This is a genomic window from Arthrobacter sp. 24S4-2 (genome assembly GCF_005280255.1).
GTDB lineage: Bacteria > Actinomycetota > Actinomycetes > Actinomycetales > Micrococcaceae > Arthrobacter.
The window spans coordinates 2,119,628-2,177,298 of record NZ_CP040018.1; the positions used below are offsets into that span (position 1 = coordinate 2,119,628).

General features: G+C 61.0%; 47 protein-coding genes and 5 pseudogenes (2 of these 52 running past the window's edge). 21 read left to right on the forward strand and 31 right to left on the reverse strand.

Going from position 1 to position 57,671, the window contains the following annotated elements:
• The 3 genes and pseudogenes from FCN77_RS09695 to FCN77_RS27630 form a co-directional block, all read left to right on the forward strand.
• Window positions 1-1,064: the 3' portion of an ISL3 family transposase gene (locus tag FCN77_RS09695; RefSeq protein WP_137322105.1), read on the forward strand. The gene continues 238 nt to the left of window position 1, outside the view; the window shows 1,064 of its 1,302 coding nt (coding positions 239-1,302); its start codon lies off the left edge, out of view; its stop codon occupies window positions 1,062-1,064.
• Between the two features lie 22 nt (window positions 1,065-1,086).
• Window positions 1,087-2,020, forward strand: a pseudogene (locus FCN77_RS09700) (IS3 family transposase); the annotation flags it as partial.
• A gap of 232 nt (window positions 2,021-2,252) precedes the next feature.
• Window positions 2,253-2,447, forward strand: coding sequence for a hypothetical protein (locus FCN77_RS27630; protein ID WP_368074338.1), 195 nt, complete (start codon window positions 2,253-2,255; stop codon window positions 2,445-2,447).
• A 530-nt stretch (window positions 2,448-2,977) separates the two neighbouring features.
• On the opposite strand, the gene FCN77_RS09710 is transcribed toward FCN77_RS27630, so the two are convergent.
• Complete coding sequence (locus tag FCN77_RS09710; RefSeq protein ID WP_137322106.1) at window positions 2,978-3,958, reverse strand: AraC family transcriptional regulator; 981 nt, start codon at window positions 3,956-3,958, stop codon at window positions 2,978-2,980.
• A 573-nt stretch (window positions 3,959-4,531) separates the two neighbouring features.
• Between FCN77_RS09710 and FCN77_RS09715 the strand changes: the two genes are divergently transcribed.
• The 4 genes from FCN77_RS09715 (at window position 4,532) to FCN77_RS09730 (ending at window position 9,650) form a co-directional block, all read left to right on the forward strand.
• Entirely contained in the window at window positions 4,532-5,989 is a 1,458-nt protein-coding gene (locus FCN77_RS09715; protein ID WP_137322107.1) for an APC family permease, read from the forward strand.
• A gap of 178 nt (window positions 5,990-6,167) precedes the next feature.
• Entirely contained in the window at window positions 6,168-7,316 is a 1,149-nt protein-coding gene (locus FCN77_RS09720; protein ID WP_217496254.1) for a nitrilase-related carbon-nitrogen hydrolase, read from the forward strand.
• A gap of 406 nt (window positions 7,317-7,722) precedes the next feature.
• A complete protein-coding gene (locus FCN77_RS09725) occupies window positions 7,723-8,502 on the forward strand; it encodes an SDR family NAD(P)-dependent oxidoreductase (protein ID WP_175417197.1) in 780 nt (259 codons plus the stop codon).
• 404 nt (window positions 8,503-8,906) lie between these two features.
• The gene (locus tag FCN77_RS09730) at window positions 8,907-9,650 is read left to right on the forward strand and encodes an SDR family NAD(P)-dependent oxidoreductase (protein WP_137324719.1); all 744 of its coding nucleotides are present in this window, start codon (window positions 8,907-8,909) and stop codon (window positions 9,648-9,650) included.
• Between the two features lie 1,045 nt (window positions 9,651-10,695).
• Here the strand turns inward: FCN77_RS09730 and FCN77_RS26725 are convergent.
• From FCN77_RS26725 to FCN77_RS09770, 5 genes are all read right to left on the reverse strand, one after another.
• Complete coding sequence (locus FCN77_RS26725; protein ID WP_254678917.1) at window positions 10,696-10,896, reverse strand: hypothetical protein; 201 nt, start codon at window positions 10,894-10,896, stop codon at window positions 10,696-10,698.
• A gap of 576 nt (window positions 10,897-11,472) precedes the next feature.
• Window positions 11,473-11,772, reverse strand: a complete 300-nt coding sequence (locus FCN77_RS09755; protein ID WP_137322110.1) for a hypothetical protein — start codon at window positions 11,770-11,772, stop codon at window positions 11,473-11,475.
• Between the two features lie 191 nt (window positions 11,773-11,963).
• Window positions 11,964-12,812: a catechol 1,2-dioxygenase gene (gene catA / locus FCN77_RS09760; RefSeq protein WP_137322111.1), complete on the reverse strand. Its 849-nt coding sequence runs from the start codon at window positions 12,810-12,812 to the stop codon at window positions 11,964-11,966.
• 51 nt (window positions 12,813-12,863) lie between these two features.
• Complete coding sequence (gene catC, locus FCN77_RS09765; protein WP_137322112.1) at window positions 12,864-13,151, reverse strand: muconolactone Delta-isomerase; 288 nt, start codon at window positions 13,149-13,151, stop codon at window positions 12,864-12,866.
• A 36-nt stretch (window positions 13,152-13,187) separates the two neighbouring features.
• Window positions 13,188-14,291: a mandelate racemase/muconate lactonizing enzyme family protein gene (locus tag FCN77_RS09770; RefSeq protein WP_137322113.1), complete on the reverse strand. Its 1,104-nt coding sequence runs from the start codon at window positions 14,289-14,291 to the stop codon at window positions 13,188-13,190.
• Between the two features lie 209 nt (window positions 14,292-14,500).
• Between FCN77_RS09770 and FCN77_RS09775 the strand changes: the two genes are divergently transcribed.
• Window positions 14,501-14,767 (forward strand): hypothetical protein, encoded by a 267-nt coding sequence (locus FCN77_RS09775; RefSeq protein WP_137322114.1) that lies wholly within the window; start codon window positions 14,501-14,503, stop codon window positions 14,765-14,767.
• An 84-nt stretch (window positions 14,768-14,851) separates the two neighbouring features.
• On the opposite strand, the gene FCN77_RS09780 is transcribed toward FCN77_RS09775, so the two are convergent.
• The 3 genes from FCN77_RS09780 to hpaC are packed head-to-tail and all read right to left on the reverse strand — an operon-like array spanning window position 14,852 to window position 18,223.
• Complete coding sequence (locus FCN77_RS09780) at window positions 14,852-16,351, reverse strand: MFS transporter (RefSeq protein WP_217496255.1); 1,500 nt, start codon at window positions 16,349-16,351, stop codon at window positions 14,852-14,854.
• Between the two features lie 46 nt (window positions 16,352-16,397).
• Entirely contained in the window at window positions 16,398-17,708 is a 1,311-nt protein-coding gene (locus FCN77_RS09785) for an amidase (protein WP_137322116.1), read from the reverse strand.
• Complete coding sequence (gene hpaC, locus FCN77_RS09790) at window positions 17,705-18,223, reverse strand: 4-hydroxyphenylacetate 3-monooxygenase, reductase component (RefSeq protein ID WP_137322117.1); 519 nt, start codon at window positions 18,221-18,223, stop codon at window positions 17,705-17,707. Before hpaC ends, FCN77_RS09785 begins: the two co-directional genes overlap by 4 nt.
• 223 nt (window positions 18,224-18,446) lie before the next feature.
• On the opposite strand from hpaC, the gene FCN77_RS09795 reads away from it, so the two are divergent.
• Window positions 18,447-19,067 (forward strand): response regulator transcription factor, encoded by a 621-nt coding sequence (locus FCN77_RS09795; protein WP_137322118.1) that lies wholly within the window; start codon window positions 18,447-18,449, stop codon window positions 19,065-19,067.
• A 109-nt stretch (window positions 19,068-19,176) separates the two neighbouring features.
• On the opposite strand, the gene FCN77_RS09800 is transcribed toward FCN77_RS09795, so the two are convergent.
• From FCN77_RS09800 to FCN77_RS09825, 6 genes are all read right to left on the reverse strand, one after another.
• On the reverse strand, window positions 19,177-20,136 hold the full coding sequence (locus FCN77_RS09800; RefSeq protein WP_137322119.1) for a PDR/VanB family oxidoreductase: 960 nt from the start codon (window positions 20,134-20,136) through the stop codon (window positions 19,177-19,179).
• A gap of 59 nt (window positions 20,137-20,195) precedes the next feature.
• On the reverse strand, window positions 20,196-20,936 hold the full coding sequence (locus FCN77_RS09805) for an SDR family NAD(P)-dependent oxidoreductase (protein WP_137322120.1): 741 nt from the start codon (window positions 20,934-20,936) through the stop codon (window positions 20,196-20,198).
• A gap of 7 nt (window positions 20,937-20,943) precedes the next feature.
• Window positions 20,944-21,501: an aromatic-ring-hydroxylating dioxygenase subunit beta gene (locus FCN77_RS09810; RefSeq protein ID WP_137322121.1), complete on the reverse strand. Its 558-nt coding sequence runs from the start codon at window positions 21,499-21,501 to the stop codon at window positions 20,944-20,946.
• A complete protein-coding gene (locus FCN77_RS09815; protein ID WP_137322122.1) occupies window positions 21,491-22,771 on the reverse strand; it encodes a Rieske 2Fe-2S domain-containing protein in 1,281 nt (426 codons plus the stop codon). Before FCN77_RS09815 ends, FCN77_RS09810 begins: the two co-directional genes overlap by 11 nt.
• 134 nt (window positions 22,772-22,905) lie before the next feature.
• Complete coding sequence (locus tag FCN77_RS09820; RefSeq protein ID WP_137322123.1) at window positions 22,906-23,280, reverse strand: hypothetical protein; 375 nt, start codon at window positions 23,278-23,280, stop codon at window positions 22,906-22,908.
• A gap of 21 nt (window positions 23,281-23,301) precedes the next feature.
• Complete coding sequence (locus tag FCN77_RS09825) at window positions 23,302-24,444, reverse strand: acyl-CoA dehydrogenase family protein (protein WP_137322124.1); 1,143 nt, start codon at window positions 24,442-24,444, stop codon at window positions 23,302-23,304.
• 128 nt (window positions 24,445-24,572) lie between these two features.
• Between FCN77_RS09825 and FCN77_RS09830 the strand changes: the two genes are divergently transcribed.
• Complete coding sequence (locus tag FCN77_RS09830) at window positions 24,573-26,141, forward strand: PAS domain S-box protein (protein ID WP_137322125.1); 1,569 nt, start codon at window positions 24,573-24,575, stop codon at window positions 26,139-26,141.
• 86 nt (window positions 26,142-26,227) lie between these two features.
• On the opposite strand, the gene FCN77_RS09835 is transcribed toward FCN77_RS09830, so the two are convergent.
• The 3 genes from FCN77_RS09835 to FCN77_RS09845 all read right to left on the reverse strand — a co-directional run bounded on the left by FCN77_RS09835 (window position 26,228) and on the right by FCN77_RS09845 (window position 30,231).
• Entirely contained in the window at window positions 26,228-26,821 is a 594-nt protein-coding gene (locus FCN77_RS09835; protein ID WP_137322126.1) for a TetR/AcrR family transcriptional regulator, read from the reverse strand.
• A gap of 251 nt (window positions 26,822-27,072) precedes the next feature.
• Window positions 27,073-28,620 carry an APC family permease gene (locus tag FCN77_RS09840; RefSeq protein WP_137322127.1) on the reverse strand — a complete coding sequence of 516 codons (1,548 nt, stop codon included), beginning with the start codon at window positions 28,618-28,620 and terminating at the stop codon, window positions 27,073-27,075.
• A gap of 198 nt (window positions 28,621-28,818) precedes the next feature.
• On the reverse strand, window positions 28,819-30,231 hold the full coding sequence (locus FCN77_RS09845; protein WP_137322128.1) for an aldehyde dehydrogenase family protein: 1,413 nt from the start codon (window positions 30,229-30,231) through the stop codon (window positions 28,819-28,821).
• 278 nt (window positions 30,232-30,509) lie between these two features.
• Here FCN77_RS09845 and FCN77_RS09850 point away from each other — a divergent pair, with 278 nt between their 5' ends.
• From FCN77_RS09850 to FCN77_RS09860, 3 genes and pseudogenes are all read left to right on the forward strand, one after another.
• Window positions 30,510-32,477: a primary-amine oxidase gene (locus tag FCN77_RS09850; RefSeq protein WP_137322129.1), complete on the forward strand. Its 1,968-nt coding sequence runs from the start codon at window positions 30,510-30,512 to the stop codon at window positions 32,475-32,477.
• A 19-nt stretch (window positions 32,478-32,496) separates the two neighbouring features.
• Window positions 32,497-32,932 (forward strand): annotated as a pseudogene (locus FCN77_RS26730) (hypothetical protein); the annotation flags it as partial.
• A gap of 436 nt (window positions 32,933-33,368) precedes the next feature.
• Window positions 33,369-34,045: pseudogene (locus FCN77_RS09860) on the forward strand (glycoside hydrolase family 15 protein); the annotation flags it as partial.
• A 228-nt stretch (window positions 34,046-34,273) separates the two neighbouring features.
• Here FCN77_RS09860 and FCN77_RS25895 read toward each other — a convergent pair.
• The 3 genes and pseudogenes from FCN77_RS25895 to FCN77_RS09870 form a co-directional block, all read right to left on the reverse strand.
• A pseudogene (locus FCN77_RS25895) lies at window positions 34,274-34,492 on the reverse strand (IS3 family transposase); the annotation flags it as partial.
• Window positions 34,493-34,508: 16 nt separating this feature from the next.
• Entirely contained in the window at window positions 34,509-35,600 is a 1,092-nt protein-coding gene (locus FCN77_RS09865) for an IS110 family transposase (protein WP_137322130.1), read from the reverse strand.
• 445 nt (window positions 35,601-36,045) lie between these two features.
• A complete protein-coding gene (locus FCN77_RS09870; protein WP_137322131.1) occupies window positions 36,046-36,996 on the reverse strand; it encodes an IS1595 family transposase in 951 nt (316 codons plus the stop codon).
• Window positions 36,997-37,186: 190 nt separating this feature from the next.
• On the opposite strand from FCN77_RS09870, the gene FCN77_RS09875 reads away from it, so the two are divergent.
• Genes FCN77_RS09875 through FCN77_RS09885 form a run of 3 tightly spaced genes read left to right on the forward strand, consistent with a single transcriptional unit; the run spans window position 37,187 to window position 40,286 of the window.
• Window positions 37,187-38,377, forward strand: coding sequence for a tyrosine-type recombinase/integrase (locus tag FCN77_RS09875; RefSeq protein ID WP_137322132.1), 1,191 nt, complete (start codon window positions 37,187-37,189; stop codon window positions 38,375-38,377).
• Window positions 38,377-39,300, forward strand: a complete 924-nt coding sequence (locus FCN77_RS09880) for a tyrosine-type recombinase/integrase (RefSeq protein WP_217496256.1) — start codon at window positions 38,377-38,379, stop codon at window positions 39,298-39,300. Before FCN77_RS09875 ends, FCN77_RS09880 begins: the two co-directional genes overlap by 1 nt.
• Window positions 39,297-40,286: a tyrosine-type recombinase/integrase gene (locus tag FCN77_RS09885; protein ID WP_137322134.1), complete on the forward strand. Its 990-nt coding sequence runs from the start codon at window positions 39,297-39,299 to the stop codon at window positions 40,284-40,286. Before FCN77_RS09880 ends, FCN77_RS09885 begins: the two co-directional genes overlap by 4 nt.
• A 93-nt stretch (window positions 40,287-40,379) precedes the next feature.
• Here the strand turns inward: FCN77_RS09885 and FCN77_RS09890 are convergent.
• From FCN77_RS09890 to FCN77_RS09925, 8 genes and pseudogenes are all read right to left on the reverse strand, one after another.
• Window positions 40,380-41,497 (reverse strand): annotated as a pseudogene (locus FCN77_RS09890) (DDE-type integrase/transposase/recombinase); the annotation flags it as partial.
• 247 nt (window positions 41,498-41,744) lie between these two features.
• A complete protein-coding gene (locus FCN77_RS09895; protein WP_137322135.1) occupies window positions 41,745-42,917 on the reverse strand; it encodes a maleylacetate reductase in 1,173 nt (390 codons plus the stop codon).
• 107 nt (window positions 42,918-43,024) lie between these two features.
• Window positions 43,025-43,582: a nuclear transport factor 2 family protein gene (locus tag FCN77_RS09900; RefSeq protein ID WP_137322136.1), complete on the reverse strand. Its 558-nt coding sequence runs from the start codon at window positions 43,580-43,582 to the stop codon at window positions 43,025-43,027.
• A 1,346-nt stretch (window positions 43,583-44,928) separates the two neighbouring features.
• Window positions 44,929-47,322 carry a bifunctional salicylyl-CoA 5-hydroxylase/oxidoreductase gene (locus FCN77_RS09905; protein ID WP_137322137.1) on the reverse strand — a complete coding sequence of 798 codons (2,394 nt, stop codon included), beginning with the start codon at window positions 47,320-47,322 and terminating at the stop codon, window positions 44,929-44,931.
• Window positions 47,323-47,334: 12 nt separating this feature from the next.
• Window positions 47,335-48,993 (reverse strand): AMP-binding protein, encoded by a 1,659-nt coding sequence (locus FCN77_RS09910; RefSeq protein WP_137322138.1) that lies wholly within the window; start codon window positions 48,991-48,993, stop codon window positions 47,335-47,337.
• Between the two features lie 44 nt (window positions 48,994-49,037).
• On the reverse strand, window positions 49,038-49,943 hold the full coding sequence (locus FCN77_RS09915) for an acyl-CoA thioesterase II (RefSeq protein WP_137322139.1): 906 nt from the start codon (window positions 49,941-49,943) through the stop codon (window positions 49,038-49,040).
• A 5-nt stretch (window positions 49,944-49,948) separates the two neighbouring features.
• Window positions 49,949-50,431 (reverse strand): cupin domain-containing protein, encoded by a 483-nt coding sequence (locus tag FCN77_RS09920; protein ID WP_137322140.1) that lies wholly within the window; start codon window positions 50,429-50,431, stop codon window positions 49,949-49,951.
• A gap of 11 nt (window positions 50,432-50,442) precedes the next feature.
• Window positions 50,443-51,336 (reverse strand): fumarylacetoacetate hydrolase family protein, encoded by an 894-nt coding sequence (locus FCN77_RS09925; RefSeq protein WP_137322141.1) that lies wholly within the window; start codon window positions 51,334-51,336, stop codon window positions 50,443-50,445.
• Between the two features lie 134 nt (window positions 51,337-51,470).
• Here FCN77_RS09925 and FCN77_RS09930 point away from each other — a divergent pair, with 134 nt between their 5' ends.
• Complete coding sequence (locus FCN77_RS09930) at window positions 51,471-51,869, forward strand: RidA family protein (protein WP_137322142.1); 399 nt, start codon at window positions 51,471-51,473, stop codon at window positions 51,867-51,869.
• A 125-nt stretch (window positions 51,870-51,994) separates the two neighbouring features.
• Here FCN77_RS09930 and FCN77_RS09935 read toward each other — a convergent pair whose 3' ends face one another.
• Window positions 51,995-52,435 (reverse strand): thioesterase family protein, encoded by a 441-nt coding sequence (locus FCN77_RS09935; RefSeq protein ID WP_137322143.1) that lies wholly within the window; start codon window positions 52,433-52,435, stop codon window positions 51,995-51,997.
• 236 nt (window positions 52,436-52,671) lie between these two features.
• Here FCN77_RS09935 and FCN77_RS25900 point away from each other — a divergent pair, with 236 nt between their 5' ends.
• From FCN77_RS25900 to FCN77_RS09950, 4 genes are all read left to right on the forward strand, one after another.
• Window positions 52,672-52,812, forward strand: coding sequence for a hypothetical protein (locus FCN77_RS25900; protein ID WP_175417199.1), 141 nt, complete (start codon window positions 52,672-52,674; stop codon window positions 52,810-52,812).
• Between the two features lie 95 nt (window positions 52,813-52,907).
• Window positions 52,908-53,768, forward strand: coding sequence for a PaaX family transcriptional regulator C-terminal domain-containing protein (locus FCN77_RS09940; protein ID WP_137322144.1), 861 nt, complete (start codon window positions 52,908-52,910; stop codon window positions 53,766-53,768).
• A gap of 489 nt (window positions 53,769-54,257) precedes the next feature.
• Window positions 54,258-55,034, forward strand: coding sequence for a cyclase family protein (locus FCN77_RS09945; protein WP_137322145.1), 777 nt, complete (start codon window positions 54,258-54,260; stop codon window positions 55,032-55,034).
• Complete coding sequence (locus tag FCN77_RS09950; RefSeq protein ID WP_137322146.1) at window positions 55,031-56,707, forward strand: thiamine pyrophosphate-binding protein; 1,677 nt, start codon at window positions 55,031-55,033, stop codon at window positions 56,705-56,707. Before FCN77_RS09945 ends, FCN77_RS09950 begins: the two co-directional genes overlap by 4 nt.
• A gap of 88 nt (window positions 56,708-56,795) precedes the next feature.
• On the opposite strand, the gene FCN77_RS09955 is transcribed toward FCN77_RS09950, so the two are convergent.
• A protein-coding gene (locus tag FCN77_RS09955) for an NAD-glutamate dehydrogenase (protein WP_137322147.1) crosses the window boundary here: on the reverse strand, window positions 56,796-57,671 show its end. The gene runs 3,852 nt beyond the window's last position; only the last 876 of its 4,728 coding nucleotides appear in the window; the start codon falls outside the window, past its right edge; it ends in the stop codon at window positions 56,796-56,798.

A 57,671-nucleotide genomic window follows, 5' to 3' on the forward strand; every position in this document is an offset into this window, starting at 1 on the left:
CGAGGATCCGGTGCCGTGAACACGGCGTCACCGTGGCCGCCGTCCCGTGGGCCAGGCATCAGGCCGGACACACCCATCATTTCGATGCGCAGGTCGCCTGGCTTGCCACCCAGACATCCAAGACCGCGATCACCGCGCTGATGCGCATTGCCTGGCGGACCGTCGGGGCGATCATCACCCGGGTCTGGGAGGACACGGCGGCCACTTACGACCCCTTCGCCAACCTGGTCCGGATCGGTATCGATGAGATCTCCTACAAGCGCGGGCACAAGTACCTGACCGTCGTGGTGGACCATGACAGCGGCAGGCTGGTCTGGGCCGCCGTTGGCCGGGACAAGGCCACCCTGGGCACGTTCTTCGATGCCCTCGGAGAAGAACGGTGCGCCGGGATCACGCATGTTTCCGCGGATGGCGCCGACTGGATCGCCGCTGTCGTGGCCGCCCGGTGTCCCGCCGCCATCAGGTGTGCCGACCCGTTCCACGTCGTCAAATGGGCCACCGAAGCCCTCGACGAGGTCCGCCGGGGCGCGTGGAACGACGCCCGCCGGGCGGCCCGGACCGGAGAGGCCAAACGAGGCCGGGGACGCCCGTCCAAAGACGCCCCGGCCAGGCCCCACAGCACTCTTGCCGCCGGGGTGAAGAACTCGCGCTATGCGCTGTGGAAGAACCCGGAGAACCTCACCGAAAAGCAGCAGGCCAAGCTCGCCTGGATCGTGCAGACCGACCCCGGACTCGGCCGGGCGTACTACCTCAAGGAAGGGCTGCGCACGGTCTTCAAACTGCCCTACGACGAAGCCGGAGAAGCGCTCGACAAATGGGTTGCCTGGGCGCGCCGGTGCCGCATTCCATCGTTCGTGAAACTGCAAAAGAGCATCGTCAAACACCGGGAATCCATCCTCGCAGCGATCGAGCACGGGCTCTCCAACGGACGCATCGAATCCATGAACACCAAGATCAGACTCATCACCCGCATCGCCTTCGGCTTCAAATCACCCGAGGCCCTCATCGCCCTGGCCATGCTCAGCCTCGGCGGTCACAAACCGGTGCTCCCGGGCCGAAATTAGCCCACGGATAAGTCAGGAGAGCCAAAAAAGCAGCCGCTTACTTCGCGCGGGAGCAGCGGTAGTGAGCAAGTACGAATACATCGACTCCCAGAAAACTGAGCCCGCCAACCTGAATTCGGTCGTGAAGATGTGCCGCTGGTTAGGCGTCTCCACCTCCGGTTTCTACCACTGGCTGACGCGCCCGCAATCGGCGACCGCCACTCGCCGGAAGGCCCTGATAGCGCGGATCCAACACTATTTCGAGGAGTCCGAAGGCACCCTACGGGTATCGTCGAATCCACGCCGACCTCGCGGCGGAACAGACTGAGTGTTCGCCCGAGCTTGCGCGGCAGCTCCTGCGCCAGGAGGGTCTCGTGGCCTGCCAGCCGCGGCCTTTCCGGGTGACGACCGAGGCCGCCGCCTTGGCCGCGGCGAACATGCCTGACCTCGCCAAGCGTGACTTCACCGCCACTCGCCCAGGGGTGAAGTTCGTCGGCGACATCACCTACATCCACACCTGGCAAGGGTTCATCTACCTGGCCACCGTCATCGACTGCTACTCCAAGAAGGTCGTCGGCTGGTCGATCGCCGATCACATGCGCACCGAACTCGTCGCCGACGCCCTCAAGAACGCCGCGGCAACGACCCTGATCGAGCCTGACGCGATCTGGCACTCCGACCGCGGCAGCGTGTATACCTCGGCCGGGTTTCGGGCCTTGGTGACCGGCCTGGGGATGCGCTCATCGATGGGACGTACGGGCGTGAGTTGGGATAACAGTATGGCGGAATCTTTCTTCTCGATGCTCAAGAACGAGCGTGTTTACCGGACCGTTTACGCGACGAAATCACAGGCCCGCAGCGACGTTATCCGCTATATCGAGGGGTTTTACAATAGTCGGCGCCGACACTCCGCACTCGGTTACCGACGGCCTAACGAAGTCCACTATGGTTATCAACAGCCAGCACTGGCAGCGTAGAAGAATTCACCAATTCCGCTGTCCGAAATCCTCGCGGCAGCTCAAACCCCTCCCATGCGGGGAATGTCTTATGTCCGCGTCTTGCAAGTTGCCGTGGTTGCTTGCCCCGGGAATCGTGGGCATCTCAGGGGTAGGTCCGGTGACCGCGGCGATCATCCCCGCCTCGTAGTCGAACCACGGCAGGGTCCGCTCGGGAGCAGCCTTCGGCGTCCTCGCCGGCGCCAGCCCCATCCTGGCATCCTCTGGTAACACGAACAGGCGCCGGCTCAACCGCTACGGTGACCGGCAACTCAACCGCGCACTGGACGTCGTCGCCAGGACCAGAAGCCTCACAGACCCCGCCACCAGCGCCTACATCGAGCGGCGCACCGCGGAAGGAAAGTGCCCACGGGAAATCCACCGCCAACTCCACACGCTCGTGGCTTGACTCGCCAACATAGAGGGTCGTCGAGTGATGCTCGGCCTCCCGGATCCGAACCTCCACGCCGGCGCCGCATAGCCGAGGATGTTCGACACCCAAAGCCAGAACCGGACGACCCGAAGGAAACTGATTGGTGTTCCTGCCGGAGTCGCAGCCAACGCCCGGAACGGCCGCGTTCACCTGCACCGGAACTGACCGTGGGCTACCGCCTGGACAAATGGTCCTTGGTCGATTCGATCAGGGGTTGCAGGTCAGGTCTTCGCCGGCCGGGGAAGACCTGGGTGACGAGGTCATCGCGGAACACTACAGGCAGTGGAGCCGGACGCTCCGTCATGCCCAAACCCCGCGTCCTAACGACGCCGTTTTAACGATCGCTCCTCCGGCTGCCCTGAGCATGGCCGGCACTTCATACCGCAGCCAACGATTTACATCTCAAGGGGAATTCCTGAGGACGATGGACAAGCTGTCCGCCTTGACGCGTCGGCTGGGGTTTCGACGTCACGCCGCGGCTCTTTGCCTCGCTTTTGCCCTACGCTTCAGCGGTGAAGGCTTTCCGAGGGCAATTCCCCGAAGGTTTGAAGGTATGCGGATGAGAAACGGCTCAGATGTGAAAATCCGGCTTCGATGGCGATCGAGGTCACGGTCTCTCTCCCTGGCTCCCCGGCCAGCAGCAACTCCCGAGCGCGTGTCAGCCGAGACCTCCGTAGCAGCTCGGACGGAGTCATTCCAAGCTCGGAGCGCACGACCGCTTGTAAGGTCCGGATGGAGACACCGAGCGAAACTGCGATATCGGAGACTGACAGTTCTTCCGTGGAATGACGTTCGAGAAGCTCGTTGAACCGCCGCGTCAGCCGTCCGCGGTCAGCTGCATTTCCACCTGGAGCTGGCCCGAGGGGCTTGATTGTGGCCATGAGCAGTCTGGAGAGCATCGTTTCGGCCAGCAGCCGGTGAAGATGGTCGGGGGCCGCCGCATTCTCTGCTGCCATCTCATCCTGCAGTTCTACCACTGACCTCAAAAAGGCGCGACCCTGAATTCCCTTCAGATCCATGGAGAGTCCGAGAGCCAGATCTTTTCCGCTGTCCAGTCCGAAGAGCCGGTCAGCCACGCCGGCCAGAGTTTGACGCTGAACATACACGATGAGATGTGGGGCTCCGCGGTCCCAAGTCATGGTGAACGGACGCTCCAGTGGAGGGATTGTTGCCAGCATAGGGGTTGATTCGATAATGGACGAACGCACCTGCAGGCGGGCGTGGCCCGCCAGTGGAATCTGTACTAGAAAGAAGTCGTCCAGGGCTTGCGCATCGATCTGGACCTCGGTTCCGTAGTCCAGGAATTCGATGCCCACGCCACCTCTGCGCACCGAGCGCAGTTTCATGTCCAAGGAATGCCGGAAGCCAAGCGGCATGAGCCTGTGATCACCAAAAAGCTCAGCGATGGTTTCCTGGGCGTTGCTAACATCCGAAGTCGCAACCGTCGGCTGGCCCCTGAGTACATCGCGTGCAAGAATCCTGCCCACTCGCAACCTTCTTTTTCGGGGTCTTCTTTCGTGCCGAGCCGCTGCCCAGGCCGGCCAGACATGAACTCGGCTCTGGCTGCGAGACCAGGTAAAACAAGTATGACGCACGTCATGACAACGTGATAGACATTTCTCGCTCCTTTGAAGATGGGCCAATATCCTGGTTGGAAAGGCGAACCGCCATTGCCACCGCCGGGGGTTACCGAAGTGGGCCACGCCGGACGGGCAGCCGTTCTGATCGGAGGGATCGACATTGATTGCGCCGCCTGACGATGCACATTGAGTCACGACTTCCCTTGGCGTTCGCACTCGAGAACATGACAGTAGGGGCCACTGTCTCCCGGGTGGTCAAAACCGGCGTTTCGAATTCAGCGGCGTAGGCATCCCTGCCAACCAGGCATCCGCGTACGCAGTCTCAGGGCGAAGGCCCGCTCCACCTGTATGGAACCGGTGCGCTTGCGCCTAGTGGATAGTCGACGCGCATTGTGGATAGCGCCCACGTGTCCCACGTCACTACGTTGGTTATACCTATACCGCTCAACTAACCATGGGCAAACTTTTTAAGGAAGATTCATGACACAACGCGAGGCCTTGCCTCCTGCAGCAACTATCACCGGAGAGGATGGCATGATTCCTTCTTCGACTTCTGCACCTCGACGCACTCTGCGATCCATCGACATATTCTTCCTCGTCGTCGCGGCCGCCGCCCCACTGGCCGGGGTTGTAGGCAACGGAGCGCTAGGAGTCCTGCTAGGCAACGGTGCGGGCATGCCGAGCTCCTACCTGATCGCAGGGCTAATCCTTGTCCTCTTCTCGGTGGGTTTCGTGCGGATGAGCCCGCATGTCCGCGGTGGGGGAGCGTTCTACGTCTACGTACGGCGTGGCCTTGGGGCAACGGCAGGGTTGGCCGCAGCGTTTGTGGCTATCGTCGTTTACACCGTGATGGTCGTGGGCAGTGCCGCAGGATTCGGTTTTTTCGCCAATGTATTTTTCGTGGACAATCTCGGAATCGATATTCCGTGGTACGCATGGTCAGGATTTGCATTATTGCTCGTCGCAATCGTTGGCTATCGCGAGATATCCATGGGGGCCCGCGTCCTGGCAGTATTCCTCACCTTAGAGGTGCTCATCTTGATTGCATTGATTGTCGGCGTCCTCGTGCACGGCGGTAGCTCGGGCATCACCACAGAGTCGTTTATGCCCCCAACAGTGCTCAGCGGGTCGGTGGGAATCGGTTTGATGTTCGCATTTGCATCATTTCTCGGATTCGAATCAGCCGGAATCTACAGTGAAGAGGCACTCAATGGACAGCGAACGGTTCGTCGCGCCCTCATTTCCGCAGTGATCTTCATCGCTATATTCTACACAATCGCAATGTGGAGTGTAGTCATCGCCTTCGGTGCCGATGGGATCGTCGCAGCGGCAGCCGAGAATCCTGGCACCCTTGTTTTCCGAGCCTTTGCGAAGTTCACTAATCCAGTTCTCACGACGGCGGTCCAAGGGCTAATGGTTACGAGTGCACTGGCAGCCACTATCGCCCTCCACAACGCTGCTTCACGGTATCTGTTTGCACTAGCGCGCGAAGGTATGCTTCACCGGAAACTGGGTCAAATCCATCGCCGGCTGAACTCACCACATGTCGCCAGCCTTGCGGTGACAGTGGTGACAGTGACGCTGCTTGCACTCTTCGCAATCGGCAACGCAGATCCACTGCTCACAGTTCTTTCAAGCACATTCGGACTGGCTACACTCGGGATCATCCTGCTGCAGGCTGCGACCTCAGTTTCGGTCGTCGTCTACTTTTCCCGTCGAAAAGAGGAGCCGGGCGGTCTGCTCTGGACATTGCTCATCGCTTCAATCGCTGCCGTATCCCTCGTTGCTGTGGCCGCGCTCGTAGTTGCCAACTACTCCATACTCACAGGCGACCTGGGGGCGCTAAACCTTGCGCCATGGCTGCTCCTGATAGCCGCGCTTGCAGGGCTTGTAGTTGTGCGACTGCGACCGAAATCGAACACTGAGTCAGCCGCATGACTCGGTCGGGTCATCCCCACAAACTGGGGTCGCCGAAATGTTGGTCACCGATCACGATGGGAGAAATTCAATGATTGCGACACCCGAGGGAGCTCGCCCTCCGAAGCAGCGCATTAAAGCGAGTACGGTGCGAGCTCCCGAACCCAAGGCAGCCCAGATAATGCCGGTAGCTCCTTACATGGCTGTGGGACTGTCTACGGTCGTGCACGGGATCGGTGAGCGCAGACATATTGGGCGGAATCTGGACATTATTGAGGACGCGATCCACGCCGCTGTCTCGACAATCGGCATAAACATGCCCGTCAAATTCATCACTCTGGCAGAGGGCGCCCTGACTGGCTTTACGGACGAGATCTTCGACATACCGCATGTAACCGCAGCGCGCGAACTGTTCATTGATATCCCAGGACCGGAAACTGAGCGGCTTTCCGCTCTTGCGCGCCATTACAAGACCTATATTGCCGTGCAGTGTAAGGCGCGCTGGCCAGAGGTGATGCCCGATAGATTCTTCAACAACATGATTGTTATCTCGCCAGAGGGTGAGATCGTGCATCGCGCGGCCAAGAACCATCTATGGTGTCGTGAGCGCTCTTGCACCCCTCACGACATCTACGATCGGTGGGTCGAACTATTTGGCAGTGGTATCGATGCCTTCTATCCGGTTCTACGTACCCCAGACATCGGCAACATCGGCACGATCTGTTGTAGTGATGGCGAATATCCCGAAGCTGTCCGAGCGCTGGCCCTAAATGGCGCCGAGGTCGTCTATCGACCCAGCGAGGCGGTACCCATGACTCAAACTGGCCCTGACGCCGGAGGTACTTGGCTGCTGCAGAATCGTGCCCACGCACACTTCAACAGCCTGTACATGATATGTCCGAATGTTGGCCCGGTCTATGCGCATCCCGCGATGGAGCATCCATTCGACATCGGCGGCGGGAACTCCCACATCATTGACTATCAAGGCAACGTGGTAGCTCATACGTCCTCGGGCAACAACACACTGGTGGCCGGGATCGTCGACGTAGAAGCGCTGCGCCAGTTCCGTGTCATGAACCTCAACTCCAACTGGATGAAAGATCTGCGTACTGAGATTTTCCAACAGATGTACGAAAAACCAATTCATCCCGCAAATCTTTGGCTTAAGCAGGAGCCGGCGCAACACGCCGAGGTCGATGAGGTCTACCGCGACAATATCCGTCGCCTGATCGAACGTGGCGCGTTTACACCTCCAGCCAACTCCTTCGAGGGCGCGCGTTATATTCCTGCGAGCAACGACCTTGCCGCGTCAGCCTGGGCGACAGCTCGCAAGCTCTGGGATGAGTGAAACGTGCAATGACATCGACCCGGCGTCGCGCAGACGAAATTTATTTTCAGGTTGTACAGAGACAATTCAACTTGAAATAGTAAGCCTTCTACCGATTACTGGTTCTCGGCCTAGTAGCGGCCGCAGGCGCGCGGTCATTTTCGGCAAAAACGGCCGCGGTCGGAGTCATCGACCGAGGCTTGCGCTCGACGGTGTCCCTGCGAGAGACCCGCCCCGCGTCCTTCAAAGATGTCGGCACCGAGAGCACTTCCACGCCTGCACCCCTCCGCGGAAATGACCGCGGCGACAATTTGGAACTTTTCGTGATGGATCGCAATACGTGTGAGGTGCTAAGCGACGTTCGTCAGCAACTTCGCATCGTCCGCGACGACGAAGTGAGATCATGCCACCATCTAAGGAATCTGTTATGTCAACCCTTCCGCATATTGGACATCCCGATCTGTTGGACAAAGTTTGTCTCGTCACCGGCGCCGGCGGAGGCATCGGGGCCAGCGCATCACTCTATCTGGCCGACTGTGGCGCGACGGTGATTTTGGCGGATCGTAACCTTGCCGCGACATCTGTCATCGCTAAGCAGATCGTCGAGCGAGGTAGCGTGGCATCCGCGATCTTGCTTGATGTAACGGTCGACAGCGAAGTCGCTGCCGCCGTCGAATTTATTGAGCGGGAGTACGGTGCACTTCACCTAGCGTTCAATAATGCGGGCGTCGATGGGCCAGCGCTTTTGTTGCATGAACAGGATCCCAATGAAGTAAGCCGTATCCTTGACGTGAACTTTTTTGGGGTCTACCGGTCGATGAGGCACGAAATCCCCGCCATGCTCCGTGCCGGCGGGGGCGTCATTCTCAACACCGCATCGGTGGGCGGCATAATTGCGGCGCCGGGAATCGGCCCCTATTGCGCGAGTAAGCATGCTGTCATTGGCCTGACCAAGTCAGCAGCTGCAGACTATGGGCGACTCGGCATCCGGGTAAACGCCCTTGCTCCTGGAGCTGTGCGGACGAACCTTCTTACCGACTGGTTGAACGAGGAGGGCGCCCTCGAAAAGATGGCTGAGATGACTCCTCAGGGTCGCATTGCCGAACCTGAGGAGATGGCAGCCATCGTGGGCTGGATGCTGTCGGACGCGTCGCTCTTTATGACTGGCTCCGTTGTCACGGCGGACGGCGGCTTTACGGCAGTGTGATCCCCGTAGTGGGCGCCGGATTCGTCCAGCCATTGGAGCAATTGGGACGGTGGTGTCGCGCCGCCAAAGCGTCAGGAGGTCAACGACCGGATTATGGACTGGGAGACTAGGGCGATCAGCGACCTATCGATGGGCGGCTTCGGACTGCAGGTCAAGACGGGATCATCGGGATGTGGCGAAAGTGACCATGGAGTGGGTCCACTGGTACAACACCACCCGGCGGCGCAGCAACCAACCGATGTGCCCTCCCGACGAGTTCGAGCAGCACTTCTAAGCTCAAATAGACGCTTTGCCAGACGACGAGGCTCCCAGCAGGAAAACGGCCTGAGCCTGGCACGGTTCAGATTCCCCGGCCATGCGTGCGGGAAAACAAAAACGGACCCAAGATTGAAAGCGAGAACGACATGAGTCAGACAAAAACCCCAGGACGTGTAATCGTGACCGGCGGTGCTTCAGGTATCGGTTTGGCTGTCGCGAAGGCATTCCTCGAAAGCGGTGCCCAGGTCGGTATCGTTGACAAGGCATTTGGTGACGCCCTCGCCGGATATGGCAATCGCCTGCACACCAGGGTGGCAGACGTCTCCGACGAAACGGAGATTGCCGGGGCCATCAACGAACTGAGCACTGCCATGGGGGGAGTCGATACGGTCGTGGCCAGTGCCGGCATTGACGGGGAATTGGGCGCTAGCGTCGGTGACGTCACTACCGCCGACTTTCGTCGTGTTCTTGAGGTGAACGTGCTCGGCGTATTCCACACTGTCAAGCACTCGCTGCCACACATGGTCGAGGAGGAGCACGCATCCGTGACGATTATCGGGTCGGATTCGGGATTCGTCTCGGCCCCAGGCATGCTTGCCTACAACGCCTCGAAAGGTGCCCTGGTGCAATTGACCAGGGCTCTTTCTTTCGAGCTTTTCGTCCAACACGGCATCAGAGTCAACAGTGTGTGCCCGTCGATTGTCGACACGCCCATGGCACGTCGCGGTCTGGGCGTCGAGAGCTTCGAGGACGCGCCATACCCGGTCAACACAGCAGAGGATGTGGCCCGAAGCGTACTGTTCCTCTCTTCTCCTCAGGCACGAGCGATTAACGGGGTGAACCTGCTGTCCGATTTTGGATTCTCCGCCCGCTCGTCGTTCCCGGCGTAAGAGGACGTGAATCAGTGTCCGTCAGACCGTCCGGTCAGTACAGGCGGATCACCTAAGTGCGCCCATCGAGGGCGCGCATTGGATCCCACAAAACCGCCGACCAGGAAGCGAACAACCTGCGAGCAACACATTTCACCTCCCGGGCCTTCCCCGGCGGACTAGACCCCTCATCTTTGGCCTATCCACAATTTCACGAAAGGCAGCGCTGAATCGCCCGCGTTTGAAGGAGGCATCGATTACCCGGAAGGACAGTCCCACACCAGGACAACGGAAGTGCCGGGTCGAACTGCGTGAGCGCGCGACGCGGATGGCGATTGAGGCAAGGAAGGACACGTCGACCAGGACAGGGGCTTACCGCCGGATCGGCGAGCAGCTTGGAGTGAATCCCGAGGCGTTGCGGACCTGGGTGCACGTGCCGAGCTAGACGAGGGACTAAGAACCTGTTCGGAGTAGTCTCGAGCGCGCCGGTTGTAGGCCCTCGCTGGTGGCCATGGCATTCGCGTCTGAGGACTTCGGGCCTCCTCGACCTCGACCTAGAAGGTGGACCCCGCCGGTGGACTTCACCTTGTCGGCCACCTCGGGCCGGGTTCGGTGGCGCGGAGGATCGCGCCGAGACTGCCCGATGCACCTATCGGTGCCAGGCAGGCGGCGCCGGCTCCCGCGGCCAGGACTTTCGCCGGGGGGAGCTCTGCCTGCCGCGGTCACATGTCCCCAAGGCATCGGGCATCGTGTCCTGCCACAGGGAGTATGGCGCGAATTAGGGTCGCTTTAGCGATGCCGTAGGTCTGAGGGCCACTTGCGATGTCAGGTCTGAGCTGGCAACAACGTCTCAAAGACCATGCTGCGCTTGTGGCGGCACGTGGTTAATTATGGGGTCAGTATCGCCTCCTCTGCGGAGACACCGGGTGTCCAGCGCAGGTGCCCGTCCTGTGTGATGGAATCAGGTTCCTTGGGACGGTCGGCATCGGTACGGCCGCTCAGGGGCTTGGGGCGACCGGCCCTGAACTGTGGGATCCACTGTGACCCAGGGCCGTCGTATTCCTGTTCAGCGGCAGCGTGCAATGTCCACTGCGGGTGTGCGGGTGTGCGGGTTGTGCGGGTGTGCGCGACCGAGTGCCACGAGGTAAGCGCGTCCGGCCAGGAGGACGGAGTTGGCATCGTCGTAGGTGGAGATGGCACCTACGACAATCACCGCAACTCCGGCCGGTGCGGCGATCTCCTGCCGGACGCGGTCGGCGAAGGGCATCTGGTAGCTGCGGCCAATCGTATGCTTCCCATCCTTGGAGATCTAACGTGTGGAGACGTCGATGCCGGCCGCACCATGATCGACGAATGCGTGCGGGATGCCACTTGAATCGTCAGGTTCGTTACTGCTGGTCTGAAGCGCCCATGAGGGTAGCGGCAGCATCTACTCATCAACCCGTGTCTTTCAACGCGATGGTTATGAGGCATCAGGCTTGAGACCGGCAGCTCGTTGAACCTCGATCAGGCGTTTGCGCGTTCGGGTTAATTCCCGAGTCCGGTAGTCGGGTTAGGCGAAGGCGCCGACAATGCCGTGGCGCCGGAGATGATGATGCAGTCGGGCAGGACCCAACCGAGCTTGATGATGTGTTTCCCGCCGCTACTGCCGGCGAGCTGGATAACCATGCGAATGCCGAGATGATCACGTCCAAGACGCCGAGGAGCAGGCCGACGCCGGAGGCCCAATTCAGGATCGTCAAAGCCCTTGGCCCGCTCCGGGACGGTGGGCGTCGTGTCCGGGACAACCCTGAACGGAAGTCACGCAAGGCGTCCGCAGGGTCACGCCTGCTGCATCGGCGCGTTACAGCGCGAGCTGCTTTCCGTAGCCGGCACTTGCCTCAGGAAACTTGGGTGTGGCCATTAAGTTTGGAGCAACTTGGGATGCGATGGTCGCCGGACAGAATCGTTTCTCGATGATAGATCCGAATGGGACATCGGGCGAGAAGGCGACGGAGAAATGACCGAAGTCGTGACGTATAACAAGGAGGACACACCGCCGGTCGTAACCTGCGTTTATTTGAGCAGCCCTAACCGCTGCATTCAGTTTCTCGTCCATTTCGGTTCTGGTTTCGACATAAAAGTCGGCGATAACCTGTGTCATCTGTCGGTCCTCCCTAGAGTCGTGACCCGGTTGTAGGTATGCGAATGAATTTTGGAAATAGCCACCGCGGGGGCGGCGGCACCTCGGTCGTCTGGAATGTTGGCTTCCTTGTGCAGTAGCACGTGTGGTCTCCCCCTGAGGATTTCTGGGGGAGACCACGCCGCTGCAAGTTCGCCGGCTGCTGGGTGGTGCTAGTTTGCCTGCGCCAGGGCGAAGTCGTAGGCCACTTCCTTGTCCGAGCCGTCGTTCTTGTCCTGGGGGTTGAGAATCAGTTCCGGCTTGACTGCCGAGGCGATATCGTCGCTGAGGTGTTCGCCGGCCTGGAAGTAGAGCTGGGTCGTGATCAGTTGGTGGTTGTCGGCGCTGACTTTCAGGTGGAGGTGGGCGGGGCGCCAGGCGTGCCAGCCTGCTGCTTCGATGAGTTTCCCACAGGCCCCGTCTGTGGGGATCTGGTAAGGCGCGGGCTGCACGGTGTTGATTTCGTACCGCCCGTCATCGTCTGTCAGGATTGTGCCACGGAGGTTCCACTCGGGAATTTCGGGCGCGAACTGGGAGTAGAAGCCAAGATCATCCGCGTGCCAGATTTCCACTTTTGCGCCGGCAAGGGCGCTGCCGTCGACTTTGGTGACTTTGCCGTGCAGCACCAGTGGCGTGCCCGGCTCATCGTCGCGCATCGGGAGTGTTCCGGGGGACTCCAAGACCGGTGATTCGGGTACGTAGTAGGGGCCTTCGATGGTGCCCTTGCTGCCTTGCCGGTTTTCGTTGGCCACTTCCTCGACGGCATGTTCGACCCACACGTCTAGGAACAGTGGCCATTCGCCGGTCTCGCCCACCTCGATCAGCCAGGCCTTGAGTGCGTTGTACTCCTCATAGGTGACCTTTTCCTCAAGAACGGTGTCGACCAGGGCTTTGATGGCGCGTGAAGCAAGTCGGTTAACCCGTTCAGTGGTGACTTCGGAGGTGACGCTCTTGTTGGCCCGGAAGCGCTCGGTAGCCTTGGCTCCCGAGTCAGCGGCTGTGGCCTGTGTTTCTACGGACATGGTGTTCCTTTCTGAGTGTCAGGCTTCTTTAGCGATACCTGACATGTTTCGTTATTTGCTGCTATCGAGGGCGGAAGGGTGCTGAGCAAGGGGTGTGACCTCGATTTTCATGAAGGGGTAAAGCGGGAGTGCCTGCAGGATTTCGTGGAGTTCGTCGTTGCTGTCCACGTCGAATACTGAGTAGTTTGAGTAGCGGCCCACGACGCGCCACAGGTGAACCCAGCGCCCGTCACGTTGCAACTCCTGGGAACGGGCTCTTTCGGTGGCCTTAGCGGCTTCAACTTCCGCCGGTGGCAGATGTGATGGAACATTCACGTCCATCTTGACGAGATAAAGCATTGGTAGATTCCTCCGGAGTGGGTTTGGTCTGTCGGGCTAGCGGTCTTGCCGATAGCGTTCGAGCCGCTCGGGATCGATGTCGGCCCCTACGCCTGGAACGTCGCGGACCTTAATCGTTCCGTTGATGATGGTGAGCGGTTCTGCGAGCAGGTCATCGGACATGTCCAGGAAGTTGGAAAGTTCCCCGGCCCGGCGTGAGGTTGCTTCGTGGGCTGCCCCGAAGGCGATGGTGGCCAGCGTTCCGATTTGGGAATCGATCTGGTTGCCCATGACGACGTCGATGCCCAGTCCGGTGCACAGCCCCAGGATTTGTTGGGCTTCTGTGAATCCGCTGCGTGCTGTCTTGATGCTGATGGCGTTGCAGCCGCCGGAGAGCAGTTCCCGCGAGACGTCTCCGGCGGTAGGGACACTTTCGTCGCCTACGACGGGGATGGCCGATTTGGTAACGAGGCGGCGCCGGCTCATGGTCTCTTTCGCGTCGCAAGGCTCTTCCAGCAGCGAAAGACCCAGCCCTTCGGTTCTCCGGAGGACCTCCAGAGCCTCATTTGCTGTCCAGCCGCGGTTTGCATCCAGGTATATGTCCACGTCGGAGCCCAGACCGTCCCTTAAGACGTGGCAGGCCTCTATGTCAAGCGCGAGCGGGCGGCGCCCAACCTTGAGTTTGAATGTGTTGATGCCGTATTCGGCCCTGATGCTTACTGCTTCGTCAAGGAGTTCCGACGCCGGTTTGAATCCGAGCATGTGACTCACTGACATGCGGTCCGTGTACGCGCCGAGCAGGCTGGACACCGGTTTGTCGCAGGACTTCCCAATGATGTCCCACAGAGCGATGTCAATGGCACCCTTGGCGGTTTGATTGTGGACAGTTCGGTTGAGGATGGCGTGGATCTTGCCGCGCTCCAGTGGGTCCAAGCCCAGGATTGCGGGCGCAAAAATCGTCTCTACGACGGCCATGGCTGACTGCTGCGTTTCACCGTACGTGTAGGGGCGCGGGGGAAGATCTGCTACTCCGCTAATTCCTTCGTCCGTGTGCATGCGGATGAGCACATGCTCGGCGTCGCTCACATAACCGCTTGCGAAAGCGAGTGGCCTTGAGTAAGGGATCGAGTAGGGGATCGCCTCTATGCGATCTATCTTCAACAGCAACACCTTTGGTCGTGACGATGACGTCGTTTCTAACTGGATGGGAGACAACGATCCGCGTCACGGGTCCTTGTCCCCTCAATTTTCGTCGCCAGGTGGACCAACCAACAGGCGAAATATCACAGGGCCCTGTAAGGCTTTCTCTCCTGTTGCGACAGGAAAATCCGTCGTAGCCTTCGGAAGAAACGAAGCTAAGGAGGCTATGGATGCGACAACGGAACTTCCATCGCATGTTTTTGACCTGCTACACGGACACATTTGGCTATGGCTGGCACCACGTGGACTTGTTCGTTCACGACGAGCAAGGGTTGGAGGTGAACTGGGTTCATTGGCAGGTGGATGAGGATGGGCCCATGGCGGCTGATGCCGTCACGGCCCTGGTCGAGCCGGGACTGAAACGCACATCAGAGTGGCAGCATGGAATGAGTGCCAACGGGATGGAGTTTTGGACTGCGGACGCCGCCTGGCGGTAAACCGAAGCTAACCAGAGCACTGACGAGGAGAGGCTCCGCTGCATTTTCCAGCGGAGCCTCTCCTCGTCAGACCAGTTTTCAGTTTTAGTGTTTGGCGCCGACAGTGCTTTCAGTGTCTGCATCGTGAGCGTACTTGCGCTGTAGGCGTTGACCCGTGCGGTCGGGATTGAGGAAGAAGACGGACAGGACGCCGGCCGTAAGCAGCAGCAAGCCGGCCACGCCGAATGATTGGTGGACCCCTGAGGTCATGTTCGCGATCATTTCGACCGTGTCCTTTTGCCCTGGACTTGGAGTGCGGTAGCCGGCATTGTCCATGAAGAGACCGACAGCTGTCGGGGAGATGATGGCGCCGACAGATGCGATGCCTCCCAACGTGGCCATCAGGACTGGCCTCTGCCGGGGCCCGACCGCATACGCCATGGCGCTCGGGGCCATGGGGTAGATAACACTGCACCCGGCGGCAACTGTCAGTAGTACTACCGACGCCGCACCCGTTGTTGCGGGCAGGAGTAGGAAGGACACTCCGGCCAGGGCAAGAGACACCCCAAAGGGTATGCCGATGGCTTTGTGAACGCTCAGGCCACGCCTCATCAGGTACCGGCCGAGGATGCCCAGGGCGAGCAAGACGGCGGCTCCGAAGAGCCAGGGGAAAGTAAAGAAGACGGCGACCATTTCAGGCGAGAGATTAACAACACCTGCGAGGTATTTGGGGGACCAGGTGGTCAGGAACCCCTGCGTCCAGAAGTTAGTGAATCCCGCGAAAACGGCCACGACGAAGGAACCGGAAGTGAGGATTGCCCGCCATGGAACGCGCTGCTGACGATCGATTCCTGCCAGTTTGTCCTGCTCAGCGGAATCTGGTCCTGGAGCGCTTGTGGACGCCTCCGCACGGGCAGCTGTTTCGGATTCGAGGGCCGTCAACCCGTGGTGGGTCTCCGTTTTGGATGACTTGGCTCGCTTGCCTCCATATGGGCCATCGGCTCCCAACATGAACCAGGCTATCGTCCAGACAACTCCGAAGATTCCCAATACGCCGAAGGCCCAGCGCCAACCGAAATTGACGATAACGACGGCCAGCAGGGGGGCTGCCACTACAGGCCCGAGGGTTGAACCGATGGCGATGAGGTTGCTGGGCAAGGATCTGTCCGCCGGACGAAACCAGGAATGCGCTGATGACAGTGAGATGGCCGTCGCTGGTCCTTCGGCACCGCCAAGCAGGATCCGGGTTACGAGAAGAACTGCTGCACCACCGCCGAAGAGCATCGGAAATTGAAGAATAGCCCAGCTGAGTCCCATGGCAAGGAGCACCCACTTGATGGGGACTTTACCTGCCCAGATCCCGAGGAACACTGAGGCGATGGCGTACAGAAAGAAAAAGGCGCTGCCGATGAAGCCAAATTGCACCGTGCTGATGCCTAGCTCAGGTATCGCCTGTTGGGCCACGAGGCCCAGGACTGCCTTATCGGCGAAGGCGATGATCTGGAAGAGAACGAGCATGACCGTTATCAGCCACGCCCGCTTATTCATGCGGCCAGTTTGGACGGCCTCTGCCAGGGATCCTGGCTTTGCAGTTGAGGAAATCATTTATGCCTCTTTGTCGTCGGGGGAGTGAGGATGTAGCAGGCGCCTGCTACTGAGTGAGGGCCGGCTGGATGTGATGGCTGGCAGAAGCGCGGAGGGCGTTTTCTATGCGTTCGCCGATTTCGAAGAGCTTCGGTTCCCGGCCGGGGACGCCGATGAGCTGCAAACCAAGGGGCATCCCGAACCGGTTGCGTAATCCGGGGATGGTCAACGCGGGAAGGCCCATTGCCTGCCAGGGTCGGCTAAGAATGGGACTTCCTGTGGCTTCGCCGAGCGGTGCCGCCCCCAGGGCCGCCGGGCCCAACACTGCATCGAATCGTTCCAGCAACGCCAGAAATATGCGACGGGAAGCGGCGAGGCGCTCGAGGGCGGCATGGTACTGCTCCTCCTTGACGCCGCGGCCCGCGGTGAGGAGATCGATGAAGGGTTGGCTCAGCGACTCCGGTTGAGTGAGCTCAGCAGAGCGCTCGACGGCGGCTTCTGCAGCCATCACTGTGGCGTGGTCTTCCGCCAGACCGCGGATCAGTTCGTGGTCTGTCCACTCGGTGTGGTGAATTTCATGGCCGTTGCTGAGCACGGTGGAGGTGTGGTTCAGTGCATCTGTCATGTCCGGGGTCAGCTCGTCCAGCCCGCTGCCGTTCCAGAGCAGGAGATCCACGGAACCGGGGTTGTCCTGAGTCTCGATTGCGTCATGGCCGCTTAGGGCATCCCACGCATAGCGAAGGTCTTTCACGCTGCGGGCCAGTAACCCGAGGGAATCCAGGGATTTGCTCAATCCGGTTATGCCGGACATCGTGAACTGTCCTTGGGATGCCACAAAGCCTGCAACGCCGCAGTAGGAGGCGGGGCGGGTTAGGGATCCGGCCGTTTGCGTCCCCAGGGCCAGCGGTACCGTGCCGGCTGCGACGGCGGCTGCTGAGCCGCTGGATGAGCCGCCGGGGGTGTGTTCGGGGTTGACGGGGTTGCGGGTGGGGCCGGGGCTGAAGTAGCCGAACTCGGTCGTCACGGTCTTGCCAAGTAGCACGGCTCCGGCACCGCGTAGGAGACGAACACAGTCTGCGTCGACCTGGGCAGGAACACGGCCTTTCAGACTGGACCCGCACCCCGTCGGCAGGCCTCGGACGTCGATGAGGTCCTTTACCGCAACGGGTACGCCCCACAGCGGCCCCGGTGGTCCGCCGGCAGCCTCCAGGGCGGATGCTTGCCCGAGGGCACCTTCCTCATCCACTATTACCCATGCCCGAATTGACTCTTCCGTGTCAGCGATGGACTTGAGGCTGTCCTCAACGGCGTCATGAGGTGTGATGGTCCCGTCACGGAGTTTGGAAGTCAGCTCCAGCAGGCTGTTGGGGGCGGTCAAACTGCCACCAGTTCCGGTGTCACGGAAAGGCGATGAAACTGCCGCTTGAAGTAAACGAGGCTGTCACGCTCCTCCTGAACCTCAATGCGGTCCACCTGGACGAAAATCACTGAATGGGACCCCTGAATGGAGCGATCGCTGATGCGGCCGACGATCTTGACCAGCGCGTCCCGCAGGACCGGCACACTTCCGGCGTCCTTCTCCCAGATGTCCCATCCGAAGCGTTCCTCCATGGGTACCTTGGTCGCACCTGAAAAGTGGCGGGCGAGCTCCTCGTGTTCGCCGCTGAGGACGTTGATGCAGATCTCGCCGTTGTTCCGGAAGATGTCATGTGTAGCGCTGCCCTGGTTTACGCAGACGAGAACTGTCGGCGGCGAATCGGTCACGGAGCAGACAGCACTAACAGTTATGCCGACCCGGCCGTGCGGGCCGTCAGTGGTAACGACGTTTACTGCTGCCGGCAGGTGGGCCATCGCCGACCGGAAATCCTTCTGGATCTGGGAAAGTTCGGGCATTTTGTTTCTCCATCCGCCGTGACCGGTGCCGGTCATTTCGTGAATTCCTATAAAAGGAATCTAGAATGATTGCGGGCTAATGAGTATTGCAATTTGTCCCAGCAGGCTTTAGCGTTCGCCTTAGCAAAGTAGGTAACATCTTTACGCGATCTTCGTTGACTGCCGGGTTCCCCGGTAGGTAGCTTCAAAGGAAGCCCATTTCCCCCTTGCAAGGTCGTCATCCATGGATTCACCCGAAGCGCTCGTGTACATCGTTGACGATGATCAGGAGCTATGCGCCTCACTGTCGTGGCTGCTCGAGTCGGTGAACATCAAGTCCCGGATCTACAACGACGTGGCCACATTCCTTGCCGAGTATGATCCGGAATTGCCGGCGTGCCTGGTGCTGGATGTCCGGATGCCCAGAACTGGCGGGTTCCAGCTGCAGGAGACCTTGAACCAGCTTTCCTCACCGATTCCCATCATTTTTGTCTCAGCACATGGAGACATACGGATGTCAGTGAAGGCGTTGCGGCAGGGTGCCATGAACTTTCTGGAAAAGCCCTACGATCCCCAGCACATGCTGGACGTGGTCCAGGAAACCTTGGAGCTGGCTCAGGAGCGCTTCGAAGCCGACCGCGGACGGCGAGAAATCAAGAAACGAATTGCTAGTTTGACTCCCCGCGAGCGGGAAATACTTGCATTGGTCATCGATGGACTTCCGAGTCAAAACATCGCTCGGAAGCTCGGAACCAGTGTGAAAACGATCGATGTCCACAGGACCCGCATCAAGGCTAAAACCGGCGCGGATAGCATTGCCACGCTTGTGCGCGACATCCTGCAGCACCAAGTGCCCGTGATTTAGTACGTCATCGGCTCGGCCTGAATTCCTTGACCGTAAATGCATCAGGGCCGGCCCATAAGGGCCGGCCCTGACGCATTTCTATCATTTTGGACTGCTGCTGCCTCTATCCTCAGAAGAGCTCAAGGACGAGGCGTGAACTCTTGGCTCTCGAAACGCACGCCGCGATCTGGTCATTGGCTTTCTTCTCGCTGCTGGACATGCACTGGTCACGATGGTCAGGCTGCCCGGCGAGGACGCCCATAATGCAGGTGCCGCAGATTCCTTCCTGGCATGTGGTGTCGACTTCAACTTCGTTGTCCGCCAAAACTTGCACGATGGACTTTCCGACGGGGACCTCGTAGACCTCACCGTCCAGTTCAACCTCGAATGGCACGTCGCTGTCAGTATCGATGGGTGTGCCCGCTTGGAAGTGTTCGATATGAACGTTTTCTTCCGAAAGCACTGCCAAAGCGTGCTGTTGAACGCGCTCCATGAAGCCTTCTGGTCCGCACGTGTAGACGTGCGACACGGTAGTGAGGCCGACGAATGCTTTGTCCAAAGCAGAAGGTTGGTCCTCACGTTTGAGACCGAAGTGGAAGTGAACTCGTTCACCGAAGCCACTTCTTTCGCTGAGTAATTCGCAGAAGGCCGCTTCATCACGGGACCGTGCAAAGTAATGCAGGTCAAAGTCCTGTCCGGCGCGATGCAGATGGTACGCGATGCTGATCATTGGTGTGACTCCGATGCCGGCGGCCACAAGGATGTGGCGGTCAGCGTCAGTGGCGACCGAGAGAAGATTGCGTGGGGCGCTGATCTCGAGTTCCTGGCCGACTTCCACCTGGCCATGGAGTGCTGCTGAACCGCCGCGCGACTCTGGTTCGAGTTTGACGGCGATGATGTAGTCTTCCGCCGTATCCGGAGGACTGCACAGTGAGTATTGGCGCACCACCGCAGTGGGGCCAACAATGTCAATGTGCGCTCCCGCCGGGTAGGGGTCGAACGCTGCCCCATCTGTGCGCTGGAGGCGGAAGGACTTGATGTTACCGGTTTCCTCCAAAACTTCGGCTACCCGTACCTTGAACATACCCATGGGGCAACGCTCCTTTCTTGTTTTAGTTTGTCGTTGATCGGTGATGGCCTGGCCCAGGGTTAGCGCATGTAGATGCCGCCGTTGATGTCCCAGCAGGCTCCCGTCACCGATGAGGCGCCGGGTGAGGCCAGCAGGGCAACTGTGTCGGCAACGAATTCGGCATCGCCAAAGCGGCCCACGGGAATACTTGCCTTGATGGAGTCCAGCTTGTCGTGATCCACCGTTTCGTAAACAACGGGAAGCTCCAGTGGGCCTGGAGACACCGCATTAACCGTTACCCCGGAGGACGCGAACTCCCGCGCGAAGACCTTCGTCAGGGTCGAAACACCGCCTTTCGAGGCGGCATAGTGTGCTCCCGTAGCTGTTCCTCCGTTATGCCCGGCCAGCGAATGGATGTTGATGATCCGGCCGTAGCCCCGGTCGCGGAAGTGCGGTGCGAAAACCTGGCAGCCCAGGAAGGTCCCTTTGAGATTGATCTCGACATTGTCGGAAAAATCTTCGGGGGTTATTTCCAGAAGAGGGGCCACCTTTGAGCGCCCTGCATTGTTGACCAGGACATCGGTCCCGCCCCACTTTTCAGCCAAAGCGTCAAGGACTGCTTCGAAGTCACTCTTCCGGCGGATGTCCAGTGCTCCCGCCCAAACCGTTTCCCCTGACGGGTCAAGGCTGTCCGCGATCGGCTGGACGGATTCCGCGCTGGTGCCTGTGATAGCTATCCGGAATCCCTCTTTGTGCAGCTTACGGGCGATGATTTCGCCGAGACCTCGGGCGGCGCCTGTAACTAATGCGACGTTGTTCATGGTGCTCCTAGAGGAGGAAGCCGGAGGCGTTGACGGCTGAGTCGGAGTTGACTAGGCGGATGACCTTGAGGTCGATCCGGGCATCGTCGCCAGCAATCTTGATCCGGTGGGTGAGGTCAGCGCCGAGCATCTGGAACTTGTCGCGTTTGAAGCCCACGAGCACCTGTGCTGAACGTAAGGTGACGGTGTTTTCCGTGATCTCCTGGACGGTGAAACGGGAGATTGTCCGGGAGGTGCGGGCCGCAGCGACGGCAGACATGGAGTAGCCCTGTACTAGGCGGGTTACGCGCATGTGACGCATCCGGGCGTCATCGTAAACCATGTTCAGGGACGATTCGAAGTCCGCAACATTCGGTTCAACCGGGATGACGTACTTAGCATCTTCTGTATAGAGGGTCTGCCAGACTTCGTAGTCCTTATCGTCGAGAAGTTGGGCTTCGAGCCAGATAAGTTCAATTGCGCGGACGACGCGGGGATCAGACAGGTTGCCAAGACCCAGGTCAAAAGGCTCGCGGGCGGGGCGGTTGTCGATCGCTTCCGCTTCTTCAGGTGCCTCAGTTGTCATCGCTCATCATCCTTTTCCACATTGCGTACGATTCGCGCATGCCGGTTTCATCCGTCACATGCGAGGTCTTCCAGCCTTCTTCAACGGTTTCTTCGCGGCCAAGGCCGCGGTTGACCAGAATCGGCATATCCGGGTTGGCTACTGCTCCGCGCTGTACCCGGTCCCACGCCTCCGAGTCATCGGAGGTGCCAAAACCGAAGGGGCCTTGGAAGTGCTCGTGAATGCGCAGTCGCTCCCGGTTGACGCTTTCGGGTCCGCCGTCCAGGCCGAGTGCCATGTGCTGGATTTCGGTTTCATTGACGGAGATGGGGCGGAGCACACGGAAGAAGGACATGGACAGTGAGAGGTTCGGGAACAGGTTCAGGTTGTAGCCGGCGCCGTGCATGGTGCGGACGATGCGGCGCACCTGTTCCTGGGGCATGGTTTCGGACAGCTCGTCGATGATGTGGCGGAACCGTTCCTGGAGTTCTTCGGAACCGTCATCTTCTTCGAGATCAACGTGTTCGGGGACCATAACAGCGACGCTGTGACCGTTGCCCAGAGCGTGGGTGACGGCCTTCTCATCGGTCATGAAGGAGAGCATGTCTGCGGTCTCTGCATCGACCGAAGCCATCCAGGAGCGGTGCACGATCGGGAAGTGGTATCCGTCGGTGGTGTTTTCAAGCTGAATCTTCCAGTTGCCCCCGAACCGGAACTTGTGTTCGCCCTGGACCTTCACCGGGAAGCCTGCGCCCTGCTTCATGAAGCGGTCGATCCAAATCTTTGCGTCGCCAAGGAATTCCTCGAGAGGTTCGATGTCCGTCTTGAACGTGGCAAAAATGAGGCCGTTGTACGACTCTACCCGCAGCTTTTGGAGGGAGAGATCCTTCTTTTCGATGACACCTTCGTATCCGTCCGGATACGGGATGCCCCTGAGGTTTCCCTCGAGCGAGTACGACCAGGAGTGGTAAGCGCATGTGAACCCGTTGGCCTTGCCTTTGGGAACCTCGCAGACGCTGGCGCCGCGGTGCCGGCAGCGGTTGAGGAGAACGTTGAAGTTGCCCTTGCGGTCGCGGTTGACTACGACCGGCTGCAGGCCGACGTGCGCCATTTTAAAACTTCCGGCATCGGGAATCTCGCTCTCGTGGGCGACCCAGACCCAGGTGCTGTAGAAGATCTTTTCCATCTCCCAGTCAAAAATTTCGGGATCGGTGTAGAGCCGGGCAGCAACACGGTCGTCGGCTGCCAATCCGGCGAAACCGCCTGACCGGTCTGTAGTTGGGACAGTCATCGGTACTCCTTCAGTTGCGGGTAAAATATTGGTTGAATCTCGGGCGTCTCTGTGCCGGTTCGTGGACGAAGAGCTTTTCTGTCTGAAAGTGGCTTATAAGGGCAGTGCCGCCCTCGACAACCAGCTGCCATGGCTTATCCTGCTGGGGCCACGTCGTCACGGATCACGAGGGCGCGCCCGATGCGGGCCTCGACCGTTGCGTAATGCCAGAGGGCGTGCTCGCCGATCATGGTGGTCCGGAAAAGGTTGCAGGCGTCTTTAACGGTCTCCTGAGTGTCAACGTCGGCGAGGATGTAACAGGTCCAGGGCCATCCGGTGGAAGGGCCCACCATGTGGGAGTCGTCATCCATGTTTCCGATGACCTGCACGCCTTGCATGCCTGCCATTTCGGACATCATTCCTGAAAATGCGGTCCAGACACTGCCGATTTCATTCTTGGGGAGGTCGAAAAAATTCTGGTTGATGCCAATGCAGAAGAGTACTCGCAGCGGTTCAGCGGTGGTTGTCACGTTAGCTCCTTGGTGCTGTGTCTAGATGAATGCCGGGATGGACGGCGGGGTGCCCATGAGGACTGCGCCCGCGCCGTCGTAAATGCCGTCTCCGAGGAAGGCATGCTGGGTGACGACGGAGGCGTCCCGGAGGTATCGCTGCATAGGGTTCGAATCGTAGATGGCAGCGGTTCCAGACAAGGTGTAAGCGCTTTGGACTGCTGCCGCCCCGACTTTTGCAACGTGTGTTGATGCCAGGCGAAGGAGAGCCCTTTGCTTGTCTGTGGCCGGGTCGCCGGCGCTGACCGTAGCGAACACTTCTTCAGAAATCTCGTAGAAGAACGCACGGGCCGACAGCAGGGACGCTTCGGCTTTGGCGATGTCGATGCGGTAGTAGGCTCGGTCGGCCAGTTTTGGAGCGCCGGTGATCCCACTGCGTCCGCTGCCGACCTGGATGGCGTAGTCGAGCGCTGCCCGGCCCGTACCGAGATTTACGGCCGCAAGTACCTGGGCAGCATAGGCAATCGCTGGGTAGCGGTACAGGGGCTCATCCACGGTCGGTTCACCGCCCCGTACAAACGTCCATTCATCCGGTACGAACTCTCCCTGCACGCGCAAATCGTTGCTGCCCGTGCCCTTAAGTCCGATGACATCCCAGTTTTCGACAATCTGAACCTGGTCCGGGCGCAGCAGCGCCGTGAGGGGCTTTCCGTTGCTGTCGTCTCCGCCAGCCAGCCCAACGCCGATAATGTCCGCGCCCCGGCATCCGCTTGAGAACTTCCATTCGCCGGTGACGTTCCATCCCCCCGGGAGACGGTCCACCTTTTGGACGGGGAAGAGTCCGCCTGCAAATACAACGTCCGGACCTTCGGCATAGAGCTTCGCCTGGGTTTCAAGCGGCAGGGCAGCCAGATAGACCAGAGCAGAACCAAAACTCGCCACCCAACCGGCCGAGGCGTCAACCGCGGAGATGCGCTCAATAATCTTCAGGAAGTCGGCCGGCTGCAGGGCATCCCCGCCAAACTGCTTTGGGGTTGCTGCGCGGTAGATTCCAGCCTTTTTGAACTCCGCAATCACATCAACGGGTACCGACTTCTGATCACCGAATTCTTCGCGGCGTAGCTCTACCGTCTTCAGCACCTCGTCTAAGGTAGCGCTTGAAGTCGTGTTCAGGACTTCTGTCATGTGAGGCTCCCACTCGTTCAGCATCGAATTTTGTCTTCTTCAAAGCTATGGGAGTGCCGATTACGCAACAATTGGAGATTCTTCGTGGGCCAGCACAGCATTACCTTGGTTTGCTAAGGGATTCACCTATGCCCGGCGGCGGCCGTCCGGGCGTAAAATTCCTTGTGTCCAACTCCTCTTTAGCTAGCGAGCTACCCTTTCCTGAGGTCGGCGACTACGCCAGCCTTATGCAGTCGCTGACATACTGCATCCTCATTCATGATGCCGAGACCAAAGACATCTTGTGGGCCAACCAGGCAGCATGCGACATGCTGGGGTTCAGCCTTGATGAATTGAGGCCTCTTAAAGCGCCGGACATGAGCAGCGCTGATCCGAAATTCCGGCGCTCCATCGGGGTTCATTGGCTACAGGATGCCGTCGATCATGGCATGAGCCGCATTGAATGGATGTACAAGTCAAAGACTGGCCGGGAGTTCCTTTCAGAGGCAATAGCCGTGAGCGTGGAACTGCGTCAGCGGCCGGTCATTATGGTTCAGTTCCGTGATATCGAAAAAGAGGAACTGCTGAAGTCGGACCTGCAGCGCACTGAGGGAAGGTTGCAGGCTTTCCTGCGGCACATGGCTGAAGGAATTCTGGTCGTGGATCAGGATTCGGTCATCAGTTATGCCAGCGTCGCCGGCGGCGAGCAGCTCGGCACGGACGCCGACCAGCTCATCGGCACGGCTCTTCTGGGGCTTTGCACGGCGCCGTCCAAGCTGGTACTCCAAAAGGCCCTTGCCAACCCCCACCCGGAAGGATCCCCGGTTAGCCTGCGTTTGGAAATTGCGCGCCCTGACGGGACCACGGCCTGGTTCGGAGCCAGCTGCCAGTACATTGCCTTGGAGCACGATCTGACCGGCACACTGGTGCTTCTTCACGACATATCTGACCAAGTGGCGGCCGAGAAACAACACCGGCGGGACCTTGAGCACCTCAACTATCTGGGCCGATACAACGCGATGGGAGACATGGCCATGGCCATCGCCCACGAGTTGGGCCAGCCGCTGGCCGCGGCCACGAACTTCATCGAGGGCGCAGCGCGACGGCTCCGCAATCCGGAAACCAGCATGCACGACCTCGAATATGGGCTCGACAACGCCAAGAAACAAATCAGCCGCGCAAACCAGATAGTCTCCAGTCTGCGCGCATTCGTCGTCCAGCTTGAGCAGTCTGAACAGATTGTCGACCTCAACGACATTGTCGAAGATTGCCTCTACTTCATCATGCTCCGGGCCCGGCAGCACGATACCGAGATCCAAGTCGTGAAAGGCAACGTGCCCATTTGGATCAGATGTGAAAAAGTGCTCACCGGCCAGGTGATCTTAAATCTCTGTCACAACGCCATTGACGAGATGTCAGGCTGGCCGCCGAAGGAACGGCACGTCACGATTACGACCTACGCCACGGCTGATTCCGGTGTCTTCCGTGTCGCCGATCGCGGCAAGGGGTTGGCCCACATCCCGGACGGGCGCATTTTCGACGGCGCCTTCACATCAAAGTCAGCCGGGAGCGGCATCGGCCTCGCCCTCAGTCACCGTATCATCACACGGCAACAGGGCCGCCTATGGGCCGAAGAAAACGAATCACGAGGGGCCTCGTTCACCTTCGAGTTGCCGCTCGCAGTAGTGGATGACACCGACGACGGGCAGGCAACCTAAGATCCTGAGCCGGGTAACAGCCGAAGGACATAAGATGGCGGGTCTCTCGCAGCCCCAGGGCCGTCGAAAATGAGGCGGTCGGACAACTATGGGATGTGGATGAGCCGGAGCAGAGCTTCCAGCTGCGAAATGAGCTGGGCCGGGGTGGAGGTGCCAGGGGCGAGGGCAACGCCGATTTGAGCCCCCAGAAGCATGTTCATCAGGATCCCGGCGAAGTCATCATCGCTTATCCCAGGGACAGTTTCCCCAGCGGCCCTGGCGTCCCGGAGGTGGACGAGGATCCTCTTGCGCCACTGTTCCATCGATTGTTCGTGCAGCGCAGATTTGGACGCATCGGCCAGCGCGCGTTGCCAGAACGCTATGACGATTCGAGCTTCGCTCTGCTTTACCTCGTCCAGCGGCAGTACCTCGTGGCAGAACACGCGGAGAGCAGCCAAGCCCTTCTTGCTCCCGGTGGCCTTATCTATTCGTTTGTTCGTCTCGTGAAAGACATGCTCGAAAGCGAAGGTGAGCAGTTGCTCTTTGCTGCTGAAGTAGGGTTTTAGGGCGCCATTGGCGAATCCTGCCTCTGCAGCGATTTCCCGCATGGTCGCGCCGCCGAGGCCATCGCGGGCGATGAGCCTCCACGTGGCGCCCACCAGCTGCACTCTTCGCTGATCGTGATCAACAACTTTTGGCAAGAAGACTCCTTTTACTCCGTCCGTCCTGCGGACCCCACTTAGAGTAACTGGACGGTTCGCTCGTGCTTCATGGGATCGCCGGGTATAGCCATAAGCCCCGAATCCAAGCTTACTGTCTCTTGGCCAAACTCTATGCCGGACTATTGTGCTGGGATGGCCGCTACTGGGGGATGGACAGACGGTGCGCAACACCAACGGCACCCTCGGCGGCCCGGTGAGGGCGCCGAGGGTGCTGTGCATGCATCTGTTGGCTATGCCTGGGCGACCTGCAGGACCTCGCTATCCGAGGCTTGCTGGCCGGAAGGGTGTTCTCCGACCGGGGCTCCTTCGCTGCCGTGTCCGATGCCGTCATAGACAGCGGGAGCCTTGGACTTGAGGTAGTGGCCCCACCATAGTCCAGCGGCACCCGGTAATAGAGCGATGGCTGGGAGGATCCATGAAAGGAGTGACGAGCCTGAGGAACCGATGAGTACGTCAAAGTTCACGAAAATGAGTACGCAGACGACTCCCAAGGCCAAGGCGCTGAGCAGCGGGGCGATGAATCGGGTCCAAAGTGAGTGCCCGTGATGGTTGGCACGGAAGTAGCCCCACACGGAGAGGGAGACCAGAACCATGAGAAACACCAGTCCGAGGGCGGCTGTGTTTGAGAGCCAGGTGAAGAGAGTCAGGACCGGAAACAGGGAGCCTAGTTCAGATCCTGTCCCGGCTACGGCGAAGACCAGGACGACGATCAAGGCTATGGCGGATTGCGTGAGTGAGCCGGCGACCGGGGCGTGGGTGCGCCCGTTCACGTAAGCAAGGCGCTTCGGCAGCACGTTTTCCCTGGCTAGGGAGAAGATGTATCGGGCAACCGCGTTGTGGAACGCCAGAAGCGAGGCGAAAAGGCTGGTCAGGAACAGGGCCTGGGCTACGTCGGCCATGAGCGTGCCGACATTTTGGCCGAGAAAGGCGAACAGCAGTTCCGGCCCCAGTTCCCTGGATGCTCCAACGATTTGGTCCGGTCCGGTTCCGATCATCATGGCCCAAGCCGAGAATGCATAGAACACTGCGATGATGGCGACGGAAATGTACGTTGCCCGGGCAATGGAGCGCGTGGGGTCTTTCGACTCCTCGCTGTAGATTGCCGCTGACTCAAAGCCCATGAAGGACGCGATGCTGAAGGCCAGGACGGCGCCCACTCCGGCGGTGAACAAATCACCCGGCATCAGTCCCGCTGACGAAACCCCTTCGGGCTGCACTGCAAAGGCGGCGACGTCGAAGACGATGACAGCGAGGAATTCGAGTCCGACCATTATGGCCACTACGCGAACCGAGAAATCGACCTTGTTAATGCCTAGCCACGCAACAACTACGAAGGCCACCGAGGCTGTTGCCCACCAAGGGATTTCTGCCCCTGTCTTGGAGTTGATGAAGGCGGCCGAGGCGAATCCGAAGAGACCATAGACTGCGATCTGGATGCAGTTGTAGGCAGTCAGTGCAATGAACGAGGCTGCAACACCCGTTCTCTTCCCGATACCTTGGGCTATGTATGCGTAAAAGGCGCCGGCGTTTCGGATTTTTGTGCTCATGGCCGCATAGCCGACCGTGAACAGGGTGAGGGCCACGCCCAGCACAATGAAAGAGAGGGGTACGCCTATTACTCCGCTCACGGCGAAGTTGCTGGGGTAACCTCCGGCGACAACAGTTAGGGGCGCCGAGGCGGCAATGGTCATGAAGACCAGCGCGGGAACTCCGAGCGTGCGTCGGCTTAGGCCTGGCGGGTCCGCGGTGACGGGAGTGTTTGGGGTTTGGTGGGACATTTCAGCCTCCGAAAGGTGGATGCGAGAGCAGGGGGAGTTGTTCGACCGGTGCCCGCTGCATATGCCTTGTTCAAAAAATAGCAACTGCGACAAAAGCGGGGCCGGGAAGGTATCAGGTGGGGGAGGCGCCATCGCATCCCCCACCTGACTGAGTCTATGTATCGAGTCACGCGGCGAACCGCTAGTGGTTGACGGCGCTTAGCCGTTGATTACTTGGGGAATGCCCAGGGCCTTGAGTCCTTCAACGCCGAATTCCAGGCCGTAGCCGGACTGCTTCGATCCTCCGAAGGGAATCAAGGGGTTGACCATTCCGTGGGAGTTGATCCACACGGTTCCTGCCTGGATGCGGGATGCGACTTCGCGGGCTGCGGCGGGGTCGGAAGACCAGACCGAGGCGCCAAGTCCGACGTCGAGCGCATTTGCCTTGGCGACCGCCTCATCAACGGTGCTGTAGCGGATGATCGGGAGGGCGGGGCCAAACTGTTCCTCGGCGACCAGCGGGTTGTCGTTGTCGATGTCGGCCACCAGCGTGGTGGGGTAGAAGTTGCCGGGCTGATCGGCATCGGGGTTGCCACCGAGCAGGACACGCGCGCCGGACTCCTTCGCTGCCTCCACGAGCCGGGCGACGATGTCGAACTGCTGCCGGTTCTGCAGCGGACCTAGCACGTTGTTCTCGTCCAGGCCAACACCCATCGGCATCGCGGCCGCCACGGCGGTTAGCTCAGAACAGACGGCGTCGTAGATGTCGTCGTGGACGTAGAGGCGCTTCAGTGCGGCGCAGGTCTGGCCGGTGTTGATGAACGCGCCCCAGAACAGACCTTCAGCGATGGCCTTGGGATCGGCATCGGGCAGGACAATGCCGGCGTCGTTGCCACCCAATTCAAGGGTCAGACGCTTGACAGTATCCGCCGAGGACTTGATGATCGCCTTGCCCGTGGCGGTGGAGCCGGTGAACATGACCTTCCCGATCGCCGGGTGCTCGGCCAGGCGGGCGCCGACGTCGCGGCCGCCGCTGACCACCGACAGCAGGCCTTCGGGCAGTTCCTGGTTGATGACCTTGATCAACGCAAGCACAGACAGCGGTGTGTATTCGGATGGCTTGACTACCACGGCGTTACCCATGCGCAGGGCCGGTGCGATCTGCCAGACGGTGATCAGCATCGGCCAGTTCCAAGGGCCGATGGCACCAACGACGCCGATGGGCCGATAGTGGAGTTCGGCGCGGGTTTCGCCGTCGTCCACCACGGTTTCCGCGGTCAGCGGGGTAGCGGCGGTGGTGCGCAGCCAAGCGGCACAGCCACCCACCTCAAAGCGGGCATTCGGGCCGTTCAGCGGCTTGCCCTGCTCGCGGGAGAGCAGTTGGGCGAGCTCTTCCGCAGAGCGTTCGACGGCATCGGCGGCCTTCATGAGCACGGCGGACCTGGCCTCGTGGCCCAAGGCAGCCCACGCCGGCTGCGCGGCAGCGGCGCCTTCAATGGCACCCTCGAGGTCTTCGATGGTGTGGATCGGGGCTTCGCCTACGGGCTCGCCGGTCGCCGGGTCAAAGATCGTCCTTGATTCTGCCGTCGACGACGCTTGTTCGACGGTTCCCGTGGCTGTGCTGATGCTCATCGTGCTCCTTTTAGTGCGTTGTTTGCAGGGGCCGAGAAGGCGGCGTCCGGTGGAGGTGCGGCTCTGCCTCGGCAGGGAAGTCTTTTGCCGTCATGGGCCTATCTGCTCAGATGACGGGTGTGACACAACACACAGTAGACCGACCGCGGGCGCCTGTCATCTTTTTTCCACAGATGTCGAAAAAAAACTTTAACCCTTGTGGGGGCCATCACAATCGCGTATTCTCTACAGTCATAGAAAAAACATTTCCGCCACTTTTACGTTGAAGCCGAGGATCCATGAGCACTCCCGTACTGCAGACCGCCCCAATCCACCCGATGACAAGCCCTCACGAAATCACGGCGGTCCAGTCCCTGTTGAGTTCGAACGGCCTGCTGGGGCCAGAGAAGCGGATAGCCTACCTGGGGCTGCTGGATCCCTCACGCGGGCAGGAAGGACAGGACCGCCGGTTCCGGGCCTTCATTCATGACGTTTCCGGCGCGGCACCCGTCGACGTAGTTGTATCCCTGGCCCGTGGTGAGATTGACTCCGTCACCGAACTGGACACTAAAGTCACCGGCGAACTGCCGGTGCTGGAGGAAGAATTCGAGCTGGTGGAGGTTCTGCTCTCCACGGATGAGCGCTGGCTCGCCGCCCTCGCGGCACGTGACCTGGATGTCGCCAAGGTCCGTGTCGCCCCACTGTCCGCAGGCGTCTTCGAGTACGCCGAAGAGAAGGGCCGCCGCATCCTCCGTGGCCTGGCGTTCGTGCAGGACTTCCCGGAGGACAGCGCCTGGGCCCACCCCGTGGACGGGCTCGTGGCATATGTGGACGTGGTCAATAAGGAAGTCACCCAGGTCATTGACCTCGGGGCCATGCCGATCCCGGCAGAGCACGGCAACTACACGGACCCTGAACTGACCGGGCCGCTGCGAACCACGCAGAAGCCCATCAGCATCACCCAGCCGGACGGGCCCAGCTTCACGGTCACCGGCGGCAACCACGTGGAGTGGGAAAAGTGGAGCGTGGACGTCGGCTTCGATGCACGCGAGGGCGTGGTGCTGCACAATTTGGGCTTCCGCGACGGTGACCAACTGCGCTCCATCATCAACCGGGCGTCCATTGCCGAGATGGTGGTCCCGTACGGCGACCCCTCGCCAATCCGGTCCTGGCAGAACTACTTCGACACGGGCGAATACTTGGTGGGCCAGTACGCGAACTCGCTGGAACTGGGCTGCGACTGCCTGGGCGATATCACCTACCTCAGCCCAGTGGTCTCGGACGCCTTGGGCAACCCCCGGGAAATCCGCAACGGCATCTGCATGCACGAGGAAGACTGGGGCATCCTCTCCAAGCACTCCGATATGTACACAGGCATCAATTACACCCGCCGCAACCGCCGCCTGGTGATCTCCTTCTTCACCACCATCGGCAACTACGACTACGGCTTCTACTGGTACCTCTACCTGGACGGCACCATCGAGTTCGAGGCCAAGGCCACCGGCGTCGTCTTCACCAGCGCCTTCCCGGAAGGCGGCTCGGACAACATCTCCCAGCTGGCGCCCGGCCTGGGCGCCCCGTACCACCAGCACCTGTTCTGCGCCCGGCTGGACATGGCGATAGATGGCTTCACCAACCGGGTCGTGGAAGAAGACGTCGTCCGGCAGACCATGGGCGAAGGCAACGAACGCGGCAACGCCTTCTCCCGCAAGCGCACTGTGCTGACCCGCGAATCCCAGGGCGTCCGTGAAGCCGACGCCCGGAGCGGCAGGACCTGGATCATCTCCAACCCCGAATCCCGCAACCGGCTGGGCGAGCCAGTGGGCTACAAGCTCCACTCCGAGAACCAGTCCACGCTGCTGGCAGACCCGGGATCGTCCATTGCCCGGCGTGCCGCCTTTGCCACCAAGGACGTCTGGGTCACGCGCTACTCCGGCGACGAGGAGCGCTACCCCACGGGCGACTTCGTGAACCAGCACTCCGGGGGAGCGGGCCTGCCGGCCTACGTCGCCCAGGACCGCGACATTGACGGCCAGGACATCGTGCTCTGGCATACCTTCGGCCTCACGCACTTCCCGCGCCCCGAGGACTGGCCGATCATGCCCGTGGATACTGTCGGGTTCAAGCTCAGGCCCGAGGGCTTCTTCGACCGCAGCCCGGTTTTGGATGTACCGGCAAACGCTGCCGGTTCGATGTCTTGCCACAGTTCTGCCGCGGACTCCGCACATGGTTCCGCCCACGGCGAGGCCGACGGACACTGCCAGTGAGCCCCACCCGGAATCGCGAATGACGTCGACGGCGGGACGGGTCCGGTCAGCCGGACCCGTCCTGCACCCCCGGGTCCGCGCAGCCCTGACGGCTGTCTCCTGTCTGGTGCACCTGTGGCTCGCGGCAGCGGGGCACCATGACACCTGGCTGGGAGTCCTCATGATTGCCCTGGCCGCCGTCTGTGTTCCCTGCACGGTGCATATTTGGCAACATAAGCCGCGTCGGCGCCCTCCACCAGGTGACTCTCTCGGCCTTGGCCATGGTTGCCCTGCACTCCGTCCTGCTGTTGGGAGCGGGCGGTGCCGGACACGCCCACGGCGGAGGGCCGGCGTCGAACGTTGTTGATACTTCCGGTGCGGCCGGACAGCTGCTGGTGATCGGTCTGGAAATCACGACGGCGCTGCTCGCCGCGACGCTGGTAGCCAGGCTGAGGTGTCGCGCCCAACTGCAGGCCTCTCATCCTCGCGTCTGGCTGAAATCCAGTCGGCCGAGGACCCAAGGATTCTCAAAGTCCCGGCCCGGGAGGTCTCTCCCGGCACGGATCCAAATCATCCGTTCAGAAACCCGCACGGAAAGGAACCCTTGCTTTGTCTACAAGTTCGGTTACGAAAAGTGTTGAGAGGCACCAACCCATGTGGGACTCCATGCAGTCGGGAGACATTGTTGTCCTGGAAGGAGCCGACGTGGGATCACATGCACGTGTGGAGGATAGGACTCAGGACGGGAACATGGTCTGGGTCCGCAATGAATTCAATGAACGGAAACTGGTTCATTTCGAGGACTGCACAGGAGTAGGCATCGTCAATAGCTCCACCTGCGGCATGCGCTGATGTACAGGACCTCGGCGCAATCTCGTGGGGCGTGAGCTCGGCTGGCTTCGCGTGCTTCGTCTGGCCGGATACCGGAATTCAAAGCCTGTGCGTATTGGAAACGCCGCGTCGCCCAGTTCCAGGCCGACGTTGTCGGTGAAGTCATGGTGGCGTTGGAAAGGCTGCGTCTGGCGGGAGGCAAGGAAGACCACTTCTCCTGGGCCCTTCAGCGCCTTCTGTTGCGATTTGTTGAGAAACACATCGAGGACCGGGACATTGGTCTGTGGGGGATGCGCGGCAATGCCCAGTACTTCACGCATTCCCGGCGGACGCCAAACCGATGCGGCCTTACTGGTCATGCCCCAGGTTGGGTTCCTTGCCTACGACGATGAGCACATGCTGGGCACTGTCGCTCGGCTGGAGAAGGAGCTCCTCACCGACGGCGGTCTATTGCTGCGCTACCGTACCGAGAGCGGGGTCGACGGGCTGGATCCCGGAGAGCACCCTTTCCTTGCGTGCTCGTTTTGGCTTGTGGAACAGTACGCCCGCACAGACCGCAAGGCTGATGCCACAATTCTCATGGACAAGCTGGTGGGGTTTTCCAACGAGCTCGGCCTGCTTAGTGAAGAGTACGCGGTGAAGGAGCAAAGGATGGCTGGCAACTTTCCGTAGGCCATTTCGCATCTGGCCCTAGTAAGAGCGGCCACGCAATGCATGGCGTCGACCGTCTCAGCTTGACAGTTCATACTGCAGCGTAGGGATCCTTAAAACCACTACTACTTGTTGGGAATCAGGCCCCCGCCGCTGGAGACTATTTCGTGGTTGAGGGGCTGACGGCTCAGCCCTCGGGACGGAGCCGCCTATCCTATCGATTTGATTTATTGCGCTGAGCGTTCGACAGACTCCAAGAGAACGGTTTTATGGCCCTTGTTCCTGTTGAAATTGGCGTGGTCGGAATTTTTCAAGCTGAACGGTACCAACGGGAGTTAGGCGGCTGACTGCTCGGTGATTTCCTTGGGTTGATTGATCCAGGCGGGGCCTGGGAGCGCGAGGATTTTGGGGTCGGTGGTGGTGGCGAAGCGTTCGGGGTGTTTCGCGCGGGCTGCGGCGAGTGTTGCCGAGCGTTCCCTGGACACGCCGGCGGCGTGATCGTAGTGGACGTTCGCTGGCGTGTGGAACCCGATTCCGGAGTGCTGGTGGTGATGGACTCTTCTATGTCTGTCAAGCGGCCGCTTCGGGTACCTGTTTCACCAGTGCGGCAGCGTTCAGGGCCCGGAACACGCGCCGTGCCAGATAACGCTTGACACAGCGCCGGATCTCCTTGATGGTCTTGCCTTCGGCACGGCGTTTCTTTACGTAGTCGCAGGTCTCAACGTCATGGGTCATTCTGGTAACCGCAGCGATGTGGAGGGCGCTGTTGAGCCTTCTGTCGCCTCCTCGGTTCAGCCGGTGCCGCACCGTATTCCCTGACGACGCGGGGATGGGATTCACGCCGGCCAGGCAGGCGAAGGATGCTTCGCTGCGGACCCGTCCCTCGTGCGACCATGCCACCAAACATTTGGCCGCGGTCACCGCTTGGAAGCCCGTCTCCTCGAGCAGCGGTGCGGCCTCGCTGACCGTGACCAGCTCGTCCAACTGCTTCTCGTTGGTTTTGAGCTGCTCGTCCAGGCCCAGGATGTGCTTGGCCAGGCGGACCGCCTCGGTGCGGGCGATGCCCAAGGCCAGTTCTTCCTCACGCTCTCGCCACCGGGAGATCTCCTCGATCTGGGCCGGGGTGAGCTTCCTGCGGGCATCAATGCCGAGGTCGTTGCCGCGCACGAGGGCATTGAGTGCGTTAATCGTCCGGGTGCGGTCCTTGGTCATGGACTCGCGGGCGGTGACCAGGATCCGCAAGCCCTGGCGTATCCCGTCATTCAGGCGGGGGCGGCGGAGTTTCTCAACCGGCAGCGGCAGCACGGCCATGGCCATTCGGTGGGCGTCCAAGGCATCTGACTTACCCACGCCGCGGTTCTTCTTGGCATCCATGCGCGGCGCCTCGGCGACGGGGAATCCGTAGGTGGCTACGGTGCCGGAGAGGATCGCCCCGTACGAGGCGGCTCCCTCGACGACCCAGAGGGTATCGGCGTCGGCATTGGTGCGGCGGGCTACCCATTTGATGGCCCGGTTGATGCCGGCCGCGGTTGTGGGGAATGACTGCGTGTCCATTAGTGCGCCGTTGGCGGCGTCGAGGATGGCGTAGACGTGTTTGCGGGCGTGCGTGTCGACGCCCACGACAAATGGATGGGCATGCGCGACGATAGATGTGGCGGTCATTCGTGCCTTCCTCTTCACGGATATGGTCATGGCCGTCGCCGGCCGGCACCAGTCCGGGTAAGGGTCACAACGGAACAGCACTGTGATGGGTCACGCCCCGCAAGGGGTGGACATTCTTCTGATCAAGCTACCGTGGTGGGCCGGACGGGTGCCGGCCGACCACCGCCGTGGACGGACAAGTCCACAAAAAGACACTTTCGGGTCAGTTGTACCAAGAGTCACGTCCACGGGGCGGATCGGCCGGTCCCTATCCTGCCAGCCAGTCCCGGACCAGCTAAAACAAGTCTCACAGTTGTACCAGTCCACGAAACCGCTGATAAATGCCCCGGCGTCCTGGACTGAGGCGAAGCGTTCCGGGAATTCCGGACCGTATTTCAGGGTCTTGAACAGCGACTCGCTGTTATCCCGAATTCGGAATAACAGCGATAGTGGGTATCCGGTTAGCTCAGGTAACAGGGGCCGATCCCGGATCGTGGGCAGTGATTTGGCGGTAGGTGGTCGGTCCTTGCGTAGTGCCGAGGCCGAGCAGGGACTGGAAGGTCGCCATGGGCGTGCCTCGCCTGTTGTAGCGGAACGTGAATTCATCGAGGTACACCTGTAGGTGTTCATCGCCTACGGAGCGGTGGGTTCCGCGCAGCCAGGTCTTGAGGTTGCTGATTGCGCGGTGCACGCGGGGAAGGACCGGGTCGGGGTCGCCGGCCTTCTTGGCAGCCCGCTGGGAGCGAGGTTGGTGGGTGTAGCCCTTTTTGGCCAACGGGGCGTAGCCCATCCAGCCGTCAGTATGCACAATGGCCCCCGGAGCCACGGTGTCCGTCACGAAACCCGTCAATGTGTCACCGGACGCATCGCGGATCACTTTCATCCGCACCCGTCCCGAGCCCTGGCCACGTACCTCCACAGCGACGACGACGTGCGCGGCCCGGGCTGTGAGGCTCCTGCCGCCGCGCCGACCGATCTCAGGACCGCCGACCTCGCACTCGTCCACCTCGACCTCACCGGACAGCAAGGTGCGTTCCGGGTTGACCATAGCCCGGCGCAGCTTGTGCAGCATGGTCCACGCCGTCTCATACCGGGACAATCCGAGCTGTCGCTGCAGCTGCCGGGCCGAGATCCCTGGGGTACTCGTCGTCATCAGGTAGGCCGCCCAGAACCATAAATGCATCGCTGTGTGGGTCTTGTGGAGCACCGTACCGGCCGTCAGCGAGACTTGGTAACCGCAGGCGGCGCATTCCCAAAGTCCCCGCGCCGCCAGGGGCCAGGCGGACCGACCTTGACACCGCGGACACACGTAGCCCTCCGGCCAGCGGCACTCAGCCAGGTAGTCCAAGCACGCCTTCTCATCGCCGAACCGCGCCTGGAACTCCAGAATCGTCCGCGGAAAATCCGGTCTCGACATTTACCCAGACTACCTGAGCTAACCGGATACCCACTACAGCGATTATGCCGTGCCCGTGATTATGCCGAACACGGACCGTCGCGGGCATGTTTGCGCTGGTCAGGGAGCCGTAGCGGCCTGACCTATTCGGCATAATCCTGAGGCGGTTGATGCTTGCTCTGTACAGTTTTTTCGTTCAGAGGAGGCACAAATGAAGAAGCGACAGTCGGCAGGGGACGCTGGTCCGCTTTTGTTGTATGCGGAGGGATTTGGCGACCATCTCGAAAGCAAGGGATATGCGCCGGAGTCGGTTCGCTGGAGGCTGAGGCAACTCGCGGCGCTGGATCGTTGGTTGCTCGAGCATCGTCTGGCAGCCGGCGATCTGGATGCCGGGTGTGTGGAGCGGCTGGTCGAGGCCCGACGGGCCCAGGGACGAACAACGTTCGTGTCAGTTGCGAATTTTTCGCTTCCAGTCGCGTATTTGCGCCGAATCGGCGTAGTGCCGCCTGAGGCCTCACCCCCAGCTGACACGGTCTCACAGATCCTTGAACGATATCGCAGCTATCTGGCCACCGAGCGTGGCCTTGCAGAGAGTTCAATACCGGTCACCATGCATGTCGCCGAAAGTTTCTGCAGCAAGCAAGATCACCGGTTGGAGGAGCTCTCGACCGCAGAGGTCACCGCATATATCGTGGCGTTGTGCGCGCGTTCGAGCATCGGGTGGACGAAGAAGACGGTGAGCGCGTTGGCATCGTTTCTGCGGTTCCTCCACGTCACAGGTGTCACCGCTCAGCCGCTCGCTTTGGCGCTTCCGAAGGTCGCCGGACACCGTCAAAACGTGCCGTGTGAGCTTGGCGAAGATGATTTCGCCCGTCTGCTTGGCGGCTGTGACTGCGGTCGCGACGTGGGGTTACGCGACAGCGCGATCCTGACGGTTCTGTGGCGGCTGGGACTGCGCCGCAGTGAGGTGGCCGGGTTGCGGGTCGATGACATCGACTGGCGGCGCGGTGAAATCACGATCCGGGGAAAAGGCAACCATCAGGAGCTTCTCCCGATCCCCAAAGACGTCGGTAAGGCAATCGTGCGCTACCTCCAGGATGGCCATCGCCGGGTCCCGCCGGGTTGCCGTGCACTGTTCGTCCAGATGAGAGCACCGGAAGGCCCAATGAGCCCCACCGGTGTCGGTGACGTCGTGGAGCGCCTGTGCCGTCGCGTTGGGCTGCCTGCAATGGGAGCGCACCAGCTACGGCACGGCACCGCGACGCGGCTGGTCCGCAACGGCGCTTCATGGCCGGAGATCGCACAGGTCATGAGGCACCGGAGCATGGCGGTCACCGTGTCCTATGCCACCGTCGACTCTGCGCTGATGCGCGAATTGGCACGGCCCTGGCCTGGTGCGTGATGACTGATCTTTCCGCAGCAGTCGACTCCTATCTCGCCATGCGTCGTGGTCTGGGCTTCAAACTCGTCGATGCCGGGTCCTTGTTGCCGGCCTTCGTCGGCTACCTGCACGAGAACGGCGCCGAGCATGTCAGCAACGAATTGTCCCTTGCATGGGCAACCCGGCCCGTGAACACCCACCCGGTCTGGTGGCGTCAACGGCTGTGCTTCGTTCGCGGGTTCGCCGAGTACTTGCGCACCATCGACCCAGAGACCGAGGTGCCGCCAGCTGACCTGCTGCCGGCACGACAGCAGCGCCTTGCACCGTACTTGTACTCCGGTGCTGACATCGCGGCCCTGGTGGCGGCCGCCCGATCCCTAAACCCGCCCCTGCGTGCCGCCACCTACGAGACGATCATCGGTTTGCTTTCAGTCACCGGCCTGCGACTCGGGGAAGCCCTGGCTCTCAACCGCGAGGACATCGACAAAAAGCACTTACTGCTGGTTGTCCGGCATGCCAAGGGCGGCGGGCGAAAGGTGCCGCTGCACGAAACAACCCTCCGGGCGCTCCAACACTATTTCGACTGCGTGGACCGCCACTTCCCGGACCGGATCTCACCGTCGGTGTTCGTCTCGATACGGGGCACCAGGATGAACAAGGACTCAATACACGCAACGTTTCCGCTCCTGATCGACCAGGCCGGGCTGACCGGGAGAGGGCAACGACCCCGACCCCGACTACATGACCTCCGCCACAGCTATGCGGTTCGCCAACTGATCGACTGGCACCAACAGCATGCCGATGTCGACGCCCGAATACCCCTGCTCTCAGCTGTCCTCGGACATAGCGATCCCGCATCCACCTACTGGTATCTGCAAGCCGCCCCCGAACTCTTCGCCATCGTCGGAGCGCGACTTGAGGAATTCCTGGGAGAACTGCCATGAGCCTCCTCGCCCCCACCCTGCAAAAGTTCTTCACCGACCGCCTCCTCACCCAACGGCAGGTCAGCCCGGCCACCGTCGCCGCCTACCGCGATACGTTCCGGCTGCTCTTCGGATTCATCGCCGAGACAAAGAAGCTCGCTCCGGCGGGCCTGGACATCGCTGACCTCGACGCCCCGACGATCGGAGCGTTCCTCAGCTATCTGGAAACCGGGCGGGCCAACACCGTACGAAGCCGCAACGCGCGCCTGGCAGCGATCCATTCGCTGTTCAAGTTCGCCGCGCTCGAGCACCCCGAACATGCCGACCTGATCTCGCGCGTCCTCGCGATCCCACCGAAACGGTTCGATCAAGGCATCGTTGCGTTCCTCAGCAAAGAGGAAGTTGAAGCGATCCTCTCCGTCCCGGACACGGACACCTGGCTCGGTCGCCGTGACCACGCCCTGCTCACCGTCGCAGTCCAAACAGGTTTGCGCGTCACCGAACTCACCGGCCTGCGGCGCGACGACATCAACCTGAGAACCGGGCCTCACGTTCGTTGTCGTGGCAAGGGCCGAAAACAACGATCCACACCTTTGACCGCCGGGACCGTCGCCACGCTGAGGGAATGGTTGAAAGCGAATGACACCCAGCCCGGCTCGCCACTGTTCCCCAGCCGACACGGCACACCGTTGAGTACCGACGCCGTTGAATGGCTGGTGAACAAATATGCCACCGCCGCGGCATCTCGCTGCCCATCGCTGGCGAACAAGCGAGTCACCCCTCACGTCCTGCGCCACAGCGCTGCCATGTTCTTACGCGAAGCAGGGGTGGATATCTCGGTAATCGCCCTCTGGCTCGGCCACGAAAGTATCACCTCGACACAGATCTATATGCATGCCGACCTCGCCGTCAAACAACGGGCTCTGGACAAGACCACGCCCCTGGAAGTAGCCCCGAACCACTACCGCCCGTCGGACTCGCTGCTCGCCTACCTCGACACACTCTGAATTATGCCGAATAGATCAGGCCGCTACAGCTCCCTGACCAGCGCAAACATGCCCGCGCCGGTCCGTGTTCGGCATAATCACGGGCACGGCATAATCGCTGTTGGGATTGTCATTGCTTACCCGGGGCCTGGAGTGAGACCGGGTGACCTCCAGATCCGAGAGCAGCGCGGCCACAGTCTTTGACGTCATGGATGTTCCCCGGTCCGCGTGCACGACCTGGGGGATCCCATGGATCCCGAAGATTCCCTTCATCATTTCCACGGCCAGCATCCCGGATTCGGTGGCGTGGACGTGCGCGCCGACGATGAACCTCGAATGGATATCAACCATCATGTAGCAATCAAAATACTTGCCCTTGACCGGGCCGGCAAGCTTTGTAATATCCCACGTGAACACCTCTCCCGGGGCGGTGGCGACCAGTTCAGGAACCGCACGGGGAGGATGCTTGGCCAGCCGGCGGCGTTCCTTGACCTGCTTGTTTTCCTCCAGCACCCGGTAAAAAGTCGACAGCGATCCCAGGTAGATTCCCTGATCCAGCAGCTTCGTATAGACCTGCATAGGTGCCAGATCCACAAACTCCGGTGAGTTCAGTGCCGCCAGAATCTCGGCGCGCTCGGCGGCGCTGAGCTTGTTCTGCGGCACCACCGACGCATGGTCCCGCGGCGGGGCCGGTTTCCGGTTCGCGGTCGTCCTGGAAACACCGGTCAATGATGCTGCACGGCGCGTGGGGATCTTCAGTTCAAGCATCGACCGGTACGTGGCCATCAGCGCTTCCTGGACCGGGGCCCGTCCGGCATATCCTCTGAGGCGCTCTCTAAGAACGCCTGTAGTTTTCCCATCAGTTCCAGGGCTGCCTCGGTCTTCTGCAACCGGCTCTCACTCACCTCTAGCTGGCGGCGCAAACGCGCGTTCTCGGCCTGGTCCGCCGAGAGTTTCCCGATCGTTTCCCCGGCCTTCTTCCCGGCCAGGACCCCGGCGTCACGCAGCCGGCGCCACTCGGTCATCTGCGAGGAATACAGACCCTCCCGGCGCAGGAAAGCACCGCCCTCACTGTTCTCACACGCCTTCTCGTACGCGGTCAAAAACTCGAGCTTCTGGACGGGGGTGAACGACCGACGAGGCCGTGGTCCACCAGCCCGCGGCCCGGAACTACCAGTGCTACTACTCACAGCACTATCTTGGCGTACTGCACTCAAAACTGGACTGGACATGATTACTGGATTCCTGGCTCTCGCCCCACGCGATTAAGCGGACTTGCTATGAGCCCTTGGTACCGTTCCAGCCTGACACGTAGGGGGTGGACCGATGAAAGACCATGCCTCTGGCCTTACCGCTGCCGCCTTCGGATTCGGCCGCTCGTCGGGAGTGTGTCGACGGTGTCCATGATTTTCCGTTAGCCACGGCCTGGTTCCCGCTGGCACCGCTGATAGTTGCATCTCTGACGCGGTGTTCCGCGTTCTAATGTGTTAGCTCGGCGAGTGACGGGGGTTCCAACATGGGAGGGATGCCAAGTAGCGCGTGCTCCAGCAGGGACGTGATTCCTTGCTGGGTCACCTGCACGGGGTTAGAAGCCGGGGCCGCCGCGACCACCCGCTCCACAGCGTCGCCGATTCCGGCGGAGGTAAAGCCGTAATCGGCTAGCCTGCTCGGGGCGTCGACAGCCGCGTAAAGGTCCTGCAGCGCCGTTAAGGCAGCGGAAGCCCGGTCAGGTCTATAGCCGGTGGGCAAATCGTCCAGGCCAGCCCGATCGGTGTGTTCTCCGGCGGCATCCGGTGAATAACCCAAGGCTGTGGCAAGTCGGCCCGCGAGATCACTCACGGCGGGAGCGTTGTAGGCCAGCACGTAGGGCAGCACGGCGGCGTGCGTCTGGGCATGGGGCAGGTCGAAGGTTCCGCCGAGCACGTGGCAAATCTTGTGGTGCAGTCCGGACCCTGCCGAGGAGAACGCTACTGCGCCGAGGTAGCACCCGTAGAGAGCCCGTTCCCGGGAATCGACATCACCTGGGTCGATGACGATCCCGCGCAGGGCTAGGTTCAGGGCCCAGGCGCCTTCCAGGGCCAGCGCCTGATTGATCGGATCGGTGCGCGGGGCCCAGAGGGAGTCGATGCAGTGGGCCAGTCCATTGAGTCCGGAGGCTACGGACAGTCCCACCGGCAAGGTCCTGGACAGGTTCGCGTCGTAAACCACAGCGGCAGGCAGGGTGCGGTTGTCTAGGCCCGTTCTTTTACTGCGGTCCTCGGTCATCCCCCACACGTTTGTAGCTTCCGATCCGGCGTAAGTGGTAGGCACGGCGATGATCGGAATCCCGGTGGTCAGGGCGACAGCCTTGGCCAATCCGGTCGCGGACCCTCCGCCGACAGAAATGAGGACGTCGGCCCGGTGCTCAGCGGCCGCGCTGCGGGCGCGCTCGGCTATTTTGACGGGCACGTGCTGGACTACTTCGTCCCACCACAGGACCGAGGCGACACCGGAGAGGACGGTCTCTGCCAAGGGCCGCCCGGAAGCCGAGGCGATCACCATCGGCCGGGTGGTTCCTAGCCGGTCCAGTTCAGCGGCCACATTGCCGGCGGCTTTACCCGTGCCAAACAGTACTCGCTGCCCGAGTGTTGCGTGTGTGAACTCAAGTGTCATGGCATAGCTCCTTCGCGAAAGGGACCTGGAGTATGAAATGGACGGATAGGAATGGCCTGCTCCGCCCGCGACGCTCCTCCACGGCCGGGAGTCCTCAAGCCCTGATCTCAGGACCCCATCAGTACGGAAGCCGACGGATAGTGGGAGGCGAAGGTGGCTGGCAACGGCGCGATGAAAACATTCTCCGTGCGGGTCCTGGTGATTTTCCAGCCGCTGTCAGTCTTGCGGAACGAATTGTTGAGCCGACTTGACCGCAGCAACGACGTCCCGTCGGAGAAGAGCCAAGGCTGCATATGGATCCACTGGCCGGTGGCATTGTCACCGTCGACGTATATCTGTTCCGACGTGAGGTAGTGGGCGTTAAGCAGCAGCGCAGGTGCCCGTTCCTCGCCCCAGAAGGTGTTGAAGTGTTCTCGGATGGCGTCGTGTCCCTCGGCGTGGCCGAACTGGTTGTCGTAGTATTCCCCTACGCCTTCCCAGACGGCGTCCTTAGCGTAGAGCGCCATAATCAGGTCAATGCGGTGCGCGTCGTCGCCGACCGCGAACTCCGGGCACGGGGTGTCGCAAAGGAACATGTAGCGGGCCTGGAGGCGGCGGATATCCGCCTCTGCCTCTAACACCTCAATGCGCTTCACAAGGCTTGCCAATGTCGTTTCGTCAGACATCGTGTCTCCATATCGTATGTGTTAATCGGATTTGGGCCTCGCCGTAATCCGGTTCGTCGACGCCGCTGCGGATACGCTGACTGCGAAATGCCCTTGTACCAAGTGGCGCTGGCTGGGTATACGAGCCCGGACGACGAGACAATTGGTGCAGCTCTGAAGGCTCGTTCTCCCGGGGAAAGACTCCGGCTGGCACCCGCCGTTTCGAACCCCTCGCAATCGTCCAAAAAGTCTCGCCGGTGCGGTTATGGCCGTTCGCCCACCTCCCAGTCCCCCCGACGAGTCTCAACTCCACTCAACACACTATCGAGACCCCAACGGGTCGGACATTGGTAAATTCTGGCCCAGGACTAAAGGTATTCCCTACATACCCCGGTACGAGCGGCGTCCTAACTCGATCGGATGCTCGAGCCAGCTGGACTAGCTGGCACACGGAGTGTCGAAGATACAGGCCGTCGCACGAAAAGTCGATCATGGTCCCACCAGGATTTGCGCCGATCCCACGCGCCACTTCTAACGCCGATAATGGACCATGGCGGCTTCTGAAGGGCCGACGGGGGAGTGGCGGCTGTCCCGTCTCAGTCTTGTTAGCAAGAGTCTCAGTAGACATGCCAACCTACGGGATCGTGGCCCTGTCTCAATCGGTGAAGGCGCCAGGATCCGTGCGCGTACTCGACCGATTTCGATGTCGGAAATGGTCGACGAGGCGTCGTGCATGTGGTTCACCAGCCCAGGTGCGTTCTACGGAAATGCCAACTCAAGTGAGCCCGGAGACACGAGATTCGTCTCAGTAGATCCGGCAAAACCCCACGTCGCCGTTGCCAACTTAACTGAGATCGGACACGGGAAGCTACCAGTCGCCTATCGCCTGGTGCATGGCGGCCGAGAACATGTAGGGACCTCCACCCTCCTGTGCTGGTGAAAATTGGCGACATTCTGGATTCCTTTTCGGTGGCCTCGCCCTTCTCAACCACAATGGCGTAGCCTAGCGCCGCCAGCTGCCTCACAGTTGTGGTCGTAGCCGCCACCTTGGCATCGTGGCCGAAATCGGCCACGATGCCAATACGTGTTACGTTCACTCTCTGTCATCGATCCAACCTGCGGCGCTGGATTCGCTACTCAGCAGGAGCCGTAGCCGGTAGATCGTTCTTGGAAACCTTCAGCAAGGCGCAGCAGTCCGCGCACGTCACCCGGGAGCTCTTTGTACACTCCTTCGAGCGTCGCCGGGCACATGGATGCACGAGCGGTTGCGTGGTTACGCCGAGTCATCCGTTCTCGCCCAGGAGATGGCGCGATTGAGGCTGAGAAGGAGTGCAGTGACTGCGCTCGGGGGAGCTGGGACCGGCTGACTATTGGGTGAGGACCGGCTCCGCAGCGGCGACACCGGGTGTCCAACGCAAGTGCCCGTCGGGTGTGATGGAATCAGGTTCCTTGAGGAGGGACAACCGCGGACGGACGGCATCGGTACGGCCGCTCGGGGGCTTGCGGCGACCGGCCCTGAACTGCGGAATCCACTGTGACCCAGGGCCGTGGTATTCCTGTTCAGCGGCAGCGTGCAATGTCCACTGCGGGTCGTACAGGTGTGTGCGTCCGAGTGCCACGAGGTCCGCGCGTCCGGCCAGGAGGACGGAGTTGACATCGTCGTAGGTGGAGATGGCGCCCACGGCAATCACGGCCACTCCAGCCGGCGCGGCGACCTCCTGCCGGATCCGGTCGGCGAAGGGCGTCTGGTAGCTGCGGCCAAACGCCGGCTTCTCATCCTTTGAGATCTGACCCGTGGAGACGTCGATGCCCGCTGCACCATGGTCAACGAATGCCTGCGCGATGCCGATTGAATCGTCGGAGTTGTTGCCACCCTCGATCCAGTCGGTCGCCGAGATCCGCACAGTAATCGGCCTGTCCGCAGGCCAGACAGCGCGGACTGCGTCGAAGACCTCAAGCGGGAAGCGCAGCCTGTTCTCCAGGCTGCCGCCATACTTGTCGGTGCGCTGGTTGGAAATTGGCGAAAGGAAAGAGGACAGAAGGTATCCGTGGGCGGCGTGAACCTCGAGGAGGTCGAATCCGGCTTCTGCGCCGCGGCGGGCAGCATCAACGAAGTCGGCTTTGACCCGGTCCATTTCGGTGGTGTCGATTTCGCGCGGAACCTGGTTGCCGGCCCCGTACGGCAAGGCGGACGGGCCGACCGGTTGCCAGTTCCCGATTTCGAGGGGCTCGTCGATGCCCTCCCACATCAGGCGCGTGGATCCCTTGCGGCCGGAATGTCCAATCTGCAACCCGATCTTTGCCGTCGAACGTTCGTGGACAAAGTCGACGATGGACTTCCAGCTGTGCTGCTGCTCGTCTGTATAGAGGCCAGAGCATCCGGGAGTGATGCGTCCTTCGGCGGACACGCAAACCATCTCCGTCATCACCAGTCCCGCCCCGCCAAGGGCTTTGGAGCCGAGGTGTACTAAATGGAAGTTCCCCGGAACGCCGTCCGTGGCGGAGTACATGTCCATGGGGGAGACTATGATCCGGTTCTTCAATTCGAGTCCGCCGATGCGGTATGGCTGGAACATTGCGGGCGCGACGTCGGGCAATCCTTGGGAATCGGCGAAGTGTTTGTCCACGGCGCCGGCGAATTCCGGGTCGCGGAGGCGCAGGTTCTCCTGGGTGATCCGGCGCGAGCGGGTGAGCAGGTTGAACGCGAATTGCGTGGGTTCCTGCCCTCTGTACTGTCCGATCCGTTCGAACCATTCCAGCGAAGCCTGAGCGGCTCGTTGTGTGGATTCGACGACGGGACGGCGCTCGGTCTCGTAGGCGGCCAGTGCGGTTTCAAGATCTTGGTGCTCGTGGAGGCACGCGGCCAGGGCCAGGGAGTCTTCCATGGCGAGTTTGGTGCCGGATCCGATGGAAAAGTGGGCGGTGTGGGCGGCGTCGCCAAGCAGCACGATATTCCCGTGGCGCCAGCTGCGGTTGCGGACCGTGGTGAAGTTCAGCCACTTGGAGTTGTTGGCCAGCACCTCGTGTCCGGCGAGTTCTTCGGCGAAAATGTCGCGGATTTTGCTGATTGCCTTTTCGTCGGACACGCCGGGGGCGAATACCTCGGTAGCAGTCTCGTCGAAGCCTGCTGCCTCCCACACATCCGGGGACATTTCGACGATGAACGTGGAACCTTCGTCAGAGTATGGGTATCCGTGGATCTGCATGGTGCCGTATTTGGTGTCCTTGACGAAGAACTTGAACGCTTCGAAAACCTGGTCCGTGCCAAGCCACATGAACTTGTTGGGCCGGGGATCAAGGCTCGGGCCAAAAGACTGCGCATAGGTTGCCCGGATCTGGGAGTTGACACCGTCGGAAGCCAGGACCAGGTCGTAGCCGGCCTCGAGCTCCTGGATGGGCGGGGCGAGCGTGCTGAAACGCACGTCCACGCCCAGTTCAGCGCAGCGGCGCTGGAGCAGCTCAAGCAGTTCCTTGCGGCTCATTGCTGCGAATCCCTGGCCTCCGACGATGAGGGTTTCGCCGCGGAAGTGGATGTCGATGTCGGACCACCGGGCAAACCGCCGGCTCATGTATTCGGCAACCACCGGGTCGGCGTTGCCGATGCCCCCGAGGGTTTCATCGGAGAACACGACGCCGAAACCGAAGGTGTCTGTGGCGGCGTTGCGTTCCCAGAGCGTGATGTCGTGGGAGGGGTCCAGCTGCTTCATTAGTGCTGCGAAGTACAGGCCTCCGGGGCCGCCTCCGACGATTGCGATCTTCATGGTTTGCTCCTTCTACGGCTGGGTGGCGGCTGCGCCGGCCAGCTGGTCGTTTTCGTGTTCGAGGCGGTCGCGCAACTTGAAGTGCTGCAGTTTGCCGCTGGGGTTGCGTGGGAGTTCATCGACGAAGCGGACGTCCCGCGGGTACTTGTATGGGGCGATGGTGGCCTTGACGAAGTCCTGGATCTCTTTGCGTTTGGCGTCGTCTGCGTTGACGCCCTCGCGCAGGACGATGAAGGCGCAGACGACGCTGCCTCGCTCCTCGTCGGCCCGTGCCACGACAGCGTTTTCGACGACGTCAGGGTGCTGGTCGATGGCTGCTTCGACTTCGGGGGCGCCGATGTTGTATCCGGAGGAGACGATCATGTTGTCCGAGCGTGACTGGTAAGTGAAGTACCCGTCCTCGTCCTGCACGAAAGTATCCCCGGTAACGTTCCAGCCGTTGTCGACGTATTTCGTCTGTCGGTCATCGTCCATGTACCGGCAGCCGGTGGGCCCTATGACGGCGAGCCTGCCGGGCTGGTTGGGTCCGGCCTCCATGCCCGCGTCGTCCAGGATCACTGCCCGGTAGCCGGGTACAGCTTTTCCTGTCGTGCCGGGGCGGATGTCGTCGCCCGCAGCTGAGATGAAAACGTGGAGCAGTTCGGTCGCGCCGATACCGTTCACCAGACGGACCCCGGTGGCGTTGCGCACGGCTTCCCACGTTTCCTTCGGCAGGTGCTCTCCGGCCGAGACGGCGATCCGCAGGCGGCTGAGTAGTTCGCCGCGGCCGGCTTTGAGGATGGCCCGGTAGGCCGTGGGCGCCGTGAAGAGGATGGTGGCACCGGCGGCGGCGGCATTTTCGGCCAGTTCCACCGGGGCGGCACGCTCCGTCAGAAGTGAGGAGGCGCCGAATCGCAACGGGAAGATCACCAGACCCCCGAGCCCGAAGGTGAAGGCAATAGGCGGTGATCCCGCAAACACATCCCCGGAGGTGGGCTGGAGAATATGGCGGGCGAAGGTGTCTGCGGTGGCGAGGATGTCACGGTGGAAGTGCATGGTGACTTTCGGTGCGCCGGTGGTCCCTGACGTCGGTCCCAGGAGCGCGACGTCGTCCGCGGAGGTTTCAACATCGCTAAAATGGCCGTCTTTCGCAGAACAGCGGGCGATAAAATCATCGACACCATCTCCTCCATAGGACAGGACTGTGGTGTCGGCGCCGGCTGCCGCGGACAGTTCGTCGACGAAGCGGTGATCCGAGATCGCCACCACTGGTTTGGTGAGCCCGATCAACGTGCTGACCTCGGCGGCGCGGAGCATCGGCATGGTGGTGACGACAACGGCGCCGGCCTTCAGGGTTCCGAGCCAGGCGGCCACCAGCCACGGGTTGTTTGGACCGCGCAGCAGGACGCGGTTGCCCGGGACGACGCCGAAGTCCTCGGTCAGCACCTGCGCTGCCTGGTTCGCACGTTGCTGGAGTTCGCCGTAGGTCCAGGTTGTGCCGTCAGGTGTGTGCAGCGCGGCACGGTCTGGCCCGTATTCGGTGACTCCGCCGTCGATCAGCACTGACGCAGCATTGAGCTTTTCGGGGTACTGGAGCTCCGGAAGGGTGAACTCGAGCGCAGGCCAAAGGTTGGCCGGTGGTAGGTGGTCCCTGGTAAAGGTATCCACGTGGGCCGATGATGTGGATGTCATGGCCTCTCCTTTCAAGTGATGGTGATGTGAGTCCGGGAACCGGCTCAGGAAGAAGAGCGGATCATTCCTTCTTGGGCGACGGTGGCCAGCAGGCGCCCCTGCCGGTCAAAGAAGCGCCCCAGTGCCAGGCCTCGGTTGCGTTGTGCGGAGACGGCTTCCTGGACATAGAGCACCCATTCGTCGGCGCGTCCCTCGCGGTGGAACCACATTGAATGGTCAAGGCTGGCGGTGCTGAGCCCGGGCGAGGACCAGTGCAGTCCGCGGACCCGAAGCAGCGTCTCCAGAATCGTGTAATCGCATACGTAGGCCAGGGCGGCCCGGTGCAGGTCAGCGGTGAGGCGGTCAGTGGCTGCATCGGGCAGCCGGTCGAAGGCCTTCACCCAGACGGCCTGGTGGGCCTGGGGGCCTTCCTCGACGCCCAGGTACACCGGACCGGGAACATGGCGCATGTCGAAACTGCGTCCGGTGGACCAATACTCGGCTGCCGGCCCGTCGACCCCTGCCAGCACCTCGGCGGCGCTTCGCAGCGCCTCAGGTGCGAGGTCCGCGGGTGAGCCCGGCTGGTAGTCAGGACCAGCTTCGGGAACCTGGAAGGACCCCATGGCCGTGAAAACGGTCTTGCCGTTCTGGTAACCACGGACGCTGCGGGTCGAGTAGCCGCGCCCGTCCCGCAGCCGTTCCACCTCGTAGCGAACGGTTGCGCCGACGTCGACTGGCCGCATGAAGTAGCTGTGCATGGAGTGCAGTGTCCGGTCTGCCTCGACGGAGCGCATCATGGCAGCTGCAGACTGGGCCACCATGTCCCCGCCATAGGACTTGGGCCATGGCACGTACTGTGTGGTGGCTTCGTAGGCCTCGTCATTGACCTGCGCCGGGACGTGGGTGAGCTGGATGGCGCGGAGGAAGGTTTCCGAGGTGGGCACCGTGACGGTGGGCGTAACCGAGGGCATGGCGGCTAGACCCTGCGGTAGTCGGCGAGGGTGCCGTCGGCGACGTCTTCGAGGTTCACGACAATGTTTTCCGGGGTGCGGGTGGTGAGCCAGACGAGTTCTTCGGTGACGGACATGTTGGCCTCGACGTGCGGCATGAAGGGCGGGACGAAGACCCAGTCGCCGGCCTTCATGTCCTGGTACTCGGAGTAGTTTTCGCCGTAGTAGATGCGGCCGTGCCCGCGCAGGACGTACCCTCCGGTTTCCGCCTCGCCGTGGTGGTGGGGCAGTGAACGGTATCCGGGCGTGTTCGATACCTGGCCGAACCAGATCTTTGTGGCGGGAGTGTGTTGGATGGAGACACCCGAAACGCGGATGCAGTCACCGGACTGGGCGGTGTTGGTGTCTTCCTCACCTGCACGGGTGACGACCGGGACGACTTTGCCGTCCGCTCCGGCGTACATGGAGTTGTCGCCCTCGGTCAGGTACGCGGTGGTGGTATTGCTCATGGTTTTCACTCCTAGGTTGTTGCGGTTGAGGTAACCGGTGCGCTGTAGGTTGCGCGGCCGTCGTTGTGATGGATGCGGATCCTGTTCTCCAGGCGTCCGATGCCTGCAATCTCGGTTGTAAGAAGATCGCCGTCCTGCAGGAAGCGTGGGGGGTTCATTCCCATTCCCACTCCGCCGGGCGTGCCGGTCAGGACCAGGTCCCCCGGCCGCAGAACCGTGAAGTGGGAGATGTAGGAGAGGAGCTTCGCGGGGCCGAACACCAGCGTGCCCGTGTTTCCGGCTTGCACCAGTTCACCGTTCACGTAACCGCGGACCTCGAAATCGCCTTCGACTTCATCGGCGGTAATCATGACCGGCCCAACGGGGGTGCTGGCGTCGAAGGCTTTGCCCTGGAACCACTGCAGGGTGCGGTTCTGCCAGTCACGCATCGAAACATCGTTCGCCACGGTGTAGCCGGCGATGGCCTGCAGGGCCTGTTCCTCATCTGCGCGGAATAAGGGGGAACCGACGACGACGGCCAGTTCGGCCTCCCAGTCAACCCGTTCACTGCCGACGACGTCGATCGTGTCACCTGCCCCGGTCAATGTGTCCGCGTACTTCGCGAAGAGGGTGGGATATTCCGGGAGTTCCCGGCCCATTTCCTGAATGTGATCGCTGTAGTTCAGACCGCAGCAAATCACCTTGCCCGCCGCCGGCAGCAGGGCTGCCAGCTCGGCGGCGGAAGCCGAAACGCTGTTGGCATTATGACGCTGTCCCGATACGACGGAATCGGCCGTCCGGCGCCATTGCGGGTCCGCGACCATAGTGCCCACGTCCGGGTATGGCAACGGCAGATAAGCAGTGTCGTCCGAGACAAGTACCGCCGCCGTGGTGTGCTTGCCCGCACGCAGTGTGGCCAGTTTCATCCGTCCAATTCCCTTCAATCAGATATGTCGACTTTTTTACGGTCGTCACATATGCTCAAGGTAGCACGATGCAGAGGATCTGAAAAGAGCTCTTTTCCCGAACGACGACAACCCCATATGCAGGAGGAACCACCGTGACCAACAGGACAGTCAACCCCCAGTCGCTTCCCAAACCATCCGGGTATGCCCATGGCATCCTTGCCGGGAACACCGTGTATCTGGGAGGCCAGACGGCACTGGACAAGGACATGAATATCGTGCCCGGCGGCATTGTTGAACAGTTCAGGCAGGCGTTTTCGAACGTTCTGACAACGCTGGCGGAGGCCGGGGGACAGCCGCAGGACCTGGTCAGCGTCACGATCTATCTCACCGACGTCGACGACTACATGGCGAACGGCCGTGAAATCGGACGGATCTGGCGCGAGATGGCGGGCTCGGAGTATCCCGCCATGGCCGGCATTGGCGTTACCCGGCTGTGGCAGAAGGAAGCTCTCATCGAGATCCAGGGGATTGCGGTGATCGGAAACCGCTGATTCTGCGGGCGGTGGCTCTTCCGGCCCCGCGAACCGACACCGTGTCGGATTTGTGAACGGCCCCGGCGTGCATGCATGCCGGGGCCGTTCTCATGACGCGAAGCGCCTACCCGCTCCTATGTGGTTCAGTTCCGCGTCGTGAGCTGAAGTGACTGTACGGCTTCCACCATGTGTGCCGGCCAGGGCTGGGCCGTCAAGGACCCTGAAGGGACGTGGGCCACGGTCACCGTGCCGAATGCCGCGATTCCGCCTTGGGATTCGAGATGGGGATGGCCGAACACTTCAAAGGCGTAGGTCATGGACGTGCGGCCAATTTTTTGGATTCCGACAGTTGCCGTGATGCGCTGGCCGAACCAGAGTTTAGCCCTGTAGCTGATTGCCTGGTGTACACGCGGTGCGCTCGGGAAATAATCAGGAAGGTTGAGGGCCCGGAAGAGCTCCGCTTCCGCGGACTCAACCCAGCGCATGACAGAGGAATTGTGCTGGTGGCCGGAGGCGTCGGTGTCTACCCATTCGACATTGCGATCGATGCTGGCATGCCGGCTTGGGCTCGTCCGGTCAGTCATGGGTCTCCCTTCAGCGTGTGATGATCCCACGTCACAGGGCCCTATTATATCCCTGCGATGACGACCGTTCGCGAATCCGCGATGGTTGTGATTGGGGAGCCGGCGAACGGCGCACGAATGAATTTCATGTCGCTCTCTTTACGCCCGTCACCAAGACGGCATATACTTATTTTCATTACGCATGCCTGACGGCGGCACTGACGCCGCGTTCTACATGCCCTTTCCAAGGAGTTCCGATGTCTGTTTCCGACTTTGACGAACGCAACGAACAGACCCATGAAGCATCGACGGGTGCCATGAGTCAGGAGGAATTTGAGGAGGTTTTCGGCGGGTCTGTTCCGGTTTGTGCCCCGTGGGTCGGATTGATGTTCATCTAGCATCCTGCCTGCGGCCGTGTGCCAGGATGCAGGATGCACGCTCCTCAGGCCTGTAACCTTGGACTGTTAAGGCGATCCATTATCGGAGGTGTTGAATGTCTGGAGTCAATGTTGTCCCTGACATTTCACCCATGCCACGCCACCAGCATCTCATCGTGACCGTCTACGGACTTTATGCCCGCGCCCATGACGGCGCATTTGCAGTATCAGAGCTGATACAACTTCTGAGCGATCTGGGAGTTGAGTCAGCCGGAGTGCGCTCGTCAGTCTCGCGGCTGAAGAAGCGTGGAGTTCTCGTCAGCCTCCGAAAGAACGGGTCGGCCGCCTACAGGCTGGCGCCAGGACTGGAGGATGTTTTCCGGGCGGGCGACGAACGCATTTTCTCCCCGCACCGCGCACGCAAGGGTGATGACTGGATCCTGACATCATTCTCCGTCCCTGAGTCGCAGCGGCATCTTCGCCACAAGCTCCGCACCATCCTGACGCGCATCGGTTGCGGCCAGGTTTCGCCGGGCTTATGGATAGCCCCCGGCAACCTGGCGGACGAAGTAAGTCAACAGCTCGAACGCGCGTCCCTGATGGAATACGTGGACCTGTTTAAGGCAGCCCACCTGACCGAAGATCATATCCGGTCGAAGGTCGGGCAATGGTGGGACCTGCCCTCTCTTGACGCCCTATATGCGGACTTCATCGACCGCCACGAACCTGTACTGCAGCGCTGGTCCGAATTGCCCCTGAGCGAACCTGAGTCACCGGAGTATCTCAGGCAGGCCTTCGCCGACTACGTCCCGATGGTGACCCAATGGCGCCGTTTGCCCTATATGGATCCCGGCCTGCCTGAAGAGTATCTTCCCGGTGACTGGAGCGGCCTGGCCGCCGAGGCACTCTTTGCCAAGCTGCACTCACTGCTTGGCCCGATCGCCAAGCGCTACGCACGGTCGGTCGTCGAAGACTAGACAGTCCGCCGACGAGGACTACTCACTGCGTTGGGAGCGCATTCAACCAGGGCCCATTCGCTCGAGCCCATGCGTCAAGTGCTGTCTTTTGTTCCACTGCTTCTGGTACTTTGACGCGGCCGGAAAGCTGTCTGACCCGCCCCGGGGCCCCGTGAAGTCCACTCTCTAGAGATAATTTTTTTGTCGCAAAGAAAACGTTACAAATTTCGGTAGAAAGTGGATAGAATCAAGATCACTCCCGAGAAGGACTGCCATGGTGGACGCACGGACGCACGACCAGACCGGCTCCGCGGCCAAGGTAACTTGCGCTGTCACCCAAGTCATGTCCCCGGACACCGAAGGCTACTCACCGTGGTGCGGGACGCCCGTAAGGCGCTTCGTTTCTCCATACGCCACGGGGATTCCCCATTTCGCGACCCGCGGTGGCAACTGGCGCCGGACGGCCGGTAGGGGTCCATTTGAACTCAATACAAACCGCATAGGAGAACAATGTCTGTACTAGCCGGGCTCACAGCAGCCCTCACAGATGGTTCCGTAGAAGTCATAGACCTGACGACTCCGCTCAGCAGCGATACGCCAATACTGAATCTTCCGCAGCCCCTCGCCAACACCGTAGGCCTCAGCCTTTCGCCCGTGAGCAACTTTGATGACGCCGGCCCGGCGTGGGCCTGGAACGATGTGACCGTTGGGGAGCATGCCGGCACCCACCTGGACGCGCCCGTGCACTGGATTTCGGGCAGAAACGGCAAATCCGTTGACCAGATAGAGCCCCACCGCCTCATCGGACCTCTGATCGTCATCGACAAGAGCGCCGATGTGGCCGAAAATCCGGACTTTCTGCTGGAGCCTGAGCACTTTGAGCAGTGGCAGGAAACGCACGGCCAGTTGCCCGACAATTGCTGGGTGATCTTCCGGACCGGCTGGTCCTCCAGAGGCGGGAATGCCGCCGACTTCGTCAATGCCGATGACGCCGGGCCGCACACTCCGGGGGTGTCCGTAGCTGGCGCCCAATGGATTGCAGCCAATACCAGCATCAGCGGGTTCGGGGTCGAAACGGTGGGCATCGATGCGGGCCAGGCGGCAACTTTCGACCCGATGTTCCCCGTCCACTCATTTCTCCTTGGGGCCGACAAGTACGGCCTGACGTCACTTCGACAGGTGGACAGGCTTCCCACGGTGGGAGCTACCCTCGTGGTCGCCCCCTTGCCAATTGTCGGAGGCACCGGCAGTCCCACCCGCGTCTATGCCCTTGTGGAGGGATCATGAGCGAGAACGTAAAAGTGTCCACCCTTGTTGCCCAAACTCTGGCCAAATTGGGCGTGGGCCACGTCTTTGGCGTTGTCGGAAGCGGCAACTTTGATGTCACGAACATCCTCGTGCAGGCCGGCGTGCCCTATACAGCTGCCCGACATGAGGGTGGTGCCGCCACCATGGCCGATGCCTATTCTCGAATGTCCGGCAAAGTCGGAGTGGTCAGCACGCATCAGGGATGCGGCCTAAGCAATGCCATTACGGGCATCGGGGAAGCGGCGAAGAGCCGGACACCGATGATTGTTTTGACCGCGGACACACAAAGCGCTGCGGTCCGATCGAATTTCAGGATTGATCAGGACTCCCTTGCCCGAAGCATCGGGGCAGTGGCGGAACGGATTCACTCCGTGGAGTCGGCCGTGGCCGATACCGTGCGGGCGTTCCGCACCGCAGTCAACGAACGCCGCACCGTCGTCCTCAGTCTCCCTCTTGACGTGCAGAGCGGTTTCGCGCCGGACACCCTCGATTCTGTCCGGCTGCAGGAACCAACACGGTTGCGGCCTGATCCCGCAGCAGTGGAGCACCTCGTTCACCTGCTCCAGCGGGCCGAACGCCCCGTGTTTGTGGCCGGACGGGGAGGGCGTGGGGCGAAGGAAGCCCTTCTCGCCTTGGCCGAGCATGCCGGAGCTCTGGTGGCAACCTCCGCGGTGGCCAACGGGCTATTCAATGGCGAAACCTTTAACCTGGGCATTTCCGGGGGCTTCTCGTCACCGGTGACAGCTGAGCTCATCAGCGGGGCAGACCTGATTGTCGGGTGGGGCTGCACCCTGAACATGTGGACCATGCGGCATGGCCGGCTGATTTCCCCGGGCACGAAGGTGGTCCAGGTTGATGTCGAGGACGCTTCGCTGGGAGCCAACCGGCCAATTTCGCTGGGCGTCCTGGGGGACTCTGCACTCACCGCTACGGATGCGCTGGCTGTGTTGAAAGCCGCTCAGCCGGCTCCAGCGGAAAAGTATCGCACGGAGACCAATGCAGTGACCATCAAGCAGGGATCGCGGTGGAGGGACGTCGACACGGCTGACCTGTCCACGTCGACACTGATCGATCCGCGCGTCCTCAGCCGGGAACTTGATTCGCTCCTGCCCACGAACCGTATTGTTTCCGTGGACTCAGGAAACTTCATGGGCTATCCGAGTCAGTACCTGGCCGTGCCAGACGAGTTTGGCTTTTGCTTCACGCAGGCGTTCCAAGCCATTGGGCTGGGTCTATACACCGCCATCGGCGCTGCGATTGCCCAACCTGAACGTGTCCCCGTCCTGGGCGCCGGCGACGGCGGTTTCCTGATGGGGATCAGTGAATTGGAAACAGCCGTCCGCCTCAAACTGCCCCTGGTGTGCATCGTTTACAACGATGCCGCATACGGGGCTGAAGTGCACCATTTTGCTGAGCTTGACGACTCCCTGGATCTTCGCAGTGTGAAATTTCCGGAGACGGACATTGCTGCCATTGCCCGGGGATTCGGCGCGGATGGCATCACCGTGCGCACCCTTGACGATCTGGAGCCGGTAAAGGCGTGGGTTGCCAGGTTCCACGCCGGGTCTGAGAGCCGTCCGTTGGTCATTGATGCGAAGATCGCCTCCGACGGGGGATCATGGTGGCTGGCGGAAGCATTCCAAGGCCACTGATTCAGTCATGACTGAAGGGGACTGGATCCGGCCGTGGCCGGGTTCGGTCCCCTTCAGCTTCCCCGCCATGATGCGGAAGTGAACGCCGCTACGACCCAGCTGCCTTTCTTAGGGTCCCCACATGCGTCGTCAGGGCTTCGAAGCTACCCGCCGGAGCAGACTCCAGCAAGCGTTGGGAGGCCAGCAGTCTGTCGTGGTGGCGTTCCTCCCAATCGGAAACCTGGGCGGCGACGGGCGCCAGTGAACCCCTCGCAAGCACGGCGACCGTGAGTTCCGGGACAACGGTGGACAGGTCCTCCCGCAATGACGCCCGGGCCATGGCTTGCCATTTAGTGGTGCTGGGTAGGCTGTCGATCCGGCTCAGCACCTCCTCTATCCGGAATCGATTATGCGCTGCAAAGTAGGTGGGGGCGACGACCTCCAGGGGTTTGGCCGTTACCTGCTGCACTCGGGCGATATCGAGCAGCGCGAGGGCCTCGTGGAGTTCGGCCCACGCCATGGCGATACTCTCGGGAATTCCCCATTCACGCGCTGCATCCAGCAGGGACAGGACACCCAGCTTGTCGCTGCCGACGAGGAGCTCCGCCAGTCGGCGCCGCAGGGTCTCCACGACCGGCCGGTAGAGCTGCACGCAGTCCGCTACCGGGAGGTGATGGTCGTGTTGGATGAACCAGCGCATGGCCATGTCCAGGACGCGCTGGATATCCAGGTGGATCCGGCTCCTCTTTTCGGCTGACAGTTCCGCGCCAAGACCGACGAGGCCGCTGGTCAGTTCACGAAGCCCGAACACCTCGTTGGCAATAACGAAGGCACGGGCCGCCGCGGCCTCGTCGCTGGAGGTTTCTTCCATGAGCCTGAAAACGGCTGTGATGCCGCCGATATTGACGGTTTCGTTGGCGACAACCGTGGCGATGATGTCGTCCCGCAGTGGATGCAGATTGAGTTGCGTACCAAACCTCGCTAC

Excerpts from the sequence above, each read along its gene's own strand:
- FCN77_RS09715 (WP_137322107.1), top strand. The coding sequence starts at position 4,532 with ATGACACAACGCGAGGCCTTGCCTCCTGCAGCAACTATCACCGGAGAG.
- FCN77_RS09720 (WP_217496254.1), top strand. The coding sequence starts at position 6,168 with ATGGCTGTGGGACTGTCTACGGTCGTGCACGGGATCGGTGAGCGCAGA.
- FCN77_RS09725 (WP_175417197.1), top strand. The coding sequence starts at position 7,723 with ATGTCAACCCTTCCGCATATTGGACATCCCGATCTGTTGGACAAAGTT.
- FCN77_RS09730 (WP_137324719.1), top strand. The coding sequence starts at position 8,907 with ATGAGTCAGACAAAAACCCCAGGACGTGTAATCGTGACCGGCGGTGCT.
- FCN77_RS26725 (WP_254678917.1), bottom strand. The coding sequence starts at position 10,896 with ATGCCCTTCGCCGACCGCGTCCGGCAGGAGATCGCCGCACCGGCCGGA.
- FCN77_RS09755 (WP_137322110.1), bottom strand. The coding sequence starts at position 11,772 with ATGACACAGGTTATCGCCGACTTTTATGTCGAAACCAGAACCGAAATG.
- catA (WP_137322111.1), bottom strand. The coding sequence starts at position 12,812 with ATGTCCGTAGAAACACAGGCCACAGCCGCTGACTCGGGAGCCAAGGCT.
- catC (WP_137322112.1), bottom strand. The coding sequence starts at position 13,151 with ATGCTTTATCTCGTCAAGATGGACGTGAATGTTCCATCACATCTGCCA.
- FCN77_RS09775 (WP_137322114.1), top strand. The coding sequence starts at position 14,501 with ATGCGACAACGGAACTTCCATCGCATGTTTTTGACCTGCTACACGGAC.
- FCN77_RS09780 (WP_217496255.1), bottom strand. The coding sequence starts at position 16,351 with ATGATTTCCTCAACTGCAAAGCCAGGATCCCTGGCAGAGGCCGTCCAA.
- hpaC (WP_137322117.1), bottom strand. The coding sequence starts at position 18,223 with ATGCCCGAACTTTCCCAGATCCAGAAGGATTTCCGGTCGGCGATGGCC.
- FCN77_RS09795 (WP_137322118.1), top strand. The coding sequence starts at position 18,447 with ATGGATTCACCCGAAGCGCTCGTGTACATCGTTGACGATGATCAGGAG.
- FCN77_RS09800 (WP_137322119.1), bottom strand. The coding sequence starts at position 20,136 with ATGGGTATGTTCAAGGTACGGGTAGCCGAAGTTTTGGAGGAAACCGGT.
- FCN77_RS09805 (WP_137322120.1), bottom strand. The coding sequence starts at position 20,936 with ATGAACAACGTCGCATTAGTTACAGGCGCCGCCCGAGGTCTCGGCGAA.
- FCN77_RS09810 (WP_137322121.1), bottom strand. The coding sequence starts at position 21,501 with ATGACAACTGAGGCACCTGAAGAAGCGGAAGCGATCGACAACCGCCCC.
- FCN77_RS09815 (WP_137322122.1), bottom strand. The coding sequence starts at position 22,771 with ATGACTGTCCCAACTACAGACCGGTCAGGCGGTTTCGCCGGATTGGCA.
- FCN77_RS09825 (WP_137322124.1), bottom strand. The coding sequence starts at position 24,444 with ATGACAGAAGTCCTGAACACGACTTCAAGCGCTACCTTAGACGAGGTG.
- FCN77_RS09830 (WP_137322125.1), top strand. The coding sequence starts at position 24,573 with ATGCCCGGCGGCGGCCGTCCGGGCGTAAAATTCCTTGTGTCCAACTCC.
- FCN77_RS09840 (WP_137322127.1), bottom strand. The coding sequence starts at position 28,620 with ATGTCCCACCAAACCCCAAACACTCCCGTCACCGCGGACCCGCCAGGC.
- FCN77_RS09845 (WP_137322128.1), bottom strand. The coding sequence starts at position 30,231 with ATGAGCATCAGCACAGCCACGGGAACCGTCGAACAAGCGTCGTCGACG.
- FCN77_RS09850 (WP_137322129.1), top strand. The coding sequence starts at position 30,510 with ATGAGCACTCCCGTACTGCAGACCGCCCCAATCCACCCGATGACAAGC.
- FCN77_RS09865 (WP_137322130.1), bottom strand. The coding sequence starts at position 35,600 with ATGACCGCCACATCTATCGTCGCGCATGCCCATCCATTTGTCGTGGGC.
- FCN77_RS09870 (WP_137322131.1), bottom strand. The coding sequence starts at position 36,996 with ATGTCGAGACCGGATTTTCCGCGGACGATTCTGGAGTTCCAGGCGCGG.
- FCN77_RS09875 (WP_137322132.1), top strand. The coding sequence starts at position 37,187 with ATGAAGAAGCGACAGTCGGCAGGGGACGCTGGTCCGCTTTTGTTGTAT.
- FCN77_RS09880 (WP_217496256.1), top strand. The coding sequence starts at position 38,377 with ATGACTGATCTTTCCGCAGCAGTCGACTCCTATCTCGCCATGCGTCGT.
- FCN77_RS09885 (WP_137322134.1), top strand. The coding sequence starts at position 39,297 with ATGAGCCTCCTCGCCCCCACCCTGCAAAAGTTCTTCACCGACCGCCTC.
- FCN77_RS09895 (WP_137322135.1), bottom strand. The coding sequence starts at position 42,917 with ATGACACTTGAGTTCACACACGCAACACTCGGGCAGCGAGTACTGTTT.
- FCN77_RS09900 (WP_137322136.1), bottom strand. The coding sequence starts at position 43,582 with ATGTCTGACGAAACGACATTGGCAAGCCTTGTGAAGCGCATTGAGGTG.
- FCN77_RS09905 (WP_137322137.1), bottom strand. The coding sequence starts at position 47,322 with ATGAAGATCGCAATCGTCGGAGGCGGCCCCGGAGGCCTGTACTTCGCA.
- FCN77_RS09910 (WP_137322138.1), bottom strand. The coding sequence starts at position 48,993 with ATGACATCCACATCATCGGCCCACGTGGATACCTTTACCAGGGACCAC.
- FCN77_RS09915 (WP_137322139.1), bottom strand. The coding sequence starts at position 49,943 with ATGCCCTCGGTTACGCCCACCGTCACGGTGCCCACCTCGGAAACCTTC.
- FCN77_RS09920 (WP_137322140.1), bottom strand. The coding sequence starts at position 50,431 with ATGAGCAATACCACCACCGCGTACCTGACCGAGGGCGACAACTCCATG.
- FCN77_RS09925 (WP_137322141.1), bottom strand. The coding sequence starts at position 51,336 with ATGAAACTGGCCACACTGCGTGCGGGCAAGCACACCACGGCGGCGGTA.
- FCN77_RS09935 (WP_137322143.1), bottom strand. The coding sequence starts at position 52,435 with ATGACTGACCGGACGAGCCCAAGCCGGCATGCCAGCATCGATCGCAAT.
- FCN77_RS25900 (WP_175417199.1), top strand. The coding sequence starts at position 52,672 with ATGTCTGTTTCCGACTTTGACGAACGCAACGAACAGACCCATGAAGCA.
- FCN77_RS09940 (WP_137322144.1), top strand. The coding sequence starts at position 52,908 with ATGTCTGGAGTCAATGTTGTCCCTGACATTTCACCCATGCCACGCCAC.
- FCN77_RS09945 (WP_137322145.1), top strand. The coding sequence starts at position 54,258 with ATGTCTGTACTAGCCGGGCTCACAGCAGCCCTCACAGATGGTTCCGTA.
- FCN77_RS09950 (WP_137322146.1), top strand. The coding sequence starts at position 55,031 with ATGAGCGAGAACGTAAAAGTGTCCACCCTTGTTGCCCAAACTCTGGCC.